Source organism: Halomonas llamarensis (assembly GCF_023555005.1).
GTDB lineage: Bacteria > Pseudomonadota > Gammaproteobacteria > Pseudomonadales > Halomonadaceae > Vreelandella > Vreelandella llamarensis.
The window spans coordinates 1-57,671 of sequence record NZ_JAMJPJ010000011.1 but is presented as its reverse complement, the minus strand read 5'-3'; the positions used below and the strand labels follow the sequence as shown (position 1 = coordinate 57,671).

51 protein-coding genes (1 of these 51 running past the window's edge) are annotated in these 57,671 nt (G+C 53.1%); 32 read left to right on the top strand and 19 right to left on the bottom strand.

Annotation, left to right across the window (positions count from 1 at the left end; all coding sequences use genetic code 11):
- The 4 genes from M8006_RS08735 to M8006_RS08720 all read right to left on the bottom strand — a co-directional run.
- A protein-coding gene (locus M8006_RS08735; protein WP_250081265.1) for an ABC transporter permease crosses the window boundary here: on the bottom strand, window positions 1-8 show its 5' end (the start). Its footprint begins 934 nt before the window's first position; only the first 8 of its 942 coding nucleotides appear in the window; the start codon lies at window positions 6-8; the stop codon falls past the left edge of the window.
- Window positions 5-1,051 (bottom strand): ABC transporter permease, encoded by a 1,047-nt coding sequence (locus tag M8006_RS08730; RefSeq protein WP_250081263.1) that lies wholly within the window; start codon window positions 1,049-1,051, stop codon window positions 5-7. The genes M8006_RS08735 and M8006_RS08730 overlap by 4 nt, the downstream gene beginning before the upstream one ends.
- A gap of 98 nt (window positions 1,052-1,149) precedes the next feature.
- Window positions 1,150-2,751 carry an ABC transporter substrate-binding protein gene (locus M8006_RS08725; protein ID WP_250081262.1) on the bottom strand — a complete coding sequence of 534 codons (1,602 nt, stop codon included), beginning with the start codon at window positions 2,749-2,751 and terminating at the stop codon, window positions 1,150-1,152.
- 211 nt (window positions 2,752-2,962) lie between these two features.
- Window positions 2,963-3,355 (bottom strand): glutaredoxin family protein, encoded by a 393-nt coding sequence (locus tag M8006_RS08720; protein WP_250081260.1) that lies wholly within the window; start codon window positions 3,353-3,355, stop codon window positions 2,963-2,965.
- 223 nt (window positions 3,356-3,578) lie between these two features.
- Between M8006_RS08720 and mpl the strand changes: the two genes are divergently transcribed.
- The 3 genes from mpl to M8006_RS08705 are packed head-to-tail and all read left to right on the top strand — an operon-like array spanning window position 3,579 to window position 6,231.
- On the top strand, window positions 3,579-4,970 hold the full coding sequence (gene mpl, locus M8006_RS08715) for a UDP-N-acetylmuramate:L-alanyl-gamma-D-glutamyl-meso-diaminopimelate ligase (protein WP_250081257.1): 1,392 nt from the start codon (window positions 3,579-3,581) through the stop codon (window positions 4,968-4,970).
- A 3-nt stretch (window positions 4,971-4,973) separates the two neighbouring features.
- The gene (locus tag M8006_RS08710; protein WP_250081255.1) at window positions 4,974-5,594 is read left to right on the top strand and encodes a flavin prenyltransferase UbiX; all 621 of its coding nucleotides are present in this window, start codon (window positions 4,974-4,976) and stop codon (window positions 5,592-5,594) included.
- A gap of 13 nt (window positions 5,595-5,607) precedes the next feature.
- Window positions 5,608-6,231 (top strand): LysE family translocator, encoded by a 624-nt coding sequence (locus M8006_RS08705; RefSeq protein WP_250081254.1) that lies wholly within the window; start codon window positions 5,608-5,610, stop codon window positions 6,229-6,231.
- A gap of 21 nt (window positions 6,232-6,252) precedes the next feature.
- Here M8006_RS08705 and M8006_RS08700 read toward each other — a convergent pair whose 3' ends face one another.
- The 3 genes from M8006_RS08700 to M8006_RS08690 all read right to left on the bottom strand — a co-directional run bounded on the left by M8006_RS08700 (window position 6,253) and on the right by M8006_RS08690 (window position 9,498).
- Complete coding sequence (locus M8006_RS08700; protein WP_250081253.1) at window positions 6,253-7,650, bottom strand: bifunctional DedA family/phosphatase PAP2 family protein; 1,398 nt, start codon at window positions 7,648-7,650, stop codon at window positions 6,253-6,255.
- Window positions 7,651-7,711: 61 nt separating this feature from the next.
- Complete coding sequence (locus M8006_RS08695) at window positions 7,712-8,644, bottom strand: diguanylate cyclase domain-containing protein (RefSeq protein WP_250081250.1); 933 nt, start codon at window positions 8,642-8,644, stop codon at window positions 7,712-7,714.
- Window positions 8,641-9,498 (bottom strand): hypothetical protein, encoded by an 858-nt coding sequence (locus M8006_RS08690; RefSeq protein WP_250081248.1) that lies wholly within the window; start codon window positions 9,496-9,498, stop codon window positions 8,641-8,643. Before M8006_RS08690 ends, M8006_RS08695 begins: the two co-directional genes overlap by 4 nt.
- Before the next feature lie 146 nt (window positions 9,499-9,644).
- On the opposite strand from M8006_RS08690, the gene M8006_RS08685 reads away from it, so the two are divergent.
- The 11 genes from M8006_RS08685 (at window position 9,645) to lipB (ending at window position 20,056) form a co-directional block, all read left to right on the top strand.
- The gene (locus tag M8006_RS08685) at window positions 9,645-10,946 is read left to right on the top strand and encodes a glutamate-5-semialdehyde dehydrogenase (RefSeq protein WP_250081246.1); all 1,302 of its coding nucleotides are present in this window, start codon (window positions 9,645-9,647) and stop codon (window positions 10,944-10,946) included.
- A complete protein-coding gene (gene nadD, locus M8006_RS08680; protein ID WP_250081244.1) occupies window positions 10,943-11,617 on the top strand; it encodes a nicotinate-nucleotide adenylyltransferase in 675 nt (224 codons plus the stop codon). The genes M8006_RS08685 and nadD overlap by 4 nt, the downstream gene beginning before the upstream one ends.
- A gap of 105 nt (window positions 11,618-11,722) precedes the next feature.
- Window positions 11,723-12,112, top strand: coding sequence for a ribosome silencing factor (rsfS, locus tag M8006_RS08675; RefSeq protein WP_250081242.1), 390 nt, complete (start codon window positions 11,723-11,725; stop codon window positions 12,110-12,112).
- Window positions 12,109-12,576, top strand: a complete 468-nt coding sequence (rlmH, locus tag M8006_RS08670; RefSeq protein WP_250081240.1) for a 23S rRNA (pseudouridine(1915)-N(3))-methyltransferase RlmH — start codon at window positions 12,109-12,111, stop codon at window positions 12,574-12,576. The genes rsfS and rlmH overlap by 4 nt, the downstream gene beginning before the upstream one ends.
- 60 nt (window positions 12,577-12,636) lie before the next feature.
- Entirely contained in the window at window positions 12,637-14,550 is a 1,914-nt protein-coding gene (gene mrdA / locus M8006_RS08665; protein ID WP_250081237.1) for a penicillin-binding protein 2, read from the top strand.
- A gap of 3 nt (window positions 14,551-14,553) precedes the next feature.
- The gene (rodA, locus tag M8006_RS08660) at window positions 14,554-15,714 is read left to right on the top strand and encodes a rod shape-determining protein RodA (RefSeq protein ID WP_250081235.1); all 1,161 of its coding nucleotides are present in this window, start codon (window positions 14,554-14,556) and stop codon (window positions 15,712-15,714) included.
- 29 nt (window positions 15,715-15,743) lie between these two features.
- Entirely contained in the window at window positions 15,744-16,817 is a 1,074-nt protein-coding gene (gene mltB, locus M8006_RS08655) for a lytic murein transglycosylase B (RefSeq protein WP_430886814.1), read from the top strand.
- Window positions 16,814-17,749, top strand: a complete 936-nt coding sequence (locus M8006_RS08650; RefSeq protein WP_250081232.1) for a septal ring lytic transglycosylase RlpA family protein — start codon at window positions 16,814-16,816, stop codon at window positions 17,747-17,749. The genes mltB and M8006_RS08650 overlap by 4 nt, the downstream gene beginning before the upstream one ends.
- Before the next feature lie 95 nt (window positions 17,750-17,844).
- Window positions 17,845-19,002, top strand: coding sequence for a D-alanyl-D-alanine carboxypeptidase family protein (locus M8006_RS08645; RefSeq protein ID WP_250081332.1), 1,158 nt, complete (start codon window positions 17,845-17,847; stop codon window positions 19,000-19,002).
- 79 nt (window positions 19,003-19,081) lie between these two features.
- Window positions 19,082-19,399 (top strand): HP0495 family protein, encoded by a 318-nt coding sequence (locus tag M8006_RS08640; RefSeq protein WP_250081229.1) that lies wholly within the window; start codon window positions 19,082-19,084, stop codon window positions 19,397-19,399.
- Between the two features lie 3 nt (window positions 19,400-19,402).
- Window positions 19,403-20,056, top strand: coding sequence for a lipoyl(octanoyl) transferase LipB (lipB, locus tag M8006_RS08635; RefSeq protein WP_250081226.1), 654 nt, complete (start codon window positions 19,403-19,405; stop codon window positions 20,054-20,056).
- Here lipB and lipA read toward each other — a convergent pair.
- Window positions 20,053-21,108, bottom strand: a complete 1,056-nt coding sequence (gene lipA / locus M8006_RS08630; protein ID WP_250081224.1) for a lipoyl synthase — start codon at window positions 21,106-21,108, stop codon at window positions 20,053-20,055. The genes lipB and lipA overlap by 4 nt on opposite strands.
- 236 nt (window positions 21,109-21,344) lie before the next feature.
- Here lipA and M8006_RS08625 point away from each other — a divergent pair, with 236 nt between their 5' ends.
- The 6 genes from M8006_RS08625 (at window position 21,345) to M8006_RS08600 (ending at window position 28,993) form a co-directional block, all read left to right on the top strand.
- Entirely contained in the window at window positions 21,345-23,774 is a 2,430-nt protein-coding gene (locus tag M8006_RS08625; protein WP_250081222.1) for a DUF3141 domain-containing protein, read from the top strand.
- 321 nt (window positions 23,775-24,095) lie between these two features.
- The gene (gene topA / locus M8006_RS08620) at window positions 24,096-26,723 is read left to right on the top strand and encodes a type I DNA topoisomerase (RefSeq protein ID WP_250081220.1); all 2,628 of its coding nucleotides are present in this window, start codon (window positions 24,096-24,098) and stop codon (window positions 26,721-26,723) included.
- Window positions 26,720-27,181, top strand: a complete 462-nt coding sequence (locus M8006_RS08615; RefSeq protein ID WP_250081218.1) for a DUF6586 family protein — start codon at window positions 26,720-26,722, stop codon at window positions 27,179-27,181. Before topA ends, M8006_RS08615 begins: the two co-directional genes overlap by 4 nt.
- Before the next feature lie 212 nt (window positions 27,182-27,393).
- Entirely contained in the window at window positions 27,394-27,858 is a 465-nt protein-coding gene (locus tag M8006_RS08610; RefSeq protein ID WP_250081216.1) for a 2-hydroxyacyl-CoA dehydratase, read from the top strand.
- Window positions 27,859-27,879: 21 nt separating this feature from the next.
- A complete protein-coding gene (locus M8006_RS08605) occupies window positions 27,880-28,521 on the top strand; it encodes a L,D-transpeptidase family protein (RefSeq protein ID WP_430886816.1) in 642 nt (213 codons plus the stop codon).
- Window positions 28,522-28,729: 208 nt separating this feature from the next.
- Window positions 28,730-28,993 carry an Lpp/OprI family alanine-zipper lipoprotein gene (locus M8006_RS08600; RefSeq protein WP_250081211.1) on the top strand — a complete coding sequence of 88 codons (264 nt, stop codon included), beginning with the start codon at window positions 28,730-28,732 and terminating at the stop codon, window positions 28,991-28,993.
- A 127-nt stretch (window positions 28,994-29,120) separates the two neighbouring features.
- Here the strand turns inward: M8006_RS08600 and M8006_RS08595 are convergent, their stop codons facing one another.
- Together M8006_RS08595 and mfd are read right to left on the bottom strand one after the other, a co-directional pair.
- Window positions 29,121-30,260: a L,D-transpeptidase family protein gene (locus tag M8006_RS08595; protein ID WP_250081210.1), complete on the bottom strand. Its 1,140-nt coding sequence runs from the start codon at window positions 30,258-30,260 to the stop codon at window positions 29,121-29,123.
- The gene (gene mfd / locus M8006_RS08590; protein ID WP_250081207.1) at window positions 30,257-33,706 is read right to left on the bottom strand and encodes a transcription-repair coupling factor; all 3,450 of its coding nucleotides are present in this window, start codon (window positions 33,704-33,706) and stop codon (window positions 30,257-30,259) included. Before mfd ends, M8006_RS08595 begins: the two co-directional genes overlap by 4 nt.
- A gap of 295 nt (window positions 33,707-34,001) precedes the next feature.
- Between mfd and M8006_RS08585 the strand changes: the two genes are divergently transcribed.
- The 8 genes from M8006_RS08585 (at window position 34,002) to nqrM (ending at window position 42,153) form a co-directional block, all read left to right on the top strand.
- Window positions 34,002-35,465, top strand: coding sequence for a glyceraldehyde-3-phosphate dehydrogenase (locus tag M8006_RS08585; RefSeq protein ID WP_250081205.1), 1,464 nt, complete (start codon window positions 34,002-34,004; stop codon window positions 35,463-35,465).
- 263 nt (window positions 35,466-35,728) lie between these two features.
- Entirely contained in the window at window positions 35,729-37,078 is a 1,350-nt protein-coding gene (locus M8006_RS08580; protein WP_250081203.1) for a Na(+)-translocating NADH-quinone reductase subunit A, read from the top strand.
- Window positions 37,078-38,304 carry an NADH:ubiquinone reductase (Na(+)-transporting) subunit B gene (locus tag M8006_RS08575; RefSeq protein WP_250081200.1) on the top strand — a complete coding sequence of 409 codons (1,227 nt, stop codon included), beginning with the start codon at window positions 37,078-37,080 and terminating at the stop codon, window positions 38,302-38,304. The genes M8006_RS08580 and M8006_RS08575 overlap by 1 nt, the downstream gene beginning before the upstream one ends.
- Window positions 38,304-39,122 (top strand): Na(+)-translocating NADH-quinone reductase subunit C, encoded by an 819-nt coding sequence (locus tag M8006_RS08570; protein ID WP_250081199.1) that lies wholly within the window; start codon window positions 38,304-38,306, stop codon window positions 39,120-39,122. Before M8006_RS08575 ends, M8006_RS08570 begins: the two co-directional genes overlap by 1 nt.
- A gap of 2 nt (window positions 39,123-39,124) precedes the next feature.
- A complete protein-coding gene (locus M8006_RS08565; RefSeq protein WP_250081197.1) occupies window positions 39,125-39,793 on the top strand; it encodes an NADH:ubiquinone reductase (Na(+)-transporting) subunit D in 669 nt (222 codons plus the stop codon).
- Window position 39,794: 1 nt separating this feature from the next.
- Complete coding sequence (gene nqrE / locus M8006_RS08560) at window positions 39,795-40,412, top strand: NADH:ubiquinone reductase (Na(+)-transporting) subunit E (protein WP_250081194.1); 618 nt, start codon at window positions 39,795-39,797, stop codon at window positions 40,410-40,412.
- A 69-nt stretch (window positions 40,413-40,481) separates the two neighbouring features.
- Window positions 40,482-41,714, top strand: coding sequence for an NADH:ubiquinone reductase (Na(+)-transporting) subunit F (gene nqrF, locus M8006_RS08555; RefSeq protein WP_250081192.1), 1,233 nt, complete (start codon window positions 40,482-40,484; stop codon window positions 41,712-41,714).
- Window positions 41,715-41,892: 178 nt separating this feature from the next.
- A complete protein-coding gene (gene nqrM, locus M8006_RS08550) occupies window positions 41,893-42,153 on the top strand; it encodes a (Na+)-NQR maturation NqrM (RefSeq protein ID WP_250081190.1) in 261 nt (86 codons plus the stop codon).
- 180 nt (window positions 42,154-42,333) lie between these two features.
- On the opposite strand, the gene M8006_RS08545 is transcribed toward nqrM, so the two are convergent.
- The 7 genes from M8006_RS08545 to leuS form a co-directional block, all read right to left on the bottom strand.
- Entirely contained in the window at window positions 42,334-43,461 is a 1,128-nt protein-coding gene (locus M8006_RS08545) for a GGDEF domain-containing protein (protein ID WP_250081186.1), read from the bottom strand.
- Between the two features lie 59 nt (window positions 43,462-43,520).
- Window positions 43,521-44,006 (bottom strand): molybdopterin-dependent oxidoreductase, encoded by a 486-nt coding sequence (locus tag M8006_RS08540; protein WP_250081184.1) that lies wholly within the window; start codon window positions 44,004-44,006, stop codon window positions 43,521-43,523.
- Window positions 44,007-44,273: 267 nt separating this feature from the next.
- Window positions 44,274-45,242, bottom strand: a complete 969-nt coding sequence (locus tag M8006_RS08535; RefSeq protein ID WP_250081182.1) for a PA2778 family cysteine peptidase — start codon at window positions 45,240-45,242, stop codon at window positions 44,274-44,276.
- Window positions 45,220-45,609 carry a PA2779 family protein gene (locus M8006_RS08530; RefSeq protein ID WP_250081180.1) on the bottom strand — a complete coding sequence of 130 codons (390 nt, stop codon included), beginning with the start codon at window positions 45,607-45,609 and terminating at the stop codon, window positions 45,220-45,222. Before M8006_RS08530 ends, M8006_RS08535 begins: the two co-directional genes overlap by 23 nt.
- 142 nt (window positions 45,610-45,751) lie before the next feature.
- Window positions 45,752-46,810, bottom strand: coding sequence for a DNA polymerase III subunit delta (gene holA, locus M8006_RS08525; protein ID WP_250081178.1), 1,059 nt, complete (start codon window positions 46,808-46,810; stop codon window positions 45,752-45,754).
- Window positions 46,807-47,316 carry an LPS-assembly lipoprotein LptE gene (locus M8006_RS08520; protein ID WP_250081177.1) on the bottom strand — a complete coding sequence of 170 codons (510 nt, stop codon included), beginning with the start codon at window positions 47,314-47,316 and terminating at the stop codon, window positions 46,807-46,809. Before M8006_RS08520 ends, holA begins: the two co-directional genes overlap by 4 nt.
- Before the next feature lie 11 nt (window positions 47,317-47,327).
- Window positions 47,328-49,913 (bottom strand): leucine--tRNA ligase, encoded by a 2,586-nt coding sequence (gene leuS, locus M8006_RS08515; RefSeq protein WP_250081175.1) that lies wholly within the window; start codon window positions 49,911-49,913, stop codon window positions 47,328-47,330.
- A 262-nt stretch (window positions 49,914-50,175) separates the two neighbouring features.
- Here leuS and M8006_RS08510 point away from each other — a divergent pair, with 262 nt between their 5' ends.
- The gene (locus M8006_RS08510) at window positions 50,176-50,679 is read left to right on the top strand and encodes a zinc ribbon-containing protein (protein WP_250081174.1); all 504 of its coding nucleotides are present in this window, start codon (window positions 50,176-50,178) and stop codon (window positions 50,677-50,679) included.
- Here the strand turns inward: M8006_RS08510 and M8006_RS08505 are convergent.
- Together M8006_RS08505 and M8006_RS08500 are read right to left on the bottom strand one after the other, a co-directional pair.
- Window positions 50,669-51,985, bottom strand: a complete 1,317-nt coding sequence (locus M8006_RS08505) for a hypothetical protein (protein ID WP_250081171.1) — start codon at window positions 51,983-51,985, stop codon at window positions 50,669-50,671. The two genes, M8006_RS08510 and M8006_RS08505, sit on opposite strands and share 11 nt — an antisense overlap.
- A 414-nt stretch (window positions 51,986-52,399) precedes the next feature.
- Window positions 52,400-53,365 (bottom strand): integron integrase, encoded by a 966-nt coding sequence (locus tag M8006_RS08500; protein ID WP_284046991.1) that lies wholly within the window; start codon window positions 53,363-53,365, stop codon window positions 52,400-52,402.
- Between the two features lie 752 nt (window positions 53,366-54,117).
- Here M8006_RS08500 and M8006_RS08495 point away from each other — a divergent pair.
- The 3 genes from M8006_RS08495 to M8006_RS08485 all read left to right on the top strand — a co-directional run bounded on the left by M8006_RS08495 (window position 54,118) and on the right by M8006_RS08485 (window position 57,471).
- Window positions 54,118-54,906: a hypothetical protein gene (locus M8006_RS08495; protein WP_250081169.1), complete on the top strand. Its 789-nt coding sequence runs from the start codon at window positions 54,118-54,120 to the stop codon at window positions 54,904-54,906.
- A 146-nt stretch (window positions 54,907-55,052) separates the two neighbouring features.
- Complete coding sequence (locus M8006_RS08490) at window positions 55,053-56,006, top strand: hypothetical protein (protein WP_250081167.1); 954 nt, start codon at window positions 55,053-55,055, stop codon at window positions 56,004-56,006.
- Window positions 56,007-56,619: 613 nt separating this feature from the next.
- Window positions 56,620-57,471 (top strand): hypothetical protein, encoded by an 852-nt coding sequence (locus M8006_RS08485; RefSeq protein WP_250081166.1) that lies wholly within the window; start codon window positions 56,620-56,622, stop codon window positions 57,469-57,471.
- Window positions 57,472-57,671 lie beyond the last annotated feature (200 nt).

Genomic DNA, 57,671 nt, shown 5'->3' with positions numbered 1-57,671 from the left:
GCATTCATGCGGACTTTCCAGTCAGTTTGACGGTGGGGTTAACCAGGCCGTAGATCAGGTCGACAATCGTGTTGGTGATCACAAAGATCAGGCCCACGATCATGAGATAGGTCACGATGAGCGGAATATCAGAACGCTCGATGGCATCCAGGAACATAAGCCCCATGCCGGGCCACTGGAAAACCGTTTCGGTCAGGATGGTGTAAGCCACGAGCGTACCAATCTGCACCCCGCCAACGGTAATGACCGGCAGCATGGTGTTTTTCAACGCATGCAGAAAATAGATGCGACGCATGGAAATGCCTTTAGCACGGGCAAACTTAACGTAGTCAGATTGCATTACCTCAAGCATTTCAGCGCGAATCAAGCGGATAAAGAGCGGTAGCATGATCGAGGCCAGCGAAACCGCGGGGAGTATTAGGTACGTTAATCCCTCTAGGCTTGCAAAGTTAGTTTCCCAAGTGCCAAACACCGCCACTGGGTCGCCGCGGCCGTAAGCGGGCATTCCCCCTTCGGTGGAGATTACGTCATTGAGCCAACTGCCCCAGCCGGTATCGACGGGAAAGGGTGTCCAGCTGACGCCGATGGCGAAGAGCTGAATTAGCATGATGGCGGTGAGAAACACCGGGATCGAGATACCAACAATCGATATGCCCATAAAAAATCGGGAAATCCATGCACGAGGCTTGATGGCGCTATAAACGCCAATGGGCACCGAGAGGGTCACAATCAAAAAAGTGGCCGCGGCCACGAGTTCTAGCGTTGCCGGCAGGTGGCGCGCGACAACGTCGGTAGTGGGTTGGTTGAACACGTAGGAATAACCGAAATCAAACTGTGCCGCATTAATCGCAAAGCGTGCGTATTGCACTAGGAATGGGTCGTTGAGCCCAAGCTCTTCACGAAGTTCGGCACGTTCGCTCTCCGGTACCGACTGGCCGACCATCTGCTGAATCGGGTCGCCCAGGTTATCTTGTATAGCAAAGGCAATGATGCTGATGACAAACATCACCAGCAGCGCATGAAAGAGGCGCTTAACCAAAAAGGCGATCATTAGAACGGTTCCGTTGATAAAACAGGGGAAGCTCGCCCCGGGGCGGATAACCTCGGGGCGAGCCAGTCAAATGGCACTGGGTTAACGCATTGAAGGCGTTATTCGGCGTCCATGACCAAGTCACCCAGGTAGGGGAAGTTCATTACGTTGAGCACCGGCTCAATGTTGACGTGATTGGCCGACGCCCAGGCTAAGTCTTGCCAGTGCAGCGGCAGGATCGCGGCTTCGTCATAAAGTGTCTGCTCAACTTCCTGTAGCATGGCCGCACGCTCGGCACGGTCCACTTCCACATTGGCCTCGGCAACCAGTGCATCAAGCGCTGGATTGCAGTAGTTACCCGCGTTGTACTGTCCAGCGCCGGTATCCAGATCAACGCAGGCGGTTAAGTACTCATGGAAATTGGCGCTGTCTTCGGTGTCGGCGTGCCAGCCAATCAGCATCATGTCGGCGGCACGGTCGTCGTACTCACCCCAGTATTGCGCTTTCGGCAGGGTGCTTAGATCGACATTAACGTTGATACGGGCCAGCATCGCGGCAACGGCCTGGGCAATTTTGGCATCGTTCACGTAGCGGTTGTTGGGTGCCATCATGGTGATGTCAAAGCCGTCGGCGTAGCCCGCTTCCGCCATCAGGGTCTGAGCGCGTTCTAGATCGTAGCGTTTCTCGAGACTTTCGACATGACCCGCGTAGCCTTCCGGTGAAAACTGCGCTGCCGGCGTGGCAAAGCCTTTCATTAACCGATCGGCAATCGCTTCCTGGTTAACGGCATAGGCAAACGCCTGACGCACACGCGGATCTTGGAACGCTTCAACGCGTTCTTGGTTCATGTGGAAGAAAATGATACGCGTGCCCGACATCGTCACGAGCTTAGCATCCTCGCTTTCGCGCACGCGTTCCAGATCATTGGGCGGCACCGGTGCGATAAAATCGACGTCGCCGGAAAGCAGTGCCGCAACGCGGGTAGCATTCTCGCTAATGGGCTTGAGGATGATGGTGTCGACGTTACCCGGCGATTCGGTGTCCCAATAGTTAGGGTTGCGCTCGAACTCGGTACGCACGCCCTGCTGGCGGTCAGCGACGGTATAAGGGCCGGTGCCTGAAACGTTGCGTGATGCGAAGGAGTTGCCGTTTTTGACGATTTCGTCTTTTGGATCGCCGTCTTCGGCTTCACCCGAATAGAAAGCGCTATCCATCGGGAAGGCGTAGGTGGCCAAATTCAGCAGCAAGGGGTAGGGCTTTTTGGTAATAATCTCTACCGTATGATCGTCAACGGCGGTGACACTTTCAATGGGATCAAAAATGGCTTTGAAGTCAGGGCTGCGCTGGAGGCGTTCGATGGTCCAAACCACATCGTCGGCGGTGAAGGTGTTTCCGCTGTGAAACTTAACCCCTTCGCGCAGCGACATACGCATGGTGGTGTCGTCGACTTGTTCCCAGTCGGCAGCTAGGCGCGGCTCGAACTCAAGGGAATCATTCCAACGCACCAGCGGATCGTGGGTCATGTGTGACAGCTGCAGGATGCCGCCAGAGAGCTGTTCGTGAATATCCAGCGATACCGGGTCGGCGTCATACGCCATACGCAGCGTGTTTTCAGCCTGTGCTGCAGTCGACACAAGTCCTGTGCCGACAAGCGTTGCCGCCATCGCTGAAGCGAGAAGCGTTTTTTTGAACGTTGAAGTATGCAAGGTATGCTGAGCCATAGTCTTTCCTGTTGTGGTTTTGATGCCAACGACTTTCTTAAACTTGTCATCAACAACATAGAGACCATCGCTGAAAGGCCACAATCGAAATAATGACAGGCCCTATCCATCTGCTCTATGACCCGCGGCAACGGGGGCTTCTAGTTGGCGCGGGTTAGACCAAAGGTTAAAAATGTGGGGCAAACGTCTGTTTTGTGTTTGGTACTTTCGTTTAGGCCTGCCCAAAGCGGCGACGAAGGTAGGCAATGATATCGTCAGACTCATACAGCCATTCGTCGTGCCCGTCGTTGTGGGTGATTTTCAGGCAAGGAACTTTGACACGGCCACCGCCTTCCTGCAGCGCTTTTTTGTGCGCCGGATCGAGTTGAGCATCGCGATGCTCAATGTTAAGCCCTAAGCGTGCCATTTCTTTGCGCACTTTGATGCAAAACGGGCAGGTACGGAACTGATAAAGTGCTAATGTTTCGCACGCTTTATCCACTTCGGCCTGCTCTTCAGAGGTGCGCTCAACGGATTTGGGGGTCGAAAGTTTTTCGCTAATTAACATTACCGGCGCGAGAATCAGTCGAACGCCGCGAAAAAAGTAGCGAATCAAGATACGCATTGTGAGCTCCTAATGAGTAAAAGACGGGGGCGGGTTATTGAAATAGAGCCAGAGATAGTGAAAACGATGTGGGCATCCTGCATTAACTCACCGGTTTTGTCACATCGGTAACGTGCTGGGTGAGTCACGCCGGCCTCCGTGCTAGGCTTTGGCGCTGTTTTCATCGAATAGCACGGCCAGGCTTTGCCGTGTGTAACAAGACATTCAAAGAGGCGTGACGGCCATGCATCTGCATATTATCGGGATTTGCGGCACTTTTATGGGCAGCCTGGCACTTCTTGCCCGCGAGCTTGGTTATCAGGTCAGTGGCTCGGACGCTAACGTTTACCCGCCGATGAGCACGCAGCTAGAAGAAGTCGGTATTACCCTGCAAGAGGGCTACCGCGCCGACAATCTAGCGCCAGCGCCGGATGCCGTCGTGGTGGGCAATGCGCTTTCGCGCGGCAACGAAGAGGTCGAAGCGCTGTTAAATAGCGGCTTGTCTTACACCTCCGGCGCACAGTGGCTCGCCGAGCACGTGCTGCCGGGTCGCAAGGTTATCGCGGTGGCGGGCACGCACGGTAAAACGACGACCGCGAGCCTTTTAGCGTGGCTTTTGGAAAGCGCAGGGTTAAAACCCGGTTTTTTGATCGGCGGTGTGCCGCGCAATTTTGGTGTTTCTGCCCGGCTGGGCGATAGTCATTCGCCCTTTGTGGTGGAGGCGGATGAATATGACACGGCGTTTTTCGATAAGCGCTCCAAGTTTGTGCATTATCGCCCGCAGATCGCGGTGTTAAATAACTTAGAGTTTGATCACGCCGATATTTTTCCCGATTTGGCGGCAATTGAGCGCCAGTTTCACCACCTTGTGCGCACGGTGCCAAGCCAAGGGCAGATATGGGTGGCGGACGACCAACCTGCGCTTGAACGGGTGTTGAAACAAGGCGTGTGGACGCCGGTTGCGCATTTTGGCGGCGAGCCCAGTAGTGCATGGCAGCTGGTGTTAGAGCGTAAGGACGCAAGCCGCTTTCAGGTGATCCGGCGCCACGATAGCGGCGAAGAAGATGCCGTGGTGGATTGGTCCCTCACGGGGGAGTATAACGCGCGCAATGCGCTGGGGGCGCTGGCCGCGGCCTCTGCTTGTGGGGCGGATCTTGCACGCAGCTGCGCGGCGTTGTCGCGGTTTGAAAACCCCAAGCGGCGCCAGGAGGTACGCGGGGAGATCAATGGTATTCAGGTCATTGATGACTTTGCGCATCATCCCACGGCGATTGCCGCGACCCTAAACGGCTTACGCGCCGCGACGACGAAAGGGCGGCTATTAGCGGTGATCGAGCCACGTTCTAACACCATGCGCATAGGGACGATGAAAACGCAGTTGAAGGACAGCGTGGCCGCGGCGGATCATGCGTACTGGTATCAGCCACCCGAGCTTGATTGGTCCGTTGTCGAGCTAATTGCACCGCAGGGCGATAAAGCAAGTGGATATGATGATATTGATTCGCTCGTACAAGCGGTGGTCACACAGGCGTCACCTTTGGATCGTATTGTGGTGATGTCCAATGGGAGTTTCGGCGACGTTCACGCGCGTTTATTAACGGCGCTCGCCGCGCGAGCTCAGCAGGGCAAGGAGTAGCGAATGACAGCCTTTAAACCGCCGGTGACCGTGGCGTTAACCGGTGCGTCCGGCGCGCAGTATGGGTTGCGTCTGATCGATGTGCTCGTTAAAGCCCAGCACGAAGTGTGGGTGATGATCTCGAAAGCCGCGCATATGGTAATTGCGACCGAGATGGAGACTTCCCTGCCTGCCCAGCCGCAGCGCCTCACTGAAGCATTGCTTGAGCGTAGTGGCGCCGCTGACGGGCAAATCCGCTGTTTTGGCCGCGAGGACTGGATGGCGCCGGTCGCCTCTGGTTCGGGAGCGCCGTCTGCTATGGTGATTTGCCCGTGCTCGACCGGCACGCTTTCTGCCGTGGCGACTGGAGCGAGCAATAACTTGATCGAGCGCGCGGCGGATGTCGCGATCAAAGAGCGCCGTACCTTAGTCATGGTGCCACGCGAAACACCATTTTCACCGATTCATTTAGAGCACATGCTGACACTCAGCCGCTTGGGCGTCGTTATGCTGCCCGCGGCACCGGGGTTTTACCACAAACCTACCTGCATTGATGATTTGATCGATTTTATCGTTGCGCGAATCCTCAATCAGCTGGGTATTAAGCACGCCCTGGTGCCGCGTTGGGGCGAGGGAAAACAATAGAGGGAACTTAATTATGTTGTCATGGGCTATGCTCTCGGTCTTTGTGCCAACCTTTTTATTGGTGTCGTTAACTCCAGGGATGTGCATGACGCTGGCGATGGTGTTGGGGATGACGCAGGGCGTCAAGCGCACCCTATGGATGATGATCGGCGAGCTAATAGGTGTGGGGTTAGTGGCAGCGGCTGCTGGGGCGGGTGTTGCGGCGTTAATGCTCAAGCACCCTGACGTTTTTGCGATATTTAAATGGGTGGGTGGGGCGTATCTCGCCTATTTGGGGGTGATGATGTGGCGTTCCCGTGGGCGCATGGCCATACCCTCTGACATACAATCCGGACCACCGGTAGGGCGCTGGCAGCTGGCGATGCAAGGCTTTGTTACCGCGGTGGCTAACCCGAAAGGCTGGGCATTTTTTATGGTGCTGTTGCCGCCGTTTTTGGATGGCGAAAAGCCTTTGGCGCTGCAGCTAAGTGTGCTGATCGCGGTGATTTTAACCATTGAACTGGCCAGCATGCTGACCTACGCCACGGGAGGCAAAACACTGCGGCGCCTGTTGGGGAGAAGCGGCAATGTTAGGCTGTTGAACCGCATCGCGGGCACGCTGATGATTGGGGTGGGGGTGTGGTTAGCGCTAGGCTAGCGTGCGAGCAGCTATTTGATTCTACACTGGCGGCAGCAAGCTGACGCGGGCACCGATTAGCATCAGCGATGCGACGCTGAGCAGCCGCCACGGGCAGGAGCGTAGAGAGGGGCGAGGTTGCTGTTGCCAGTACAGCAGCGTGAGCGCACAGACGGCTAATCCCAGTAGCGCGCCTCCCACCAAGTCGCTAAACCAGTGTACACCAACCACCAGCCGCGATAACGCCATGGGTAATGCAAGCGCCAGTGCTGCCCAGTAAGCCCAAAATCGCTTTTGACGAGGCATTTCGGCTGCGACGAAAGCTGCCGTCAGCCCAAATAGCACTACGGCTGTCGATGTGTGGGCGTTGGGATAAGAGTACGAACCCATTAGGTAGTCCGGTGTATCTGTACGGGCGCGTTCAAATAATCCTTTGCCCACTATGTTAAGCAGGGTGACGCCAGCAAAGGCGCCACACCAGTGCAATAGCGCATCCCATCTCTTACCCCTCAGCATCCACGTTGCCCACGGCAGGGTTAAGGCAATAATGCCCAAGGTATCGCCGATACGCGCAAAAATGTGACTGACGGTGTCAGAAACATCGCTTTGCAGCTGGGTTAGCAGATGCTGAACAAATAGATCCATCTCCAGCGGTCCATCGTGGCCGATCACCAAAAGCGTCCAGCCGGATAGGCTGCCCACTGCGATCACCAGCAGTAGCAATGAAGCCAGCGGAACATCGCCTGATTGGCTCATGGCGAGCCAAGGTCGGCGTAGCAGTGGCAAACGACGAATGCTAACGGCAATCGCCCGATAAAGCGTGCCGTGCCGTGAGGTTTGATGCCGTCCCCAGGAAAAAATGACGGCGAGAACGACGATAATCGTGCCGAGTATGACGAGAGCTGCTTCTATACCGGGCGGAAGCGTTAAATGTTGCTGCCAAGTGCGGCCCAGTAAGTAGCCGGGTAGCACATAAGCGGGCGCCCATAACCCGGCAGAGGCGAGGTTGGCCCAGATAAAGGTGCGCGGCGGCATCCGCACCATGCCAGCGACCAAGGGAATAACCGGCCGCACTGGACCCACGAAACGGCCTATGAAGACGGACCACGCGCCATAGCGTTCAAAGAAGCGCGTCCCCCGGGCCAGCCATTCGGGATGCTGTGACAGTGGCCAGCGCTGTGTGACTTGCTCACGATACTTAAAACCCAGCGCATAACTGATGCCGTCGCCTAAAAAAGCGCCTATAAAGGCAGCAATGATTAACCACGCCAAGGCCATATCCTGGTGTCCCGCTAGGGAAGCCGCGGTAGTGATTAACACCACGCCCGGTACCAGCAAACCCACTAGGGCAAGCGATTCTAGTAATGAAATCGCCAGCACTATGCAAAGTAACAAGGGCGGATTAAGCGTTAATAAGTGGAGCGTATCGATAAGCGCCAAAGGCGTCTCCTGCGGCAGGTAAGTATAATCGGGAAAGGTAAGTATCGTCAGGAAAGCTAAACTAAGCGTTGGAGAGGCTAGCGCCGCGGGCTTCGAGGCGTTGGGCAAAGTGCTCAAACGCTTCCTGAGCGCGAGGCAAACAGGCGGCAATGCGAGCTTCGACTTGTCCCGTTTCAACCAGTACGCAGCGTGAAATGGCGCGTTGTAGTCGCTCACGCACTAGGAGCGCGCCGCTTTCGCTGGTATCTGGCAGGACTAACCAGAACGAGGCACTGTCGGCACGGCCAAGAATGTCGTGGTCGCGACAGTGACGATTAACTTCATGGCATAGTGATTCTAATAATGCGAGCTGAGCGCGATGACCAAACTGCTCGCCGGCCATATCCAGCTGGGGTAAATGGACCACCAACACCGCCAGACGGCGATTGAGGACCCGCGCGCGCTGATACTCGCTGTGTAAGCGCGCATGTAAGGTATCCTTGTGGAAGGCGTTACAATCATCATCATTCGGGTCGGTGGCGCGTAAAAGGGCTTGACGTCGCCCATGCTCCCAGCGCGGCAAGGCAAGCAAAAGTATCACAACGCAGAGTCCCACCCATAGCTCGTTTGAGGCAGCGTGATGCAACGGGGTTAACCACCACACCAGAGGGGTTAGCACCGCATTGAGGCCCAGCGCTACCCACAGAGGCAAGAGAATGAACGCTGCAGTTAGCGGGAGCCCAAGCCATAATAAAGACGTTTCCGCGTGTTGCGATAGTGACTCAATGACTACAATATACGTGCTGGCAAGCAAAATCAGGCGGGGGACGTAGGGCTTGAATCCTTTGCCGATATGCATCAAAAGAGCGGTTGAGAGCAGTATTGTAATGAAGCTCGGGATGACCAAGTCAGCATAAGACCCTATGGCATAGAGCCACGTGGTATAGCTTGCTATGAGCACCAGGCTCGCGCTGTAGGCGAGCGTCATTAAATGCCGAGGAATGCGCTCAATCATATGACCTCATGAGCGCGGGTGGCTGGCTTAGAACGCGTGAGACTGCCTAAGTCGAGTGGCTCAGTTTCGATATCCATCAGCTCAAAAGAACGGGCATCCAAGGCGTCGGGGAGTTCTATGAGTAAGCGTTCGCGACGTCCTGTGGTCTCCTTAGGTGAGCGGGATAGTAGTAATAGCGCGAGTGTTGTGCGATTAATGCGGTACACATTCTCGAAGTAGTACGTCTGTTCACACAGCTTACGTGCGACGGGCCAGAGTTTTTGCCGCTTTACCCGTAAGATGAGTAGCTCGCCATGAATGCCTTCGCGCTCGCAGCGAGTCTGTTCTGTGGGAAGATCACGCAGCAATTGTTCGCGTGCCCATAGGTTAAACCCTGGGATCAGCCGTAAACGCTGACGAATGGTGCCGTTTATATCGGTCAGTTGACGCGCACGGGAAAGGGCTAAAAGGCTTAACACACCTAGCGAGAGCGTCATCAGCCACCCGCTTGGTGGCGATAGCTGAGGCGCTATCAATGCTAAACTCAAGGCCATACCACTAACGTTAAACGCGGCTACCCAGTTCATTTGCGGCAGCATAAATAGGGCTGCCCACGCCCAAATTAATAGGCTATGGCGTTGCGGGGCGGCGGCGATAAGCCCGATTAAGAGCGCCCCAGGAAGCAGTTGCCAAGGGACCCCGCGCGCGCGGCGATGGCTAAAATCGAGCAGCACGGCAGTTATTAACAGCCACCCAGCGGAAAGCCACAGTACCAGTGCGGCTTCAGGTGGCGCTGCCGCTGTCCAAAGGGCTAACACAACCGCTGCGGCGAGCAAATTGCCGCGCAGAAGTTGAATTTTGTATTTACTTTGCATGGTGCCTTACTATTGACCCCTTGCGTTGGTAGAGCGCAATGCCATGTTTAACCCGCATCATACTGACTTCCAGGCAGGCTGCCTAACACCGAGCGGTCACCATCTATTAACATAAGACTCACTGAGTCAAAACGCACGGAGAGGGCATGAGCGTTTCCACATCGTTTTCCAACCCAGCTGTTGAGTTAACCGCCGATATTCCGGCGTATATGCATGCCGTCGGGGGGGCTGCCCGTGATGCTGCGCGCGTATTACGCCGTGCTGACACCGGGTGCAAAAACCACGCCTTGGCCGCGATGGCCGAGCGCTTAAATGCCGCCCGCGAAGACGTGCTAGCGGCTAACGCGTTAGATATGCAGCGCGGCCGCGACAATGGCTTGGACCCGGCCTTGCTCGATCGCCTAGCGCTTAACGATGCGCGTATCGATGCCATGGTCGAAGGGCTTAACCAAGTGGCCGCGTTGCCCGACCCGGTAGGCGAGATTGACGGCCTGCGCGCACGCCCAAGCGGTATTCAAGTGGGTAAGATGCGCGTACCCCTCGGTGTCATCGGTATTATTTACGAATCACGCCCCAACGTCACGATGGAAGCGGCGAGTTTGTGCTTAAAATCGGGCAATGCCTGTATTTTGCGCGGCGGTTCCGAGGCTGCCGCGTCGAATACCGCGCTGAGCGCGTGTATTCAAGCGGGGCTTGTCGATGCGGGCCTGTCGGCAGGCAGCGTGCAGGTGGTTGCAACGACCGACCGCGCCGCCGTAGGCGAGCTGATCAGCATGCCTGAGTTTGTCGATGTGATTATTCCGCGAGGGGGAAAATCGCTGATTGCGCGTATCTCTCGCGAGGCACGGGTGCCGGTCATTAAGCACTTGGATGGCGTGTGCCATGTTTATGTCGATGCGACGGCAGATCTGGATAAAGCGTGCGCGATTGCCCTTAACGCCAAAACGCATCGCTACGGTACTTGCAATACGATGGAAACGTTACTGGTGGATGCGAAAATCGCTAAAACGCTGCTGCCGGCATTGGCGCGTTCCTATGCCGAGCACAGCGTTGAACTGCGCGGTTGCGAGCGCACGCAAGCGCTTGTGCCCGAGGCGCTACCAGCAAGTGCTGAGGACTGGGGTGAAGAGTATTTGGCCCCCGTGTTGGCAATTAAAATTGTCGATGGCATTGATGAAGCTATCGCGCACATTGAACACTACGGCTCGCATCACACCGATGCCATCGTGACGGAAAACTACACGCTGGCGCGTCAGTTTATGGCCGACGTTGACTCAAGCTCTGTGGTGGTTAACGCCTCCACGCGCTTTGCCGACGGGTTTGAGTACGGCTTGGGCGCCGAAATTGGTGTTTCTACCGACAAGCTACACGCGCGCGGCCCAGTAGGGCTGGAAGGGCTGACGACGCAAAAATACGTGGTGCTAGGCGACGGCCAGGTGCGGCAATGACACCACCTGCGCGCACTCAGCGCATAGGAATGTTTGGCGGCACGTTCGACCCAGTTCACCTTGGTCACTTGCGTAGTGGCGTAGAGCTTTGTGAAGCCCTTGAACTGGATCAGTTGCACATGATGCCAGCACCTCAGCCGCCGCTACGTGACCGCCCCCAGGTCTCGGCTGAGCAGCGTCTAGCGCTACTAAAGGCGGGGATTGGCGATACGCCGCGCTTAATAGCGGACGATCGCGAGCTTTGCCGCGATGGGCCCTCTTACAGTCTGCTAACACTTGAAGCGTTACGCAGTGACTATGGCACTGAGGCGCGCTTAATCATGGCCCTGGGGCAGGATGCTTTTTTAAAACTGGCCGACTGGTACCAACCGGAGCGCCTATTTGAGTTGGCCCATATCGTCGTCATGGCGCGCCCTGGCTATTCTCCAGACCGTTCGCAGGCGCTTTTGGAACTGCTCGCCGGGCGCGAAGTCAATAACGTGGCAGCGTTAATGGCAACACCACACGGGCGCGTACTGTCGGTGACGCTGCCCTCGCCGATGGGAATCTCAGCAACGGGAATTCGACAGCGTTTAGCGAGAAGGGAGAGCGTGCGCTATTTGCTACCTGAAGCGGTAGAGCGCGAAATCGCGCATCAATGCCTTTATCGGTTGCCTGAAGGCGGCAGATAAGCGTAAATACGCGCCTTTTAATAAGCGCTGGCAGCCACAAAATAAGTGGTTACAATGGCCAGCTTTACATCCCACCCCACCCCATGAGGTTGGTATTTAGGAGACATGCACATCGATACACTGAAAAAGCTAGCGATTGACGCGCTAGAAGAACTTAAAGGTCGCGATATTACTCAGCTTGACGTGGCAAAGCTCACTGACGTCACGGATCTTATGATCATTGTCAGCGGCACCTCAACGCGCCATGTTTCGGCATTGGCGCAACATCTTGTCGAAAAGGCGAAAGCCGAAGGTTTACAACCCCGCGGTGTTGAAGGCGGGAACAATGCTGACTGGGTACTGGTCGATCTTGGCGACATCATCGTGCACATCATGCTCCCCGAGGCGCGTGCGCTTTATGATCTTGAGCGCCTGTGGGCTGATTTGCCTGCCGATAGCACGGTAGCGCACGAGATTGTGCGCGAACGGATGGAAGATCAGGTTTCCACTTCATGAAAATCCGCCTGCTCGCGGTGGGCACCAAAATGCCCGCCTGGGTAGAAGAGGGCGTTGACACCTACCGCAAGCGGCTGCCGCGCGATTTCAGTCTTGAGATAGAAGAAATTCCTTTGGGGCAGCGCGGCAAGAATGCGAACGTCGCCAAGGCGCGCGGGCAAGAAGCGGAACGTATTCGTCAAAAGCTCAAAGGCGATGAATACTTGGTGGCATTGGAAGTGAAGGGCAAAGCATGGTCAACACAGGTCTTGGCTCAAGAAGCCGATCAGTGGCGGATGCTAGGAAAAGATATCGTGCTTCTCGTCGGCGGGCCCGATGGTTTAGACCCTTCGCTTTCCGCCAAGGCTGATAAAGCTTGGTCATTATCGCCCTTAACGCTGCCTCACCCGCTGGTCCGCATCATGCTGGCTGAACAACTTTATCGCGCTTGGACCTTACTTGTGGGCCACCCGTATCACCGCTAACGTCAGAGATAGCGCCCCATCGGCGGGCGTTGTTGGATTGTTTTGAGACCTATCAGCCCTATGCCTCAGCGCTTTGACAGATTAAAAAACAGTGAGTACGAGCTGCGTATTTTTCGTGTTCGCGCGCTGCTTGCACTGCTGGTTGTTACTGTGCTGATGGCACTTCTGATGGGGCGGCTCGTCTATCTTCAAGTCGTGCAACATGATCTTTACAGCACGCGCTCGGAAAACAACCGCGTGCGGGTTGAGCCGTTACCGCCCACGCGCGGGCTGATTTACGATCGTAATGGTGTACTGCTAGCGGAAAACCGCCCGACCTATAATTTGACGATTGTGCGCGAGCGAGTCGACGACTTGGATAAAACCCTCGCACTTTTAATCGAACTGCTCAATTTACCTGAAGAAGATGTGGAAGCGTTTCATCTTCGCTCCCGCCAGCGCCAGCGCCAGCGCCCTTTCCAGCCGGCGCTGCTGATTAGCGACTTAAGCGAGGTTCAAATCGCCCGGCTGGCGGTTAATCGCCATCGTTTGCCGGGTGTTGAAGTAGAGGCGCAACTTTTGCGCTACTACCCAGACGCCGAGGTGATGGCGCACGCGCTAGGCTACGTCGGCCGCATTAATGAGAAAGAGCTCAAAACGTTGGATTCAGGTAGCTACGCCGGTACACACTTCATCGGGAAAACTGGCGTTGAGAAGTTTTATGAGCATGAGCTTCACGGCGAAGCCGGACTGCGTAAAGTGGAAACCAATGCCCGTGGTCGCGTGCTGAGCGAGTTAGGGAGAACCGACCCGACGCCAGGCAAAAATCTCACGCTAACGCTGGACAAAGAGCTACAAATGCTGGCCTATGACTTGCTCGACGGCCGGCGTGGCTCGATTGTGGCAATTGAGCCGCAAAGCGGCGACATTCTCGCGATGGTTTCGGCGCCTGGTTTTGATAGCAACCAGTTCGTCACCGGTATCGATGTCGCCTCGTATCGAGGGCTTCAACAAGATCTCGATTTGCCTTTGTTTAACCGGGCGATACGGGGGCATTATCCACCAGGCTCGACGATTAAGCCGTTTTTGGCCTTGGCGGCGCTGCGCGAGGGTACGGTGACACCGGATACCACGATCAACGATCCGGGGTATTTTCAGCTACCCAATGACTCGCGCCGTTACCGCAACTGGTTGCGTTGGGGGCATGGCCGGGTAGACCTGGAGCGCTCCATCGCCGTTTCTAATAACACGTTTTACTATTCGCTAGCCCATGATTTGGGCATCGATAGGTTGCACAAACAAATGACGGCATTCGGCTTTGGCCAGCACGTTGCGCACGACGTGCAAGGTGAGAGCGACGGTCTGATGCCTTCGCGGGAGTGGAAGCGCGAGCGCTATAATCACCCCTGGTATCCTGGGGAAACGTTGTCAGTGGGTATCGGCCAAGGCTATTGGCAGGTAACGCCACTGCAACTGGCTACCGCCACGGCGACGTTGGCCAATCGCGGCGATTGGGTCAAGCCGCGTTTGGCCAGTGAACTGGGTGAGGCGCCCCTTCCGACAGCGTTGCCCGGTACGCCGCAAGATATCGAGTTGGCACAAGATGGCTGGTGGAACACTGTGTTCAGCGGTATGGAAAAAGTGTTGAGCGGGCACGAAGGCACAGCACGACGTACCGGTGTGGGCTTGGAGTACCGGATGGGAGGGAAGTCGGGGACAGCACAGGTATTTTCGCTCGGCCAAGATCAGCGTTACAACGCGGATGAGCTTGAAGAGCGCCTACGCGATCACGCGCTGTTTATCGCCTTTGCCCCGCTGGAGGACCCGCAGATTGCCATCTCTGTCATTGTAGAGAATGCCGGTGGTGGGAGTGCTCATGCCGCTCACTTAGCCCGTGCGATGACGGATGCGTGGCTTTTGGAAGATGAGGCGCCCGACGTTGATGACGTTCGAGATACGTTGGAAAGCGGCAACGCCAATACAGAGGGGCAATAACGTATGTCGTGGTTGACGTTGACACGTGGGTTACGCCGTTATCCAGTGCGACCGCCTGATAGCGGCATGTCGCGGCGTAAAAGTCTCTGGGAGCGGATACACCTCGACCCCTGGCTCATTGGTCTTTTGCTATTGCTAATGGCGTTAGGTTTAGTGGTTTTATACAGTGCGTCAGGCCAACGTATGGCAACTGTGTATGCGCAAAGTGTTCGCTTTGGCGTTGGGCTGGTGGGCATGGTGATTATTGCCCAGTTTTCTCCCCGAACCTTTTTGCGATGGGCGCCAGTGGCGTATGGGGTTGGGGTTTTAATGCTGCTGGCGGTAGAGTTTTTCGGCGATATGGGGATGGGCGCCAAACGCTGGCTGATGATTCCCGGTGTGGTGCGTTTTCAGCCATCAGAGATGATGAAATTGGCGGTTCCGCTAATGGTCGCGGCCTATTTAAATCGCTGCGAGTTGCCGCCGAAGCTGCGCGATATCCTGGTCTGCGCAGGGCTCATTGGCCTGCCTGTGATGCTAATTGCCTCCCAACCCGATTTGGGTACTTCGCTTCTGGTCAGCAGTGCCGCCATTATTGTGGTGCTTTTGGCAGGATTATCCTGGCGGCTGATTGGCTTGGTGATTGTGTTGGTGGCCTCTGCATTGCCACTTCTGTGGATGAACTTGCATAACTATCAGCGCCAGCGCGTACTCACATTTTTGAATCCCGATAGTGACCCGCTTGGCGCTGGCTGGAACATTATTCAATCCACTACGGCGATTGGCAGTGGTGGTCTTTGGGGCAAGGGGTGGCTCGAAGGAACTCAGTCACAGCTGGAGTTTTTACCCGAGCGTCACACCGATTTTATCTCCGCTGTGCTGGGCGAGGAGTTCGGCTTAGTGGGGATGCTGGCGGTACTTACCCTTTACTTTATGATTGTCTGCCGTGGGCTGTGGCTTTCCGGGGCTTCCCAAGACACTTTCGGCCGCTTGGTGGCGGGCAGTATTACTCTCACTTTTTTTATCTATGTTTTTGTTAATGTCGGGATGGTCAGTGGCATTTTGCCCGTGGTGGGGGTGCCGCTGCCTTTGATTAGCTTCGGCGGCACATCCAGTGCGACGCTTTTGGCAGGGTTTGGGATTTTGATGTCGATACACGCGCACCGTCGGCTTTTGTCGCGCTAATAGTCGAGTTTGGCAAGTGGGAGCCAATAATGAAAATGGAGAGTAAGCAGCGAGCAAAGCGTTTTGTATTAAGCGCGGTGGTAGCAGGGTGGATAGGGGTAAGCGCGGTTACCAGTATGGCAGAGGCTCAGCACTTCCACCCGCGATATAATGCTGATACCAAGGTATTGGTCGAGGAGCTTGCCGAGCGGGGGTTGCCTGCCAAGTGGTTAACTCAGACGCTTGAGCAAGCGACGTTTCGTCAAGACGTCTTGGATGCCATGGCTGGGGCGGCCGAACGGCGGCTGGGATGGCATGAGTATCGCGACATCTTTCTCACCGAGCAGCGTATCGATGAAGGGGCTGAGTTTTTGCGACAGCATCATGAAGCGCTAGAACGTGCGGATGCCGAGTACGGCGTGCCTGCTGAGATCATCACTGCGATTATCGGGGTGGAAACCTATTACGGGCGTTATAAGGGGCGTCACCGGGTGCTGGATTCACTAGCGACATTAGCGTTTCACCACCCGCAACGCGGCGCTTTTTTTCGCGGTGAGCTCGCGGCCTTTTTGCGTATTGCCTATGAACAGGGTGTCGACCCCGCTGAGTTAACCGGCTCTTATGCAGGTGCGATGGGGTTCCCGCAATTTATTCCCACTAGCTACCAAGCTTATGCGGTCGATTTCGATGGTGATGGTCAGCGTGACTTGTGGAACAATCAAGTGGATGCCATCGGCAGCGTAGCGAACTACTTTGCCGAGCATGATTGGCAGGCAGGTGAGCCGATTTACCAGCGTGCCGAGATTTCGTCTGCCGGGGAAAAAGCTCAAGCTGACATTCCCTTTAATCAAGTTTCAACACCTGCCTATACACTAGCGCAAGCAGAAAGCGCGGGACTGCATCCAGTGGGAGAGGGCGCGGACGCGTTTTTATCTCGTCAAGATAACCGCGTGGTGCCGTTACGTTTGGCACGAGAAGATGGCAGCCAGACATATTATCTCGGGGGCTTTAATTTCTACGTGATAACGCGTTATAACCACAGTCATCTCTATGCAATGGCGGTAGCAACACTGGCCGATGCCATAGTAAGCGCGCATAAGATGCAGCAAGAGGGCAAGCAATGAGCAGGCAGCCTAAGGTGGGTGTTACAACATGCCGAGCAAGCACATCGGCGCCGCTGGCGCTGTTGATCTTGGCCTTGTTTGTGAGCGGGTGTGCAAGCCTGGATACTCAGCATGCCGAGTACCCAGCGGGTTCAGGGTTACAACAAACCGATCCAGCATCAGCGGGCAGCGACGGCCGCTATGCCTTGAGTGGCGATGCCTATCCGCTTGACCCACCCGATGTTTCTCGCGTACCCGATGCTGAGCCTAGAGACGAACCGCATTCGCGTGCAGGTAATCGCTCAAGCTATCAGGTGTGGGGCAAAACGTACCGCGTACTATCAGACGCAACGGGGTATTCGCGAGAGGGGACCGCCTCTTGGTATGGTGAGAAATTTCACGGTTATGCCACTTCTAGCGGCGAAATTTACGATATGTACAAAATGACCGCAGCACACCGCTCGCTGCCGTTACCGACGTTTGCCCGGGTGACGAGCCTGAATAACGGTAACGCCGTCATTGTGCGTATCAATGACCGCGGCCCTTTTCACAGTGAGCGTGAAATTGATCTTTCCTATGCCGCAGCGTCACGGCTTGGGTTTATCGACGAAGGCACGGGACGTGTGAAGGTCGAAGCCATCGACCCTAAGCGCTGGCAGGCTAGTGCTTCGGATGTTAAACCGGCTCAAGAGTCTGCGGCACGTGAGCCGGCAACCGAATCAGCAGAGGAAACCGTCCCTTTTTACTTGCAAATTGCCGCCCTAGGCAGCGCGGAAAGTGCTGATCAACTTAAGCAGCAGTTACAACATGAGCTACGCCACGATGTGCGTGTGACTAGCGAAGCCGAGGTGTACCGCGTACAAGTCGGACCGGTTAGGCGCCAACAAGATGAGCCGTTGCTGCGCGAGTCGCTTCGTCAGGCAGGGTTTCCCCAACCCTTTATCGTGAGATAATGCATTTTTACCTAAGTGAGATTATATCTGTTATGAACGTTTTTATATTGCGTCGTTTTTGTTGTCGTTTTGGCCTTGGCTTCCTCGCGCTGTTGATGGCCGCTGTGGTGATGACAGCTGCGTTACCGGTTTCTGCGCAGGTGATTTCTCAGCCACAAACCATTATTCCCGCCTCGCCTCAGCTGGCAGCTAAATCGTGGATATTGATGGATGCCAATAGCGGGCATGTGCTTGCACAGCAGAACGCCGATCAGCGATTGCCGCCGGCGAGTCTTACCAAACTGATGACCGCGTTCTTGGTCGAGCGCGAGCTTAACCGTGGCACCATTGATTTTGATGACATGGTAAGCGTGAGCGAAAAAGCGTGGCGCACTGGCGGCTCCAAGATGTTTATTGAAGTGGGCACGCAGGTCTCTGTTGAAGACTTATTGCACGGCATTATTATCGTCTCAGGAAACGATGCTAGCGTGGCAATGGCAGAGCACCTCGCTGGTGGCCAGGGGCCTTTTGCGGATTTGATGAACCAGCACGCGGCAAGACTTGGCATGGATAACACCAATTTTGAAAACCCGACGGGCTTGCCGGGCGAAAATCACTACTCCAGCGCTCGGGATATGGCGCTTCTCGCGCAGCACATCATTAACGACTACCCCGAGCACTATGCGACCTACTCCGAACGAACATTTTCCTTTGGTGGGATTGATCAGCCGAATCGCAACCGCCTTTTGTGGCGTGACCCGAGTGTGGATGGCCTGAAGACAGGCTGGACCTCTGAGGCGGGTTATGGGCTTGTGGCGTCGGCTAAGCGCGATGGAATGCGTCTAATATCGGTGGTTATGGGGACCGATTCAGAAGAGGCGCGTGCCCAAGAAACACAGAAGCTTTTGAGTTATGGCTTTCGCTTTTATGAAACCATGAACCTTTACGAGCGTGGCGCTGTTTTGGCCACACCGCGTATTTGGGGCGGAGAGCATAATGAAGTGCGCATTGGCGTCGACGAAGAAGTTTATATGACGCTGCCGCGTAACCGTAACGATGAGCTACGCGCCCGGCTGAATATGAATAACGACCTTAATGCACCGATATCCATGGGCGATGACGTCGGGACGCTGGAAGTGGTGTTGGGAGACGAGGTCGTCGGTGAACGGCGCCTCGTCGCACTGGAAAGCGTCGAAGAAGGGGGGCTTTTTAAGCGCCTAATTGACCAAGTGCGTCGTTTTTTTAGTGGTCTCTTGAGCAATTTTCTGGACTAAAAATATCGTCTTGATAAGTGTTCTTGATGGTGCGTCATGCAACGTGACAAAGCCTATCAATCGATTAGCAGGTGAATAAATGACTCCGAAAGGCAAGCAAGGTTTTCGAGATATGCGCCCTGCGGTGGCGACACAGAAAAAGCCGCCGAAAATCACCTTTCCTTGCGACTACCCCATCAAAGTGGTTGGCGATGCGGCGTCGGATTTCCCCGCCACGGTATGCCAAGTGTTAGTTCGCCACGCGCCAGACTTCGATGAAACCTCAATGCAGGTAGTCGATAGCCGCAACGGCCGCTTTCAGTCGGTGAGAGTAACCATTCGCGCTACCGGCGAGACACAGCTGAATCAGCTGTTTCTCGACTTAAAAGCGACCGGCCGCGTCCACATGGTTGTGTAGAGCATGGCTGAGGATTTGCCGCCAATTGAGCTTCACCGCCTGGGGCGTCGCTCTTACCAGCCGGTGTGGGAAGCCATGCGCGAGCTCAACGATACTCGTGACGTTGAGACACCAGATCAGTTTTGGCTGGTGGAGCATGAGCCGGTCTTTACTCAGGGGCAGGCAGGAAAGCCTGAGCATTTATTGATGCCAGGCGATATTCCCGTGGTACAAACCGACCGTGGTGGCCAAGTCACCTATCATGGCCCAGGCCAGGTGGTGCTTTATCCACTATTGGATGTTAGACGCGCCAAAATAGGCGTTCGGGAACTCGTCACGGCAATTGAAAATGCCGTGATTGATGTGCTGGCAAGCTATCATGTTGTGGCGAAAGCGCGCCCGGATGCCCCCGGGGTATACGTTGAGGCGGCGTCAAGCGAGGCGAAAGTGGCGTCTTTGGGGCTTCGTATACGCCGAGGCGGCAGTTTCCACGGTGTAGCGCTTAATGTGGATGGCGATTTATCGCCTTTTGCGCGCATTAACCCATGTGGTTACGCCGGTATGCAAATGACGCGGCTAGCGGACTTAACCGACCAGCCGGTCAATTGTGAAACGGTGGGAGAGCAGCTCGCGCAAGCGCTTGCGGCGCGTATCGAGTGTCGCTTGATCACTCGCTAGCCTACGTGCTGCACAGGGATGCGGTTTTCGTCTTTGCTTTGCTGGCCGGGAACTGCCGCCGGGGAAGCAAGGCCTAGGTTATTTTTCTCGAAGACGCGATCAGCGCGATAGCTAGAACGTACTAGCGGCCCGGAAGCGACTTCCATAAAGCCTTTTTCTAGCCCTAGCAAGCGATAGTGCTCGAACTCTTCAGGCGTCACGTAGCGCTCAACTGGCAAGTGGTTTTTTGTTGGGCGTAGGTACTGTCCTAACGTGACGATGTCGACGCCGATCTCTCGCAATTCATCGAAGGTGTGCAGAATCTCGGCTTCGGTCTCGCCAAGCCCCAGCATCAAGCTCGTTTTGGTGAGTACATTGGGACGATGCTTTTTCGCGTGGGCCAGTACATCAAGGGTTTTACGGTAGCCCGCACGCGGATCACGCACGCGGCTGGTTAAACGCTCGACGGTTTCAACGTTTTGCGCAAATACCTCAAGCCCTGAATCGACCACGCGCTCTATTGCGGCAGGTTCAGCGTCGAAATCGGGGGTCAATGCTTCAACAACCACTTCGGGCGTGTGCGTTTTAATAGCTTGAATACAGTTAGCATAGTGGGCGGCACCGCCGTCATCGAGATCATCGCGATCAACCGAGGTCAACACAATATAACGTAGCCCCATGAGCTTGACCGATTTGGCGGTATTTTCCGGCTCTTCAGCGTCAAGCCAACCCTTGGGGTTGCCAGTGTCGACAGCACAGAAGCGGCACGCCCGGGTGCATACCGAGCCCATCAGCATGATCGTGGCGGTGCCGTTACTCCAGCACTCGCCCATATTGGGGCAGTGGGATTCGGCACACACGGTGCTTAAATTGTGGGTAGCCACGTTTTTTTTCACCGCTTCAAAACGCTCGCCCCCCGGAATTTGGGCTCGCAACCATTTGGGTTTACGTTCAAGTGATGGCGCATCGTCTTGGGTTTTGCCCTGTTTGATACCATCTTTAATGACGGCCATGCCCTGCTCATTGCGAAATTTTGTGCCGCTAGATACACGCTGCGAGGAGTTATCGCTCATAGATGAGAGCCTCTACTGTGGGTACGGGTCGATTACGACAGAGGTCTATATGACGCAATGTAACATATTTGGTTAAAAACGGGAGACAGCACGCTTAAGCAGGCCACAATGAAAACAAGATAATGGATAAATTTCGATTCTTTGTCGACGTTTGGTGGTTGCTTGGCTTACACTATATTGCGTTGCAGCATAATAGCTATCGGGTCTACTGTTTTTTATGACCCAAGGGAGAATCCATGAACTTTCTCACCAATCCTACCGCACTTGCTGAGAACTATCTCGGCGCATCCTTGCTTTCTACGGTATTTGACCCCTTTGGTTTTGGTCGTGCTGCTATAGATTACTGGCGCGATGGATTTGAGCGCAGTGTGCTTTATTGGGATGTCATGCGTCAGCGTGGCAATCAGTACCTTGAGCACATGGAGTGCACGAAACCCAGTGTACTGGGGTTTGAAACCGAAGTGTTGATGGACGGTCGGCAATTGCCACGCCCCACCAACTATGAGTTATTACGCGTGTTGGCTCCTGAGGGTGTTGAAATTGATGCGCAAAAACGCCCCTTTGTGGTAGTGGACCCACGTGCTGGCCATGGTCCCGGTATTGGGGGATTTAAGCCTGATAGTGAGCTTGGGGTGGCACTGCGTGCAGGACACCCCTGCTATTTCGTGGGCTTTCTGCCGTACCCTGAGCCGGGGCAGACGGTAGAGGACGTCGTTGAATCAGAAATTGCCTTTTTGCGCTATATAGGCGAGCTACACGCCGACACCACGGAAAAACCGATGGTAGTGGGTAATTGCCAAGCTGGCTGGCAAGTGATGATGGCAGCGGCGCTGGAGCCAGACCTTTTCGGCCCGATTCTGATTGCTGGTGCGCCGCTCTCCTATTGGGCGGGCGAACGTGGCAAAGCGCCAATGCGCTATACCGGTGGGATGACCGGCGGCAGCTGGATTACGGAACTTACCAATGACATGGGTAACGGTCTTTTCGACGGTGCCTGGCTGGTACAGAATTTCGAGCGCCTAAACCCCGCTAACACGTACTGGAAAAAGCAGTACAACCTGTTTGAAAGCATCGATACCGAAGCGCAGCGCTACCTTGAATTTGAGCGCTGGTGGGGCGGTCATGTACTGCTTGGCGGCGAAGAGATTCAGTACATCGTCAATAATCTTTTCATTGGTAATCGCCTTTCAACCGCGCAGTTGGTAACCAGCGATGGCCGTCGTATTGACCTGCGTAACGTGCGCTCACCAGTGGTTGTGTTTTGCTCGCGCGGTGATGATATTACGCCTCCACCACAGGCGTTAGGCTGGATTCGTGATTTATACGAGGGCGAAGAAGATATCATTGCCAACGAACAAACCATCGTTTATTGCCAACATGACACCACCGGCCATCTGGGTATCTTCGTTTCGGGCAGCGTCTCGCGCAAAGAGCACTCGGAATTTACGGCTAACATGGATTACATCGATGTGATGCCGCCAGGGTTGTATGAAACTAAGATTACCAAGGCAGATGAACGCCCGGACGCCGAACTGATTGAGCGTGATTATCTGCTGGAATTTGAAGCGCGTAACTTCGATGAGTTGGACCAAGAGGTTAAGCACAGCCCAGAAGATGATCGTCGTTTTGCTACCGTGGCACGTCTATCTGAGATTAATTTAGGTTTCTATCGGTTGGCGGTACAGCCTTGGCTACAATCGATCACGACGCCTGAGACCGCGCGCTGGGGACGTCGCATGCACCCCATTCGTCTGCGTTATCGCTTGATGTCCGATCGTAACCCCTTCACTGTGCCGCTGCCGTTGATGGCGGAAATGGTACGCGAAAATCGTCACCCAGTGGCGCAAGATAACCTCTTTAAAACCCTTGAAGGGTTTGCTTCCGATCAGATTGTTTCGAGCCTGAACGCTGTGCGCGATTGGCGTGATAGCAGCATTGAGCGAATGTTCTTGGATATTTACGGTCAGCCTTTGCTGCAAGCAGCGGTGGGTCTGTTTGGTGATGCCAATGTTCATCGCAATCGCCCTGGGGCCGCACCTGAGCACCGTCGCTTTATTGAACAGCGCCAAGAAGAAATCCGTGAGCGCATGGCGGAAGGAGGCGAGCATGAAGCGGTAATGCGTGCTGTGATCTACGTGCTGGGCGGGGCTCCCGCTACCGACGAGCGTAACTTCAAGCGCTTACGGGCAACGCGTGCCGAGCTAGAGCCAGGCAAAAATCTTTGTGATTTTAAAAAGCTGGTGCGTGATCAGTTCTTTACTCTTAAGCACGACCAAGAGAAAGCGCTGGAGACTTTACCGCAACTGCTTAAAGGTCAGACTAACGAGCAAATTGACGGGCATATCGCACACCTGGATCACGTGTTTGCCGCTAGCGGGGATTTATCGGAACACGCAGCGGCACGCTTTGATCAAGTGAAGGCGCTGTTTGACCAGGCACGCCCGGAAAAGCCGTCTGAGTCAACGCCACAAGCCTCAAAGCAGGAAGCGCCAAAGCAAGAGGCTTCAAAGCAGGAAGCGTCGCAACCTGATTCACCTGCACCGGCGGGTGAATCGTCTGCGGAGACGTCTTCGGCAAGTCAAACGGCAACAGCTCAACCGTCGACGGCGCAGAATAAGTCAGCCACTAACGCACCGACACGAAAACGAACAACGCGTAAACGTTAAATGCTGATGTCGCAAAACGCCCTGGCTTGAACGCCGGGGTGTTTTGCGTAGGGCTTTATGTTTTGTATAGGGTCGGGTGTTTTGCATAAGAGGAGAGGTTGCCGTTTCGTGTTGGGCAGTCTAGTGTCTAGCTTAGATTCTGCCGTCAGCCGCTGATTTATCACATAAATCACTAGGGCTGGCGCTCCGTCAAGGCGTGGGGTAGGGTAGGCGCATTTTTTCACGTACACGTTATCCGACGTATCATTACGTGCTGATTATTGAAACGTTTTATTCAAAACGCCGCCTGAGTTAGCCGGCATATCATTTAAGTGGAGCACTATGGGCAAGTCACTGGTCATCGTCGAGTCGCCTGCTAAAGCGAAGACGATCAATAAATATCTCGGCAACGATTTCATCGTGAAGTCGAGTGTAGGTCACATTCGTGATCTGCCGACCAGCGGCTCGGGTAAGGCAGCCTCCGACCCTAAAGAGCGCGCTCGTCAAGCAGCCCTCACGCGCAAAATGTCAGCGGACGAGAAAGTCGTCTACAAAAAGCGTAAAGCGCACGACCAGCTGATTCGGCGAATGGGTATCGACCCGACTAACGGTTGGGAAGCGAACTACGAGATTTTACCCGGCAAAGAAAAGGTCGTTGCGGAGCTCAAGAAGCTGGCGGAAAAGGCCGATGCCGTTTATCTCGCGACGGATTTGGACCGCGAAGGGGAGGCGATTGCCTGGCACCTGCGCGAGACCATCGGCGGGGATAATGAGCGCTACAAGCGTGTTGTCTTTAACGAAATCACCCAAAATGCCATTCAAGATGCATTCAAGGCGCCAGGCGCGCTCAATATCCCGCGGGTAGAAGCGCAGCAAGCGCGACGCTTTCTCGACCGGGTGGTGGGTTTTATGCTTTCGCCGCTGCTTTGGGCGAAAATTGCCCGAGGTCTCTCCGCGGGGCGTGTGCAGTCCGTGGCGGTACGTTTAATTGTCGAGCGCGAGCGCGAAATTCGCGCGTTTATTCCTGAAGAATTTTGGGATGTGCATGCCGATCTTGCGACATCTGATGGCGAGCTCGTGCGCTTTGCGCTGGCACGTCAAGATGGCAAGGCTTTCCGACCCACATCGGAAAAAGAAACGCTGGAACGCATCGCCGCGCTGAGACAAGCCAACCTTGCGATCACTTCGCGCGAGGCCAAGCCAACCCGTTCAAAGCCTAATGCTCCCTTTATTACGTCAACGTTGCAGCAAGCAGCGAGTAGCCGCCTAGGGTTTTCCGTCAAGAAAACCATGACCATGGCGCAACGCTTATACGAAGCCGGTTACATCACCTATATGCGTACGGATTCCACCAACCTCTCTAAAGAGGCCGTGGAAAGCGCACGTGCGTTTATCGGTGAGGCATATGGTGATCGCTACTTGCCTGAAGCACCCATTCGTTATAGTAGCAAAGAGAGTGCGCAAGAGGCGCACGAGGCGATCCGCCCTTCCAGTGTTGAGCGAAAAGCCACTGAGTTAGTGAGTATGGAGCGCGATGCCGAACGGCTTTACGAACTTATTTGGCGCCAATTCGTGGCTTGTCAGATGACCCCAGCTGAGTATTTATCCACCACCCTGAGTGTGGAAGTCGATGGCTATGAGCTACGTGCGAAAGGCCGGGTGCTCAAATTTGATGGCTTCACCCGCGTAATGAAACCGGCAGGGAAAAACGAAGACCAAAGCCTTCCCGACCTGCCGGAAGGGACACCCTTAACACTAGAAACCCTTGACCCGCAGCAGCACTTTACCAAGCCTTCGGCTCGCTATTCCGAGGCAGCGTTGGTCAAGGAGCTGGAAAAACAAGGCATTGGTCGTCCCTCGACGTATGCATCGATCATCTCCACCATTCAAGATCGTGGTTATGTGAAGCTAGAAAATCGCCGTTTTTATGCCGAAAAATTGGGCGATATCGTCACCGAGCGCTTGAAAGAGTCTTTCCCCGATTTGATGGATTACTCGTTCACGGCGCGTATGGAAGATAGCTTAGATGAAGTCGCTGAAGGTGAACGTAACTGGCAAGCGCTGCTGGATGCGTTCTACCAAGAGTTCCGCGAGGAGCTAGCGCAGGCTGAAAGCGAAGATGGCATGCGCCCCAATCAGCCGGTACCAACGGATATCGACTGCCCGAGCTGTGGTCGCAAAATGCAGATTCGCACTGCTTCCACCGGGGTGTTTTTAGGCTGTAGCGGATACAACCTACCGCCTAAAGAGCGCTGCAAAACCACGATTGATTTGATTCCCGGTGAAGAGGCAGTCGCCTCCGACGCGGGCGAAGAGGCCGAGGCGGAAGCGCTGCGTGCCAAACGCCGTTGCCCTAAATGCGGTACGGCGATGGATAACTACCTGATCGATGAAACCCGTAAGCTGCATATCTGCGGTGACAGCCCGGATTGCGATGGCTACGAAATCGAAACTGGTAAGTTCAAGATCAAAGGTTACGATGGCCCGGTTATCGAATGTGATAAGTGCGGCAGCGAAATGCAGCTTAAATCAGGCCGCTTTGGCAAGTACTTCGGCTGCACCAACAGCGAGTGTAAGAATACGCGTAAATTGCTGAAAAGCGGGGAAGTAGCGCCGCCGAAGATGGATCCGATCCCTATGCCTGAACTTGAGTGCCAGAAAGTAGATGATCACTACGTGCTGCGCGATGGCGCCAGTGGTCTCTTCCTGGCGGCGAGCAAATTCCCTAAAAATCGTGAAACGCGCCCTCCGCTGGTAAAAGAGCTCAAGGCACACGGCGATGAATTACCGGAAAAGTACCACTTCATTCTCGATGCGCCCAGCGAGGATCCTGATGGCCGACCGGCGCAAATTCGTTTTTCACGCAAAAATAAAGCGCAGTACGTGATGACCGACGAAAATGGCAAGGCCACCGGTTGGAAAGCGACGTTTGAGAACAGTAAGTGGCATGTGGAGGATAAGCGAAAATGACACCGCTCGCTCGGACAAACCAGCTGCTTTATCAAGCCGAGCTGTTGATCACGACGCCGGTAGCCGACGATGAGGAGGCTACCTCGCGTAAAATGGCACTTGAAGAGAGTGCCCTTGCGCTTATGGAGCTGGCGCTTGAATCGCATCTCAAAGAAGTCACAGAGCACGCCCGGCTTGCCGAGCATCGCTGGCCGCTTTTGCTGGCCGCTGATGGCCCAGCCGTGGCTGAACTCCTGCGCCTTCGTGACTTGGCTGGTGACGCGGATTCCTGGCTCGGTTGGCTGATTTTTCAACTGGATCGTCTGCACAGCAACGAAGGCGCGGCGAAGCGTCCAACCCACAATTCTTCGATGATTGCGTTGGGCAGCCAAGCAGCCTTTGCCGATGAGTTGATGGCGTGTATCAAAAACGCTAAGGCTGAAATCGCCGCGCTGCGGGAAACCAGCGAAGAGTGGTAATAAAAATAATAGGGCTAACAACAGGGCTAACGAGATACGTAGTAAGAGACGACAATAGCCTTTAAACGCTACATCAATGGTTAGATAGCCAGAAACTGCCGTTTCCTCTACGCTAGTAGGCCAAAATTTTATGTCGTGAGGCTTTTTAACCATCTTGTTAAAGCTGACCGATTTGTCAAAACGAGACATCCTAGATAACCAAGGAGAAGCGCATGCGCTACCACCAGGTAAAAGATCTGGTCGTTTGGGCCGCTGATTTCCATGCCCGTATGGCTCAGCAGTTTAGCGACGCGGCAGAGAACGCAGACGCTGAGCGATTGAAGATGGCGCTGACTTACCTCGCTAATCGAGAGTTGCGCATGAAAACCGGCTTGGAAGATATTTTCTCCGATGGTTCTGATCATCGCGACGTGTTGAATACGTGGTTTGATGATCCCACGGATTTTCCGCAACCGCCAAAGCTTGAGAAGTTGGTGGAAAGCGCCGACTACAGCAACGTTGATGTTGCTATGCAAACGGTCATTGAGGCTCATAAAACGCTTCAGACACTGTATGAGTACCGTTCTGCTAAAGCGGCAATTGAGCCAGAAGAAGAGTTTTTTACCTCTTTAGCGCAAGGGCACGAAGCAGAAGTACGGCGTATCGTGACAAGCCTTGAAGAGTTTATCGACCTCTAATGCTGACGCCTTGAGAGTGACATTATGCCGGTAAGCAGACGCCAATTTCTCACCTACGCGCTGGGGTTGCCCATATCGGCCTATATCCCCGGCGCTATGGCGAATGTGTTGAACGATGTACTCGTTGAGCCTGATTTGATTGAAACGCTGATCTCGCGGGCGCATGTACCACGGCACAGCGACGAGATTTGGGTCTTGGTTGATGACGATGAGGCATCTCTTAGCATTTATCGAGGCAATGCTCGGCTTGAACGATTCGCCCCCGTATCGCTTGGCCGATCGGGTGCGAAAACCCAGCGTTTGCGCGGCAGTAATGTGACCCCGTTGGGAGAGTTTCGTATCAATCGGTTTAACTATGCGAGTAAGTGGCATATTTTTGCCGGGGTGGATTACCCAACACCCGCTCACGCACGCATGGCGCTGACAAACGGCGTATATACACAACAAGAGTACGATGATTACTTCGCCTATTACCGTCGTTACGGCACTCCTCCGCAAGATACCGTGTTGGGTGGAGCAATTGGCGTGCACGGTTTAGGCGATGCGGATCCTGATATTCACGCCAAGTATCACTGGACGCAGGGGTGTGTGGCGTTAACAAATGCGCAAATTGAGCGTCTGGTTGAATTAGTCGACGTTGGCACACGGGTTGTGATCCGCTAGGCTAACGCCGTTGGATGATATTCAGCTATTGAATAAGCAGCTATAGACAAACGTTGTGGTCTATAATAAAACAGCGTTTGACGCTTGTGCCTATCAGCACATGTGGCTGCAATAAACCTGCACCGCAGGTAGACAAGGTTAACGTTTCTCACTATGGTTAACGTTGTCACCTTTAACGTAGTACCAAGGAAGACCCAAGGAGAACATTATGACTCTGAAGACGACTCTTAAGATGTCTGCCGCTGCCGCTTCACTGGCAATCTTGGCAGGTTGTGCTTCTACCAGCGCGCTGGAAGAAGTTCGCGTGACAGCTGAATCTGCCCAGGCAGATGCCGCTGAAGCACGTAGCATGGCTTCTCAAGCAATGAATACTGCAAACCAGGCTCAGCGTGATGCGCGTGCTGCCATGCAGATGTCTGAGCAGAACCGTGAAGAAATGAACCGCATGTTTGAGCGTTCCATGCAGAAGTAATTCTGTTGGTTTACGCTTTAAGGCTTCGGCCTTTTGCGGTGTCGCCTCATTTATGAAGTGATGAGTGACGCAAAAAACCCTGCTTCGGCAGGGTTTTTTGTTTTTAGTAGGGTGTTAACACGATGCGTTACGCATCGCTTTTCACCTTTGCGGTTGCCTCAAGCTTAAGGGCATCAAAAAAGTTGGCGTCCCATTTAAGCCGAACGGGCTCTTTTTTTGGGGCTTGCGGACCGTAAAGAGCCATCATATGTCCATTGGACTGCTCAAGGGCGCGTTTAATCTGGGCGTAATCTACCGTAATGTCGTCGCCTTCTGTTTTTTCCGATACTTGATTGAGCGCGTTAAGTAAGGGCTCAAAGCTATCCATGTTTTCTTTAAGCTGTGGAAACGACTGCACAAAGAGGGTGCCATCTTCCGCCCAGCCCGCTTTGAAGGGAGTATCAATCAAGTTAACTTTTGTTCCGCTGGGAAGTCGTTCATAGAGCGATTCAATATCTTCTGGGTACATGCGAATACATCCACGACTGACCCGCATGCCTACGCCGTCTGGGCGGTTGGTGCCATGTATTAAATAGCTGGGCATATTCAGCAAAATAGCGTGTTCACCTAGCGGGTTATCCGGTCCTGGGGGAACAATGGCGGGAGCTGGATCGCCTCGTTTAGCCGCTTCTCGACGCATCGACGCAGGTGGTGCCCAGGCAGGGTCTTTGACTTTGATGGTGGTACGAGTCACGCCGACCGGCGTGGCAAACTCTTCACGCCCCACGCTCACGGGGTAGGTTTCGACAATACCGGGATTGTCAGCGGGGTAGTAGTAAAGGCGCAGTTCTGAAAGATTGATCACCACCCCTTTACGCGGGACCGGGGGCAAAATGTAGCGGCTAGGAATAATAACCTCCGTCCCTTCGCCAGGTACCCATAGGCTGACCTCAGGGTTGGCCATACGGATCTCTTCAAAGCCAATGTTGTGTCGTCGAGCGATATCAATCAGCGTTTCTTCGTGATTTTCCACCGTGATGGTATAGCGCTCGCCAATCACGTCTCCAGACGTCGGCAGCTGAAACTGCCCACGGGGAAGCGCATTGGGGCGCTGACTGGTTGCTTCTCCTGCTACGATAATAGCGACTTCAACGGCGGTATCGGCCATCGTGCGGTGGTGTGTGTCTTCGTTGTGCGAAGCCGCGTGCAGAGAGGACGCTAACGACACCGTTAACAGGATAGAAAGTGCCGCGGGGAGCCGACAGAGGAGATTCGCGCTTTTCTTCATGCGGCATGTTCCTTTTGGTTAAGTTGATTAAGGAGCGTTTCTAGCTGCTGAAAACGCTCCTCAACGCTTGTCATGGGTAACTCGAAGCGCAGGGTATCGGCGCCTTCCAGGCGGTAGTGCTGTGGCGATTTCTGAATCAACGATACCAGCGTCATTGGGTCTACCTGTGTCTGGGGGTCAAATAAGATCTTACCGCGTGCGTCACCGGCTTCAAGGCGGCTGATGCCTAACTGCTCTGTCCGCTGGCGCAATTGTGTTTGGCGAATCAGGTTCTTCACTGGGGCAGGGAGTAGGCCGAAACGGTCGATCAACTCCACTTGAAGTTCCTTTAGCTCTGCGCTGCTTTGGGTGTTGGCAATGCGTTTGTACATCACTAAGCGTTGCTGGACGTCGTGAATGTAGTCGGCGGGAATGAGCGCAGGCAGGTTCAAGCTAATCTCGACACCGGTGTTAAACGGTGCGTCAATATTTGGTGTTTTGCCTGCACGGATGGCTTTAACGGCGCGATCAAGCATTTCCATATAAAGTGTATAGCCAATGGTTTCCATTTGCCCACTTTGCTCATCGCCTAAGAGTTCACCTGCACCGCGAATTTCCATGTCATGACTGGCAAGGGTAAAGCCGGCGCCTAAATCATCAGAGGCGCTGATGGCTTCAAGACGTTTAACCGCATCGCGAGTCATCGCTTTGGGCGGTGGGGTAAGCAGGTAGGCGTAGGCTTGGTGATGGCTACGACCGACGCGGCCACGCAGTTGGTGCAGCTGGGCTAGGCCGAACTTATCGGCACGCTCAATGATGACCGTGTTGGCACTGGGTACATCGATGCCGGTTTCGATGATGGTAGAACACACCAGTACATTGAAACGTCGGTGGTAAAAATCCGACATGACGCGTTCTAGGCTGCGCTCTGGGAGCTGACCATGGGCGACGGCGACACGTGCTTCGGGTACCAACTCGCGGACCTTTTCCGCCGCATTTTCAATGGTCTTCACTTCGTTGTGTAAGAAGTAGACTTGGCCGCCGCGCAGAATTTCACGCAGTAACGCCTCTTTTATTACACCATCTGCACGCTGTTGCACAAAGGTTTTCACTGATAAGCGCCGCGCTGGAGGGGTGGCAATGATGGAGAGGTCGCGAATGCCGCTCATCGCCATGTTGAGCGTACGTGGAATGGGCGTGGCGGTGAGCGTGAGAATATCGACTTCAGCGCGCAACGTCTTAAGCGTCTCTTTTTGGGAAACGCCAAAGCGATGCTCCTCGTCGATAATCAGCAGCCCCATCTTGGGGAGTTCAACGCTTTTCGAAAGAAGCTTATGGGTGCCAATGACAATGTCCGTTTGACCACGTTTGATGTGGTCTAACGTTTCTTTCATGGCCTTGCCTTGAGTAAAACGTGAAACAAGACTGATATTGACGGCGGTATCGGCAAAGCGGTCGCGAAAGTTTTCAAAGTGTTGGCGTGCAAGCAGGGTAGTGGGGACCAGTACCACCACTTGGCGGCCTGATTGTACGGCTAAAAAAGCGGCGCGCATCGCGACTTCGGTTTTGCCAAAGCCAACATCGCCACACACAACGCGATCCATGGGTTGTGGTGACGTCATATCCTCAATGACGGCATCGATGGCGGCTTCTTGATCGGGGGTTTCCTCAAACGGGAAACTGGCGGCGAAGCGGTCGTACTCTTCATCCGGAGACGTGTAAACCGCGCCTTCTTGGGCTTCACGGCGGGCATAGATGTCCAGTAGCTCAGCGGCAGTATCACGAATTTTTTCCGCGGCTTTTTTCCGCGCTTTTTCCCACTGGTCAGAGCCAAGTTTATGCAGGGGGGCTAACTCATCGTCAGCGCCGCTGTAGCGGGAGATAAGATGCAGGCTGTCAACGGGGACATAGAGTTTGGCCCCACCGGCATATTCCAAGGCGAGAAATTCGTTGGCCATGCCCCCAGCTTCCAGCGTTTCGAGCCCTAAGTAGCGGCCGACGCCGTGTGCCTGATGTACCACAGGCGCCCCTTTTTTAAGCTCTGAAAGGTGGCGTACGGCGAACTCATTTTCGTCAGTGGCTTTTTCTCGCCGACGACTTTGGCGCACGACATTGCCGAATAGCTCGGTTTCGGTAATCACTGCGAGGTTGGGCGTTTCGAGCCATAATCCCTCATCGACTTGACCTTCCGCGATGGCAAACGGCAACTCGCTTTGGGTAAAGATGGAGAAACGATCAACATGGGGAAGGGAAAGAGAAAGTGGTGCGAGGATGTCTTCTAACGCTTCACTGCGGCCACGTGATTCAGCAATGAACAGCACGCGGGTATCAGGACTATCGTGTAAAAATGTGCTTAGCGCGGCCAGGGGGGCTTTGCTGCGCGCATTGATGGTGATATCGGGCAACGCTTTGGCGGCAAACTCATGCGCATGGCGCTGCTCGGGGTTCTTGGTCAGTTCAAGGCGCGGGCGCTGCTTTATAGCGGCAAATATCTCATTGACCGGGAAAAATGCCCGGTGGGGCGGTAGCAAAGGGCGAGTGGGGTCAACGCCCAAATTAGCGTAGCGTGCTTCAATGGCTTCCCAGTGGTGCTCGCCTGCCTCAAACACGCCAGGCAGCAATGCAACGTGAGTGGCGTCGGTAAGGTGCTCAAACAGTGAGGCGGTTTGTTCAAAGAAAAGCGGTAAATACTGTTCAAGGCCTGGCGAGGGAATGCCTTTAATGGCGTCGTTATAGAGCGGGCATTGGCGCGGATCAACGTCAAAAAGCGTCTCAAACTGCTCGCGAAAACAGGCAATAGCGCCACGGCTCAGTGAGTACTCGTGCGCGGGTAGTAGCTCAATGGCATCGACTTTATCGGTGGAGCGTTGAGAGCCCGGGTCAAAATAGCGCAGGGTATCAATTTCGTCATCGAAAAGATCAATGCGAATGGGGGCGTCCATGCCCATGGCGTACAGGTCGATTAACGCGCCGCGCATGGCGTATTCGCCTGGCTCGTATACCGTTTCTACCGCGCGGTAGCCAGCACGTGAAAGCGATTCGCGCAAGGTTTCCCGACCGAGTGTGCCGCCGGATTTGAGCGTCAGTACGCGCCCAGCGATATAGTCGGTCGGTGGCAAGCGCTGCATCAATGTATTGATCGGTACAAGCACGATGCCGTGAACCCCGTCTTGAAGCTCACGCAGTGTCCGCAGTCTAGCCGAAACGATATCCTGGTGTGGTGAAAAACTATCGTAAGGCAGGGTTTCCCAGTCAGGAAAAGGGAGTATGGGAATGTCGCTATAAAATGCCAGCGCTTGCTCAAGGGCTTGAGCGCTTGCTGTACTCGGCGTAATGACTAACAAGGGGGTCGTCGTCGCCATTTGGGCGAGTGCGAGCGCATCGGCACTGCCCGGTGGCGAAACCCAGTAAAGCGTATCGCGAGTGCCTTTTGGTGTGGGCGGGTCTAGTAGTGAAAAAGTTGGCATAATGTACGCATCGGTTGTGCAGAGGCAAAGCATTGATGATACACGATCAATCCATCAGGCGATGGACCCATGGCGTTGATCAATGGCTCATACCATCCTTCAATAGGTGTCGTTACTTAGTGTGGCACTATTATGTAGTCAATGACGCATTTATGTAATCTGCTTACAGCGGCTGCGACTATCCAGTGATTGCAGGGTATGATGTCGACCGGGATAATGCTTCTGACTTTATCTACACCTTTTCTTCATCTTTGGTCTCCATTGCCTAATTTTTCATTACCTAAAGAGGTCGCACGTGAGTCAGCAAACGCTCGAAAACGTTTTTCAAGAATGGCAAAGCAACGAAGCGCTGGCAGAACAGATAATCCCGCTGGTAGGGCGTCTGTATCGCCAAAATAATGTCGTTGCGACCATGTTCGGACGTTCGTTGATCAGGCGGTCGGTCATTCGCATTCTCAAGGATCACCGTTTTGTACGCAAAATTGAGGGCACAGAGCTCTCCGTGCAAGAGACGTTTTCTATCATTAAGGCCATGTGCGAGCTTAATCTTGGCCCAGCGCACGTTGATGTAGGGAAGCTTGCCGTCACGCTGAAAAAGCAAGGTGGCGGTGATGTTGAAGCCTTCCTGCGCAAAGAGCTCCACGAAATTGTTGACGGTTATCAGCCAGGTGCTAGCACTGGAGAGCCAAAAGACGTGGTGCTTTATGGCTTTGGTCGTATTGGTCGTTTGCTAGCGCGTATTTTGGTCGAGAAAGCTGGTGGCGGTAGCCTTCTACGTCTACGCGCTATTGTTGTGCGCGGCCGGGGGGATGTGGCAAAAGATCTGGAAAAACGGGCCAGTCTGCTGCGCCGCGACTCGGTTCATGGGCCGTTTGAAGGTACGATCAGCGTGGATGTTGATGCGCGTACGTTGATTGTTAACGGTAATGTGGTGCAGGTGATTTATGCCGATTCGCCAGCCGACGTGGATTATACCCAGTACGATATTCAGAATGCCGTTGTGGTAGATAACACGGGTATGTGGCGCGATGAAGCAGGGCTGGGTCAGCATCTGGAGTGCAAAGGGGCGTCTAAGACGCTCTTAACCGCCCCGGGTAAAGGCGATATCAAAAATATTGTTTATGGCATTAATCACGACGACGTTACCGAAAACGATACCATCTTGTCGGCGGCCTCTTGTACCACCAACGCGATTGTGCCGGTGTTAAAAGTGCTTAATGACGAGTACGGCGTTGTAACAGGCCACGTTGAGACCGTTCACGCTTACACGAACGATCAGAACTTGATCGATAATTACCATAAAGGTGATCGTCGTGGTCGTAGCGCGGCGCTTAATATGGTGCTGACGGAAACGGGTGCGGCGAAAGCCGTGGCAAAAGCGCTGCCAGAGCTAGATGGCAAGCTGACGGGTAATGCGATCCGCGTACCGACGCCGAACGTTTCCATGGCGATTCTCAATCTGACGTTAGACAAAGGAACGGACGCCGAAGCGCTTAACGAATACCTTCGCCTTATGTCGATCAATTCAGCCTATCAAAAGCAGATTGATTTCGTCGATTCACCGGAAGTGGTGTCTTCAGATTTTGTGGGCAATCGTCATGCCGGGATCGTTGATGCAAAAGCCACCATTGCTAATGGTAATCACGCAGTTGTTTACGTTTGGTACGATAACGAGTTCGGTTACAGTTGCCAGGTAGTGCGCATTCTGCAGCAAATGTCTAACGTAAGTTTTTTAAAGCTACCTCGCACTGAGAGCTAATTTGCCGTTTTACATTGTATTCAACGCCGCCTTCGGGTGGCGTTTGTCGTTGTGATAATGCGATTTGGGCACGTCTATAGCACTTTTGGCGTGAGCTTGGGATGTGGTCTTTGGCCGCGCTTATCTTTATAATGCGGTAGAATTTTGGGGTGGTTCGAGCATGTGCTTGGGCCTGACTGGTAATAATCTGAACGAAAAATAAGAATTCGAATCCATTCGAACCCCTTATCTTCGTATATCCGATCCATCAACTGGGCGAGACTATGATCGAAGTCAAAAAAGGCCTGGATCTCCCCATCACGGGAGCGCCTGAGCAGCGTATTGAAGATGCGCAGCCTGTGCGCCACGTGGCAATCCTGGGTACTGACTACGTTGGCATGAAGCCGACCATGGAAGTACAGGAAGGGGATAAGGTCAAACTAGGCCAACTGCTCTTCACCGACAAAAAAATCGAGGGCGTTCGCTTTACCGCTCCCGCTGCTGGTGAAGTGGTCGCTATTAACCGTGGCGAAAAGCGTCGTTTGCTATCTGTGGTTATTAAAGTGGATGAAAGTGAGGACGTCGTCTCTTTCACTGCACATGATCGCTCTGCAATTGAGAGTTTAGAGCGCCAAACCGTGGTCGATCAGCTGGTAGAATCAGGCCTATGGACGGCTTTGCGCACGCGTCCGTTTTCGCGCACACCGGCGATTGATAGCAAGCCAGCCGATATTTTTGTTACCGCTATCGATACGCACCCGCTAAGCCCAAATCCTGCCTTGATCATTAACGACAATGTGCAAGCATTTGAAGATGGCTTGAAAGTGTTGGCGCGTCTTACCGAGGGTAAGGTGTATCTATGTTCCGGCCCTGATAACAGTATTCCCGGCAGCAACATTAGCGGTGTTCAGGCGCAAACATTTTCAGGCCCACACCCTGCTGGTTTGGTAGGCACGCATATTCACTACTTATCGCCCGTCGCGCTACATAAAAAAGTGTGGCATATCGGCTATCAGGATGTGATTGCTGTCGGCAAGCTCTTCACCGAAGGTAAGCTAGAGGTCAATCGTGTGGTAGCGGTTGGTGGGCCGCGGGCTGAAAATCCGCGTCTTTTGCGTACACGTATCGGTGCCAGTACCAATGAACTTCTCCAAGGTGAGATCATCAAACCTGATGACACGCGGGTCATTTCTGGATCCGTCTTCTCTGGGGCAGCTGCCGAAGGCAGTCTGACGTACATAGGGCGCTTCCATAACCAAATCAGCCTACTTGAAGAGGGCAATAAACGCGCTTTCATGGGGTGGATTTCGCCTGGTGCTAATCGTCACTCTGTTATGGGGATTTATATTTCCAAAATCAAAGGGTTGAGCGATTATGCACCGACAACCTCTACCAATGGCTCAGAGCGTGCCATGGTGCCAGTGGGCAATTATGAGCGTATTATGCCATTGGATGTTATGCCGACACAGTTGCTGCGCTCGTTGATTGTCGGAGATATAGAAGTTGGCATGCAGCTCGGGTGTCTAGAGCTGGACGAAGAGGATCTGGCATTATGTACCTATGTTTGCCCCGGCAAGTACGAGTACGGCCCCATCCTGCGTGACAATCTCACCTTGATCGAGAAAGAGGCCTGATGATGGGTATTCGACAAACACTCGATAATTTCGAACCGCACTTTCACAAGGGCGGAAAATACGAAAAGTTCTATCCGCTCTATGAAGCGGTAGATACGATTTTCTATGCGCCGCCGAATGTGGCAAAGACAACAGCGCATGTGCGTGATGGTGTTGATCTGAAGCGCATCATGATCACCGTCTGGTTGTGTACCTTCCCGGCGATGTTGTTTGGTATGTGGAATGCCGGCTGGCAAGCTAATACCGCTATTGAAGCAGGCTACGCCTCAATGGCCGGCTGGCGCGAAGCGATCATGATGCTGTTTGCTTCTGGACACGATGCTAGCAGTTTGTGGGCTAACTTCGTGCTTGGGGCTACCTACTTCCTTCCGATCTACTTAGTGACGTTTATCGTGGGTGGTTTTTGGGAAGTGCTGTTCGCCATTAAGCGTGGTCACGAAGTTAACGAAGGTTTCTTTGTTACCTCTGTGCTTTTCGCGCTGATCCTTCCGGCAACCATTCCGCTATGGCAAGTGGCGTTGGGTATCACCTTTGGCGTGGTGATTGGTAAAGAGATCTTCGGCGGTACGGGGAAAAACTTTCTCAACCCGGCGCTCACTGGTCGTGCGTTTTTGTACTTTGCATACCCAGCGCAAATCTCTGGCGACGCCGTTTGGGTTGCTGCTGATGGCTACAGTGGCGCAACAGCGCTTTCGATGGCTTTGCAAGACGGCATGTCAGCACTCGCATCCTCGTATAGTTGGTGGGACGCTTTCCTGGGCTTTGTTCCAGGTTCCATTGGCGAAACCTCGACATTGGCCATTTTGATCGGTGCCGCGGTGCTCTTATGGACCAAAATTGCCAGCTGGCGAATTGTACTGGGTGTTTTCCTGGGGATGGTCATTACCAGCACCCTGTTCAATCTGATCGGTTCTGAGTCTAACCCGATGTTTTCCATGCCGTGGTATTGGCATTTGGTCGTCGGGGGCTTTGCGTTCGGTATGGTGTTCATGGCTACTGATCCAGTATCCGCTTCAATGACAAACCAAGGTCGCTTAGTGTTTGGCGCACTCATTGGGGTCATGACCGTTCTGATCCGCGTGGTAAACCCGGCCTTTCCGGAAGGCATCATGTTGGCAATCTTATTTGCTAACTTGTTTGCACCGCTGATTGACCACTTCTTTGTCCAGGCCAATATTAAGCGTCGCCAAAAGCGCGTGGGCGTGCCGGCCGAGGAGACTGCCTAATGGCTCAAGGTAACAACTCGATCAAAAAGATCCTGATCGTTGCATTTGCACTCTGTATCGTGTGCTCTGTCATCGTGTCTACCGCAGCGGTGGCGCTACGCCCCTTGCAGCAGGTTAATCAGGAGCTTGACCGCAAATCGAACATCCTCAATGTGGCCCAGTTGTATGAGCCGGGCATCGACATTGAAGAGATATTCCAAGACGAAATTACCGCGCGCGTTGTTGATATGCGCACGGGTGAGTACACCGATAAGTTTGATCCAGATACCTTCAATCATTTTGAAGCGGCGCGTGATCCAGCTACCGGTCGTACTCTCTCAGGCGATAGAGATATTGCGGGACTTTCACGAGTCGAGAACTATGCCACTGTGTATCTCGTAGGTAATCCCAATAACCCCGATCAAATTGTTTTGCCAATTCGCGGACAAGGCCTTTGGGGATTGATGCGCGGCTTCCTATCAATCGAAGGGGATGGTAATACGCTAATCAGTATTGCCTACTACGACCATAGCGAAACGCCGGGCTTAGGTGCCGAGGTGAATAACCCGCGTTGGCAAGCTCAGTGGGAAGGCAAGAAAATCTACGACGAAAAGGGCGAATTGTCACCGGAGATTCATCTAACTAAGGGTGGCGCTGATGGCGAGCACGAAATTGACGCCCTTTCCGGTGCCACCTTGACCAGTAATGGCGTAACTAACATGCTCCAATTCTGGTTGAGCCCGGAAGGCTTCGGTGAGTACTTGGCGACATTCCGTAGTGGTATTAGCCAAGAAGAAGCTCAAGAAACCGACGTCGAACTTGAATCCGAAGGAGCCTAACCATGGCAGACGTCACGCCTAAAAGTGTCTTAACGGCACCAATCTTTCAAAACAACCCCATTGCGCTACAGATTTTGGGGATTTGTTCTGCTCTTGCGGTAACGACGAGTTTGAGCGTATCGCTGGTAATGGCATTGGCTGTTATCTTCGTTTCTTCATTCTCTAACCTGTTCGTATCAACGATTCGAAACCACATCCCGTCGTCGATTCGTATCATCGTACAAATGACGATCATCGCGTCATTGGTCATCGTGGTGGATCAAATTCTCAAAGCGTTCGCTTATGAAATATCGAAGCAGCTTTCTGTATTTGTTGGCCTTATTATTACCAACTGTATCGTGATGGGGCGTGCGGAAGGCTTCGCGATGTCCAACACGCCGGGACTATCCTTCCTAGACGGTATCGGTAACGGTCTTGGTTATGGCTTTGTATTGATGGTCGTCGGCTTTGTTCGCGAGCTATTTGGCTCTGGTAGTATCTTCGGCTTTACGGTACTAGCACCTGTTCAAGATGGTGGCTGGTACGTGCCTAACGGTTTGCTGCTGTTACCACCGTCTGCGTTCTTCATTATCGGCCTATTGATTTGGGTGATGCGCTCTGTCGATACCGATCAAGTCGAAGAGAACGAATTCAAGATGAAGGAAAATTCCAAACCGAAGGAGGCCGTGTAACATGGAACACTATCTAAGCCTTTTCGTTGCCTCGGTTTTCGTTGAGAACCTGGCGCTTGCCTTCTTCTTGGGCATGTGTACTTTCTTGGCGGTATCCAAAAAGGTCTCTTCTGCCTTTGGTCTTGGTATCGCCGTTATCGTTGTGTTATCAATCTCTGTGCCAGTGAACAACTTGGTTTACGGGTTATTGTTGGCAGAAGGCGCACTTACGTGGACCGGTATTAATGGTGCTGAGAACATTGACCTTTCATTTCTGGGTCTTCTCAGCTATATCGGCGTTATCGCCGCGTTGGTGCAAATCTTGGAAATGTTCCTTGATAAGTATGTGCCTGCGCTTTATAACGCCTTGGGCGTATTCCTACCGTTGATCACCGTGAACTGTGCCATCTTGGGTGGTGTCCTCTTCATGGTCGAGCGTAACTATAATTTCGGCGAGTCCATTGTCTATGGTTTTGGCTCTGGCGTTGGCTGGGCACTCGCTATTACCGCTCTCGCAGGTATTCGTGAAAAGCTGAAGTATAGCGATGTGCCGGCAGGCCTTCAGGGTCTTGGTATCACTTTCATCACCGTGGGTCTGATGTCGTTGGGCTTCATGTCTTTCTCAGGCATTCAGCTTTAACGAAACGGTTTTCCCGGCGGTCTTTAATGCCGTCGGGGTAAAGAAAACCTCCAGCAATAGGAAACCGACATGGTTGATACATCTGTCATCTTGCTCGGTGTTGTCATGTTCACGATCATCGTTATTAGTTTAACGGCGATTATCCTGGCAGCGCGTAGCAAGCTAGTGAGTAGCGGGGATATTACCATTGAAGTCAATGGTGATCCGGAACACACTTTGAGCACCCAAGCCGGCGGCAAGCTTTTGAACACGTTGGCTGCAAACGGCATTTTCTTGTCTTCTGCTTGTGGCGGCGGCGGCTCCTGTGCTCAGTGCAAATGCCGTGTAGAAGAGGGCGGTGGATCTATTCTGCCCACGGAAGAGTCGCATTTCACCATGCGCGAAAAAAAGCAAGGCTGGCGTCTTTCTTGCCAAGTGCCGGTGAAACAAGACATGAAAATCGAAGTCCCGGAGGAGGTCTTCGGGGTGAAGAAGTGGGAGTGTGAGGTTATCGATAACCCCAACGTTGCCACCTTCATCAAAGAGTTGAATCTGAAACTACCGGAAGGCGAAGAAGTTGACTTCCGTGCCGGTGGTTATGTTCAGCTTGTAGCACCGCCTTACGATATCAAATTTTCCGACTTTGATATTGAAGAAGAGTACCGTGGAGACTGGGAAAAGTTCGGACTATTTGATACCTCTCACAAGAACGAAGAGGAAGTTATCCGGGCTTATTCGATGGCGAACTACCCGGAAGAGAAGGGTATCCTCAAGTTCAATATCCGGATCGCCACGCCGCCTCCCGGTACGAATCATCCGCCAGGCTTAATGTCGACCTATGTTTTCAACCTGAAGCCGGGCGATAAAGTCACGGTGATGGGGCCGTTTGGTGAGTTCTTTGCTAGAGACACCGATGCGGAAATGATCTTCATTGGTGGTGGTGCCGGTATGGCGCCGATGCGTAGCCATATCTTTGACCAGCTCAAGCGTCTGGAAACAGATCGTAAAATCTCGTTTTGGTACGGTGCGCGCTCTTGGCGCGAAACGTTCTACAATGAAGAATACGACAAGCTGGCCGAAGAGTTTCCTAATTTTGAATGGCATCTGGCGTTGTCGGATCCGCAACCTGAAGATAACTGGGAAGGCCCGACAGGCTTCATCCACAACGTGCTGTACGAAAACTATCTGAAGGACCATCCCGCCCCTGAGGATTGTGAGTACTACATGTGTGGACCGCCCATGATGAATGCTTCAGCAATTAAGTTGCTGATTGATCTGGGGGTTGAGCCGGAAAACATTCTCTTGGATGATTTCGGTGGGTAAGCCTATTCATTAGGAGATGACGGGGCTAGCCAATCGGCTAGCCCCGTTTTTTTGTTTACCCAGCTGCTCCGGTTAACGATAATGGCACTTAACGTCACTATGACTGTCATGTGTGTAGGTAGGTGACGAATGTTTTTAATTCAAAGCGCGATACAGTGATTTTAGTGAGGTATTCATCATGACGATGTGGCTGCTGGTTTTAGGGTTTATGCTTTTGGTGATAGCCGCGATGGCCGTGGGTGTCATCATGGGGCGTAAGCCTATTGCGGGTTCCTGCGGAGGGTTGAACCAAATTGGTATGAAGGATGGCTGCGATATTTGCGGTGGCAAGGACGACGTATGCGAAGAAGAAAATCGTAAACGCCGTGGGGTGAGCACACGCCGTCGTAGCGATGAGAGCCGTGGGGCTGATTTAGGTTACGATGCCACGCGTCGTTAATTTGGTCGGTATTGCTGCTGGATAAACGTTACCGCTTTGTATCTGACGTGTCGGTAGGTATTTATACAATCCCCAACGCCAAATCGTTTAGCCCTAATGCGCAAGAATTGACGGAAGGAAAAGTGCCGTATGAAGTGGCACAGGCGTTTTTAAAAGACACCGCGATGGCCCAAAATGGGCTTAACCGCGTTCTTCTAGTGGGTGGTGAGTCTCGTTTGTTTGGCTTACTGGAGAAGTCGGAAGGACGCTCTCAACCCTATTCCTGCCTAAGGCTTTAGCTTGGTATAACGCTTGGTCGGCCAGTGAGTAAAGCTGTTGAAAGCTTTGCGCACCATTGAGGGAGGTAGTGACTCCAATGCTCACTGTTTGCTGTAAATGTCTATCCAAATGGGTGAGGGGTTCGATCGCAATGGCATGACGTATACGCTCGGCGACATTTTCAGCGTCATCCACCGGCGTATTGGGCATTAACAAACAAAATTCTTCTCCGCCAATACGTGCCACGATATCTGTTGCTCGGCTGATATTGCACAGTTGCTGGCTTACTTTGCGCAGCACATCATCGCCGGCAGGGTGACCGTACGTATCATTAACGTGCTTAAAGTAGTCCAAATCAAGAAGTAATAGGCTGATCGGTTGCTGATGGCGTTGAGCGTCGGTTAATGTCCTTGAGGCAGCGTCAACCAAATGGCGTCGGTTATAAAGCCCGGTGAGTTCGTCGGTTAGCATTAGCATTTTTAACGTATTGCGCTGGCGTTGCAGGTGCAATACGGCGGCTAGTAGCGTTAGCGCGATCAGCATGACCGCTAAGACAAGGCCCGTCACAGCCCAAGAGAGACGCTGCATTATCAAACGTTGTCGGCCTGCCGCGCTATGTACGGCAGTATTAAGCTCGCTATATGCCCATGCCATGGTAGCCTCAATATCCATGGATAAGCGCTGAAGTTCAGGCAAAAGGGAGCGGTCTACTAACGCCGCCTCGGCTCGCGCTTCAAGCTCAATCAGCTGCTCACCCAGAAGCGAGAGATCGCCCTCAAGATAAGCAGTATCACGATGCAACTGAGGATGCTGCTGTAAACCATGGCGGACGTGTTCTAAATATTGTTCAGAAAGCCATAGCGTATGATGAATCTGACGTAAATGTAGGCCAAAAGGTTCGTCAATAAAGCTTTCTAGGGCGTGATTAAGCTGCGGTGCTGTTTGTTGCGCCCGAACAATATCCCCCACGAGAGCGGTGTAATCTGCGCCCAGCTGTTGGCGGGCGCTGTATACGTAATAGCCCACCAGTAGCGCCGTGCCTATGGCCATAACAGCAACAAGCGTCGCGATCCTCCACATTCGAGGGGGAAAGGTTTTCGCTAGAGAGGTCATTGGTAGCGAAGCTCCCGGATTGACCAAATCCAACGCGTTTGATCAGAGGTGCCACTGAGCACGCTCTCGGCGTCAGCGGGAACAATCAGAAGAAGCGGGCCAAGGTGTTGACGTTTAAGGGGCTGCCCATTAAAACGAGTCACCATAAGATAGCGCCGTTTTTCGCGCTCAGCCGGGCTTAAAAAAATGGTGTAGTCATCGTGGGCAATAAAGCGGATATGTGCGTCTTCGGGAATGCCTTGCTGGACAATGAATTCATCAAGCCATACCCCAGTAAAGCGCCCGTTAAGGCCTTCGGGGTGCTCGATTGCTACATCATAGAGGGGAAGGGTTTCGATATCGGCCAGTGAAAGCCAACGGTGATATTGGTAATGGGTGATTTGCAGCATTAATGAATGATCGTCACTGGGTATCTCTTGACTAGAAATGGGAGTTGCCGCATTGGCAATGGGGGCAAGGCTTGCCAGCACTGTTATCAGCAAAGATCGCAACCAGCGCCGACCGCCGCTTCGATGGACGGGGTATTGCTTTGCTTGCCAAGGTTTAGCTAGCGCTAAAGTAAGGGTCAGAAGCCAAGCATACATAATGTACTCCGCGTGTCCTACGCTGATTGTTTGCCCTAAAAAGATAGCCTCACTAAAGCAAAAACATACTTACCTTTCCATCATAAAATTTAGTTATCTTCTCGTAAGAATTAAACTTACGGCATTATTTACTCTCATTATCTTTACGATCAATGGATTATATGATTATAGTGTTTTGAGTAAAGATGCCGCGCGCTCTTGCCATGGCCCGGGAAGTTGAGCGGCTTTATTAATCGTCTGTTCTGCTTTAGCTAACCGCTCTTGAGCGAGATACAGCAGCCCTAAATTTAACCAGGCGACGCCAAGTTCCGGGTCAATGTTGGTTGCTTGGATCAATGTCTCCCGCGCATCATCGACTTGGTTTAGCGCATAGTAAGCATTACTTAAAGCAAAAAAGCCCATCGCATTATTGGGTTGACGCTGTGTCAACGCTTTCCAGCTAGGAAGGGCCGCGTTTGCTCCGTGAAGCGCTTCATAAGCACTGATGGCATCCATGGCCCGCTTCGGCGAAATGCCCGCCGGGACCTCGCCGGGTGGGGCAATAACAAACCCCCAACGCTCGGTGCGCGCCCAAGTGGCGTCAAAGCGACTAAACGAAAGCATGTGGCGCTCGATTTCACCACTTCGCAAGATCAATGTCTCATTAGGCAGGTCATAGCCAATCGCTACGGCGTAATGCCACATCGGCCAAGCGGGAAGAGACAAGTTCTGCATTACTACGACCGGGTCATCACCTGCAAGGTGCGTTAGCAAACTATCGAGCGTCCCGCGGATGGGAAACGCAATGCGTTCATAGCGTCTGGCGGTGGCTAACATTTCGGGTTGGACGCTGCCGTCGCGGCCAGGGATGAACACCTGCGGGATCAAACGCTCAACGCTGGCGTCGACGCCCTGATGGTTAAGCACCATCGCGAGCGTTGCCGGGCCGCATTGGTATTTTACCTGGGGGTGGAAGGGAACGTCGTTGAGCTCCACATGCGAGGGTAACGTTTGATAAGTGCTCTCGAGTAGCGCGGGGCGGCTTGCGCACCCACTAAGAAGGATGCTGACAATAAAACACAGTAAAATGCCCGCAGAGCGGGCGTCGTTTAGGTCAGTATGGCGCATCTGCTTAGCGAGTAAACGGATATACATCGGTCAAACCAAGAATGTCAGTGACGAGCAAAATGACGAAAACGGCAAATAGCGCAGCGATCACACCAGCACCAGCAGGCATCGCTTCAAGCTGCTGCGCCATCTGCTTCGCCTCACTATCGCTTAGGGCGGCGACCCGGGCTTTTACCTCTTCTGGGTTAACGCCTTGCGCGAGTAGCTGCTCCTGTACATCTGCGCGGGCCAGAATATCGTGAATACGTTCGCGCTCCTCGCTTGCGCTATCGGCTTCAAGGGCGGCTTGTGTCGATACCAACCCGGTGGTTTGTGCCGCCGCGACGGGGAAGCTACCGAGCGCCAATAGCGCGATTAATAAAACGGAAATATAACGACGCAGTGTTGTAGCCATGATGCTTTCCTTTTTGCGGTAAAAACAGACGGGGAAGAATACTTGTAACACAAGCTTGTCAAAAGTATAGGAATATAAAAAAGTGAGTTACATCATTGTTTTGCTGCGGTTTATCGTTTTTATCCACGTCGTTTTTAACAAATTAGTGTAAGCGATACGTCCAAGCGGATTCAGCCAGCATGCCACGGCCCCCCGCTAGGGTAAATGCCAAATCGTGCAGGCCCGGCCATAAGGGCACGGGAGAGGCGCCTTTTATTGCTAAATCTAGACGCTGCGACATTAGTAGCAATTTATGCAGGCGTTTCATGGGCAGGCGTGCAATGGCTTTCTGATAAGCTGGCCGGCGCTTATCAAAAATCATGGGTTTTTGTGCCTTGCAGGCGTGCTCGAAGCTTTGGCCCTGATCCAGGTGCTGATGAATCGAGAGTAAAGTGCGTAGCTCTCGGCTCAGCGCCCAGAGCACAATAGGCGCTTCCACTCCTTCGCTGCGTAAGCCATATACGATTCGGGAGACGCGGCTAGTTTCCCCTTTCAGGCACGCGTCGGCGAGATTGAAAACATCGAAGCGCGTGCTGTCATCCACACCCTGCGCGATGCTTTCAACCCCGACGCGGGCATTGGGTGGCAGCATAAGCGCCAGTTTTTGCAGCTCTTGGTCGGCGGCGAGCAGATTGCCCTCGGTGTGCTCGCCGAGTAACCGCGCAGCGTCAAGATCTAGCTGTAGGCCGTGTCGCCCGGCACGATCGCGCAACCAGAAACCCAGGCGAGATGAGTCAACTGGCCATACCGGCACGAAAAGGCCGTGTTTATCCAGCGTTTTGAACCAGGCGCTTTTCTGTTGCCTAGCGTCAAGTTTCCCCATGCTGATGAGTAATACATCCTCGCTTTGCGCTAACTGCTCGCCGTATTGCGCCAGGGTTTTGGTGCCTTCCTGGCCGAGCTTTTGGTTGCCAAGGCGTACTTCAATGAGCTTGCGTGTGGAAAAAAGCGAGAGATTGTTGGCGACTTCCAGAAGCTTCCCCCAGGCAAAGTTGGGCTCCACATCCACGACTTCACGCTCTTCGATACCGGCTTGCCGCGCTGCTTGGCGCAGGGCATCACAAGCGTCGCGGTGTTGAAGCGGCTCGTCACCTGCCACTATCACGACCTTGGGAAGCTGCTTGTCCAGTGCGGCAGGGAGTTGATCGGCGAAGACTTTCACGCGCGCAGCACCTCAAGCGTGGCTAAACGCTCGATAATACGCTGGGCGAGCTGCAGGGAAAGTTCTCCACGCACCTCACTCATCAGCACATCGCGGTTGAGAAGGTCATCGTCGTTGATGCGTTGGCGAATTGATGTGTTGACTTGCTCGCTATTGAGTACATAAGCATTGTTGGATCGTTGCTGCAGCGATACGTGAGTGCTTAGGGTAAATTCATGCTCACGGCTACCTCGCCCTGCTGCGCCTAGTCGGCGTTCAAAAAGCGCGGGTGTGTCGAGGGTGAGACGCCACGGTGCATTCTCGCGCACGCCTGCGCCGATACCCGCTAACTGGGTTTGCAGTGACTGGGCGACATCGCTACGCGTATCGCCTTCTAGGGTGAAAACGGGCAGTTTGGGCTGGCTGCTGGAACCGCGCAACCTAAAGCCGCAACCACTCAGCACCGCCATTGAGGCGGCGATGCTGACAGTGAGGGCGCTTTTGGCAAGAAATGCGCGCCGGTTCATAGGATGATGGCTCATCCGCTGACCACAATATTGACGAGCTTACCGGGGACAACGATCACTTTGCGTACGGTTTTGCCCTCTAGGTGCCGCTGGACGTTGTCCTCTTCCATCGCCATTGCCTCAACTGCGGCTTTATCGGTATTGGCAGGTGCTTGCAGGCGTGCGCGCAGTTTGCCGTTCACTTGCACCACCAGCTCAATGCTGTCGCGTGTTAGCGCCTGCTCGTCGAGCTTAGGCCAGGGCGCATCAATGGCAGGCTCGGTATGCCCTAAACGCTGCCAGAGAGCATGGCAAGCGTGCGGTGTGATGGGTGCCAGCAGCAGCACGCAAGCTTCCAGTGCCTCACGACTAACCGCAAGCCCCGGTGCCGAGTCATCATCAAAGCGTGCTAGCGTGTTGGAAAGCTCCATTACGGCCGCAATCGCGGTGTTGAAGGTCGTACGACGGCCAATGTCGTCGCTAGCTTTCTTGATGGTTTCATGCGTTTTGCGGCGCAGTGCTTTTTGGTCGTCGTTTAGCGCAGCGACATTCAACTCACCCGGCGAACCGGCTTCCACGTGCTCGTGTACCTGGCGCCACAGGCGCTTCAAGAAGCGGTGAGCGCCTTCTACGCCGGAATCCGACCATTCGAGCGATTGCTCGGGCGGGGCGGCGAACATCATGAACAAGCGGACAGTATCGGCACCGAACTTATCGATCATCGACTGCGGGTCGACGCCGTTATTTTTGGATTTCGACATTTTCTCAATGCCGCCGGTTTGAACCGGCTGATCATCTTCGAGCAATATCGCGCTCACCGGGCGGCCCTTGTCGTCTCGCTTAACCTCGACATCCGCTGGGTTGAACCACTGCTTGCCGCCGTTGTCGGTGTCGCGGTAGTAGGTTTCGGCGATCACCATGCCTTGGGTAAGCAGTTGCTGGAACGGCTCATCGGATTCCACCAGGCCAAAGTCACGCATCAATTTGTGGAAGAAGCGGGCGTAAAGTAGGTGCAAAATCGCGTGCTCAATACCGCCGATATAAAGATCGACCGGTAGCCAGTAGTTGGCGCGCTCGTCAAGCATGGCATCAGGATTATCCGCACAGCAGAAACGTGCGTAATACCATGAGGACTCCATGAAGGTGTCAAAGGTATCGGTTTCGCGCACCCAGCCGTCGCCGAGCTCAGAAAATTCGGGCATTTTTTTCAGCGGCGAACCGGATGCGTCAACGGTGACTTCCATCGGCAGCTCCACCGGCAGTTCGTCATCGGTGAGCGGCACGGTCTGGCCTTCTGGGCCGTATTTGACCGGAATCGGCGCGCCCCAGTAGCGCTGGCGGGCAACCCCCCAATCGCGCAGGCGGAAGTTGGTTTTCACCTCGCCACGGCCTAGCTCGTCAAGTTTGGCGGCGATCGCATCAAACCCGGCCTCAAAGCCGAGCCCGTCGAATTCACCGGAGTTGATCAGTGTGCCGTAATCGACATAAGCGCCTTCCGAAAGGTCGGGCGCGTGGCCGTTTTCATCGGCGATGACCGGCATGATCTCGATGCCGTACTTGGTGGCAAACTCCCAATCGCGCTGGTCGTGGGCGGGTACCGCCATCACGGCGCCGGTGCCAAACTCCATCAGCACAAAGTTAGCGACAAACACCGGTACCGTGTTACCCGTGAGCGGGTGGACGGCATGATGGCCGGTGAGCATGCCTTTCTTCTCTTTGGTCGCCATTTCGGCTTCCGAGGTGCCGCCCTGGGCGCACTCTTCACGAAAGGCCGCGAGCTCAGCATTATCTTCTGCCGCTTGTTTGGCGAGGGGATGATCCGCTGCAACAGCAACGTACGTCACGCCCATCAGCGTATCCGGCCGGGTGGTGTAGACCGAAAGCGGCTCACAGTCGCTACCCTCGGCATTTTTAATGCCGAACGTCATCTCAACGCCTTGAGATTTGCCAATCCAGTTGCGCTGCATGGTTTTGACTTGCTCGGGCCATTCGACGTTGTCGAGGTCGGCTAAGAGCTCATCGGCGTAATCGGTGATTTTCAAAAACCATAGCGGAATTTCTTTACGCTCAACCAAAGCGCCGGAGCGCCAGCCGCGGCCTTCGATGACCTGCTCGTTAGCGAGCACGGTTTGGTCGACCGGGTCCCAGTTCACCGTCGACATTTTTTTGTAGACCAATCCTTTCTCCACCAACTTGGTGAAGAACCACTGCTCCCAGCGGTAGTAGCTTACGTCGCAGGTGGCGAACTCACGGCTCCAGTCGTAGGCAAACCCCAGGGCTTTGAGCTGGTTGCGCATGTAGTCGATGTTTTGGTGGGTCCATTTGGCAGGCGGCACCTGGTTTTGAATCGCGGCGTTCTCTGCCGGCATGCCGAAGGCGTCCCACCCCATCGGTTGCATCACGTTTTTGCCCTGCATGCGCTGAAAGCGCGAGACAACATCGCCGATGGTGTAGTTGCGCACGTGACCCATGTGCAGCTTGCCGCTAGGGTAGGGGAACATTGATAGGCAGTAGAATTTTTCGCGGTTAGCATCTTCTACGGCTTTAAAGCACTGATGCTTGTCCCAATACTGCTGCGCGTCACGTTCGATATCACGAGGGCTGTAATGTGCGTCCATCGGTTTATTTCATGCCTTGGGGTGCTCGCCCGAAACATCGGGCACGGTGAATGATAAAAAACGAATGTTAGTTGATCTGTGCGATTGTATCCTATGAAGGGATAACCTTGAACGCCAACGCGTTATTGTGCCACCCAGCATAACGAAAAAGTGCAGGCAACAAGAACGCACTGATAACGTACTGAACTGGCTTTTACTGTTTTTAAAGTCAGTATTTAACAACAGCTTTTAAAAACAGTGTTTCACAACACAGGAGAACGAGATGGCAGAGCATAACGACCACCGCCTACGCGAAGGTTACGAGCGGCTGCTCGAACGCCTGCAAGATGGCGCCCAGGAACTCACTTGGGAGAACCTGCAAAAAGACCTGGATGAAGCCGTTGAGTTCGAGAGCGAGCTAGAAGAGTTCACCAAAGATGAACTGTCGCTTTTGCGCGCATGGGTTGAGCGCGATCTCAAGGATATGCGGTATTTCATGGCGGATACCGGCAAGCAGGTCGCACAGTGGTTAGACATCGATATCAGTTATCTTTCACGGCGTGTAGCGGAGTCCCTGCTGTCTATCGCTGACCGTAGTGTGGTTGAGCGTGAACGTTTTGACGAAGACTTAGAAGCCGCTCGTGCCGACTACTGTGAAGGCGAAATGGCCGCCCCCGGCAAAATGGCCTGCGTTCACTGCGATGCCTCGGTGATTTTAGAAAGTGTGGCGCGTATCGAGCCATGTCATCAGTGTGGGCACCGCTATTTTTATCGCGTCAACGCCTGAGCTGTGTTGACAGCAATACAATGGCGATGAGGATTAGCGCGCTCATAACAGCGGCGTAAAGCAGGTTATGGCGCATCATGCGATAACCGCTTACGCCGTAGCGCCCCTGCAGCGAAAGGTTGATACCTGAAAGCGGCCCGACGCTTGTACCCACTGCCCAGGAGCCCAGCGCCACAAAGGCAAACAGTGTTTGCTCGCCGCCTTGCAGGTTCAGCACGGAGGCCAGTACCGACACGCCAATAATCGGGTGCAGCCCGGCCAGCGCGCTTAACGCGATGGCGGCGAAGCTGATCATCGCCTGAGGCGTGCCAAACTGGGCAAACAAGGTCCAATCGCTACCGGCTGCCGCCGATACCAGAGTAGAAAGCCCCAGCGTTAATAACCCCGCCGCTAAAAACAGCGAGATTTCCCCGCGCATGGCAGGTAGCCGCGAGAGGGTATGCTGGCGAACGCGACGCAGGGTAAACAGCGGCCCATCGCGTAGGTTGCTCAACACCGCAACGCTTGGCAGTAGAAAGGTAATAATGCTGACAATGGTCAGCGAAGGCGTCAGCCAGAAGTGAAACAGCATCACCAGCGCCGCCATGCCCACCGGCATCAACAGGCTGCGCGGCGCCAACGAAAAGCCGTCCACCTCGCGTAAATCAAACCGCCGCCGAAGCTCCAGCGTGGTTAACAGCCCCGAAAGCATCGCCAGGGGAAACCCTACTAGGGCTATTTGTGCGTACTCAACCTCCGGGGCCAGCGACAGGACCACGCCCATGGAGGCAAAAAACGGCGACCACAGCGCTGCGCTGGAAAGCCCACGGTTCAGCGCCAACAGCTGCGGCGTGCTGAGCGGCCTGCGCCGAACGAGCTTATCGCCGACCATGAACACGGTGGAAAGATTTAAAATCGTCCCCAAAAAGTGCACGCCCAGCCAAGTCCGCAGCACGCCGCCCGCGCCGGTTACACGTTGGCCCGACGCTCCTTTATTGCCTTGCTTGCCAATCAGCGAAATAAAACTAACGCCAACCAGCATCGCCACCACAAAAGCGTTGCCCTGCAGCATGGCAGGCCAATCCACCTCGGCGCCGTACACAAATCGTGCCACCAGCAACATCCCCGCGCCCAGTGCAATCAAAACGCCTGCCTGGAGGCGCGAACGTCGGGGAATATCTCGCCATAGCAAAAAAACCGCCGCCCACAGCAAGTAGCTCACCATGTGGATTGTCGTCATCCAACCGGTAAAACCGACTATTTGTGCCATCAAACCAAGTAAAATCAGCACGCCCGCCAAACGTTGCCGAGGAGTCGTCTCTTGCATCACTATCCCTTATTAATCGAATTAGCAGGCTAATCGGATTTACGCAGGAAGGCCAGTGCTGAACAGATCTGCAAGGCCGCAACACTTGAAGCACGCGTAGGTTCGGTAAAGGCACTCAGCGAAACGCTCAGAAATTCAAGCTATTACACAACCCTCTACAAGCACCACACCAATGCAGGAGCCAGACTAGCCGAGCGATGATAAGGCCAACCCCCCGCGATGAACTCGCAGTGGTGAATGCCATAGCAAAAAATTAGTTTCTACTTTGCAATGCCGAAGAAAACTGAGTAGCGTCAACGATATAATGTCTGTGTAATCCAAAATAGGCGACAAAAATTGGTGAGACGGTCGCAGGTGGAGCGTTTGAACGCATCCCAAACGTACCGGGGCGGTAGCGTGCCTTCGTTTAGCGCATTAGCCTAAAGGGCTGCGCACACCGGCAAATTCCTTTCCTATGACATGCGTATAAATTTGCGTTGTCTCAATGCTCTTGTGGCCTAGCAATTCTTGTACGGTGCGAATGCCCGTGCCTTGGCTTAGTAATTGGGTGGCGAAACTGTGCCGTAAGGTATGGCAAGAGCCAGGACGTGGCAATGATGCAGACTTCATCGCCTGCTTCACGGCCTTTTGCACAGCCGATGAATGAATATGGTGAAGAACGACATTCCCGGCATCATCACAGCATGGGCGGCTGGCAGGAAACAGCCATTGCCACCCTAGGGAAATGCCTGCGTTTGGGTACTTACGGTCTAGAGCATGAGGTAAAGTGACTGGCACGCGGCCACGTGCTATTCGATAGGCAAGTTGCTGTTCAGCCGACTCAATTTGCGCCTCTAACGCGGGAAGACAAACAGCGGGGAGTAAAGTGGTTCGGTCTTTATCGCCTTTCCCTGCCCTGACGGTGATGATAAGGCGTTCGGTATCAATATCTCTTACGCGCAAACGGCACGTTTCGATGAGTCTCAGTCCCGAGCCATACATCAGGGTGGCCATCAAATACATAGGTCCAGACAACTGATTTAACACGCGCATAACCTCTTCGTGAGAAAGCACGACAGGTAATCGACGCGGGCGTTTAGCTCGTGAAAAGGTGCCAATATCACCCAATGGCATATCAAGGATATGGCGATACAGAAATACCAACGCATTAAGCGCCTGGTTTTGTGTAGCTGCAGCCACATATCGCTCTACGGCGAGGTGCTCCAGAAAAGCCTGGACTTCAGAAGGGCCCATGCTGGCAGGGTGTCGCACCCCATGATAACGAATGAAGAAACGTATCCAGTAACAGTATGTTTTTTCAGTACGGGGGCTATAGCGCTTTACCCGCATAACAGCTTTCACACGATCCATCAGCTTCGGAGGCTTGCTTTGCATATCCATGTGGTAGCTAACTCCTTTTTTTGTGTATATGCATACAGTATTATTGAGTTTCGCAAAACGCGCAAGCGTGCGAATTCTGCAAATGTAGCCTAATTAATATTAATCTAGTTGAAAATCATGTGGTTATACACGAAAAAGTAGGCTACATTTACTAATTAAACATGCTGGCGCGTTCATCCAATCATAGGACGCGCCGTCTAATACCTGTTAGATGAAAAATATGAGAGTCGAAATTGTCTAATTTTTTCTTCCCGTACATAGCATTTCTATACGGTGCAGCGTATAGCATTCAACAGATCTTAGAGGGGATTGGGCTAGCGTCTTCCAACTTTTTGGAGCGGAATGAGAAGGGGCTTATAGTTGGAAGTTACTGGTCTCCTGCAGAGGCAGTCACACTCATTCTGGGTCTCCTTCTGCTTTATTTGATAATTCTATTTTTTGCGGTTTTAGCCGCTGGATTTGTGATCGCTCGGTGGCGTGGCGTTGCCCTTGTCTTTGCCCTACTAGCTGCTCCTGGACTTTTGAACGTCGCTGGATTATGGCCTCAAATAAACTACCTTCCGGATTCGTTTTACATTGGAGGTGGTTCCTTGGGGAGTCCGTTGGGCTTCGTTCCTCTCTTAATGCTCAGCCTACTAACGGGGTGGTGTATAACTGTAATTGTTTACGACTCCCTCAACCTAACTGATAGATTTCGCGGCTACTATGATCATTTATGGTACGCGACGGCACTTCTAGCTGGCGTGTTTTTCGTGGCAGACTCTGTTGGGACACGTCACGCGTCAAATCTTTCCGAAGAAAACAGAATAAGCCGAGCAGCGAGTTCGTATTTATTGAACCAAGTCCGGAGCTATGATCAGTTTTGTAAGACGCAAGACCTAGCTGAAATGTCTTCTTGTATATGGGCTTCTGATGTACAACAAACATTGAATGAGTATGCAGCCTATGGGGTGGACACTTTCCACCAATTTGGTCCCGCTGAGAGCGCCGAAATCTACTCTGGCATCAGAAGGTCGGTGCCAGAACAAGAAATCATCCAAATTCGTAAAGAGATCGAACGCTACAATCGCACGGTTTGCCCCGTAGAAGACCTTGGAGATGGGGTTCGGCAACACGCCAGGCCATCAGGTGTTTGCCAAAGAACTCCCTCAGCATTCTGTAGAGCTTTCCCTGATGGTCCGGAAGGGTTGGTAGACAAATATATTATCGCAAGATCTGTTGCACTCGCTAGCGAATGTATTATCCCGACTCTGGTTGCTTCCAGGGCTAAACAACAAGATTTAAATGAGGCTATCGCACGCAAACAGAAAGAACGGTACCAGCGGTGGTGGTTGTTTATAGCACTAGCTGCCGTCGTTGGTGGCAAAGTAGCAAATTCGACGACAAAGGTTGCCAAACTGGACCAGCGTAATTCCGCTGATAGGCGGCGCTTAATTCGACCACCCCTTCGGGGTTTGTCTCGCGCAATCAAGAGATTAGTGGTAATTGGTAAAGCCATTGCTCAACGGCTCAAGCGCTGGCGATCACATACAAAGTTGTGAATGTCACTTTGCTAGAACGGCATTAAAATATGGCCGGGCGAGGACCAGGGTCATCTAACAATCGGCTGCACAGCGACCGATTTTACGCCGCTTCGCGGCTCCAAACCGGCGCGTGAGCCGGGCGTTATATTCAAAGGAGTTAAGTTTTGTCGTTAGATGTGGCCTATAGCATTGAAGCGCAGGATTACCTAGACCCTGATAGGGCATATGATCTTTATTGGTCTGGAACTATCACCGACAAGAAAAAATTTATATGCCCCGGTAGTGGCTGCATGGCTCAGGTTACATGTGCGAACCTAGACGAAGACCTCCAAGACATGAAGGTCGTGCCCCATTACAGGATTTATGGAACACACTCAAAAGACTGTGAGATTAACAACAACATTCCACTAAATCTCCACTATGAAGACGGTACTCCCGTAAAAGAGGAGCGTCTCAGCGTGGATCAGTCTATAGTTGACGTTTTTGAATTGGATCGTCCCGAATCCTATTATGATGAGCCTAAAAAAAGCGACTCACCTAAGGCGTTGGGTGATAATAAGCCAAAATATGTTAAGAAAACAAAGGATACGAAGCTCCGAGAAAATGGCAGTATTGGTACTGTATATTCGGTGCGTTCAGTAGTCAGTAGATATATACGGTATAGAAAAGATGGGTCTATAAATTTTAGACGATTAAATATTTCTGGCAAGGATGTTTACTATAGCAGTATATTCAAATTTATCTGGGAGCAAGATTTAGATGATCTTCCCGATTTTCCGGTAATTTATTACGGATGGGCGTTCATCAACAGATTGCCATCAGATCGAGGGTACCAAATTAAGTTTAAGAAGACCTTGAAGCAAGGTGAAGATGAGTTAAAAACAACTGCGATGATCGCTGACGGCACGATAGAAAGGTATAAAATTAAGAAGCTAATGGCTACGAGGCTTGAAAAAATATATCAAAAAGAAAAGCCTACAGCCTTCGTTTTTTTATATGCTCAGCCAGAAATTAATACCTCAAAGGCTGGGATAAAATATGCCAATTTCAACTTGAAAAATCTTGATATGATTGACATAAATTATGATTGCCCGCTTCCAACTGAATATAACAAATAGTTCCAGTTTTTTCAGAACCTAGCGGGCGTCAACCGGACAGTCTTGTGGCCGCTTCGCGCTCTCAAGGCTACTGCTGAACCAAAGCGTTATATTCAAAGGAGTCGCTACCGTGGACGAAAATAGAATATCTTGGCTTTTATCTCGGCTCGAGCATTGTGCGCTGAATAATCAAAGGTGCGATATAACCCTTTTCTCTTCCAAACCTAAAATTGACGTAAAGATAAGTCCAAGATTTTCGTATGCATTAATGTACGGAGGCGGGGCCAGGGCCTTGAAGCCACTTCTTGAGAAACTTGAACTTTCTGATGGTTCTCACATTAATGCGTTAGATATCTGGACAATAAACCCAATGCCGAACGAAGGTCTGACCCAAGAGGATTTGAGCTCCGTTGATCTTGCTGAGGGAGATCAAGATGTTCCTAATACCGGCAGAACAATGCGAGAAATTATTCGCGAGACATATAAGTGCGAGAACGAGACGGAAACCGAGCACTACCTCCGCAGATTCTTGGCATCTTAGGAAAAATATAACAATTCGCGTCACTCGGACGCACTAAAGTGCGCCGGTGCGCTTCGCGTTATATTTTTAAGGCAATCAGAAAAGTAGGGAAAAATGACACCTGAATATCGCGTAGATGCCGAACAGAGAATCACATCATACCTTGCAAATAATGATGTTGGTGATATCAAACATATGCAGGTAGAGCAAACCTTTGATGATTTAGGGCATGAGGTTCATGTATGGAATATTAGGACTGGCGGTGGCAACTGGTGGGTTGTCGAAGGAGAAAGCGCCCCTATGAACCTGTATACGCAGAACGAGTTCTATTTCTCGGCTGACGAGGCTTACTCGTTCCACATGGGGATAACTCAAAGACTTCAAGCACGGCATCATAAGACGTTCAAACATGTAATCGACGAAGTTCCCCTCGACATTGATGGCATAAGGTCGATAAGTCGTAGGCTTAATAGTGCAGCACTTGAGCTAAACGATGTGTCCGGACCAGAAGACATTCAGTCTATTGGTCTTACTTGCAGAGAGAGTCTCATTGAGCTGGCAGGGGTTTTAGCAAAAGGAAATCCTGAGCTTCTCAAAGACCATGGCTTTAAGGCCGCAGACTTCAAAGGTATTGCTAAGGCCGTCATCAATATCTATGCAGTAGGCAAGCGAAATAGCAATCTCCGCAAACGCTGTAGAGATTTAATCGAATCGGCCTGGGATCAGTCTTCCGAGGTCGTGCATTCTCCCAATAAAAATATCCCAGACGCAAAGATATGCCTTCTCTTCACATGCTCTGCAGTATCGGTAATTCAAAACCTATTCCTTAAATACTTAGGGTTTGATGATGAGCCTAAGTGTCCGGAATGCAAGAGCATGGACTACGACATTGTTGGTGGAGAAGCTTCTGGAGGGTTTGTCCTTAGTTGTAACTCGTGCGGTCAAGAAAGTGCCATCGCGGAATAAATATAACCAGGCCAATCACGGCGACAGCTTTTCCGTTGCGGCTTCGCCTCCACTACAAAGCTGCGCGTGTTGGCGGCGTTGAGGCTGTAGAAAAACCCCGCTGACCCCTAAGTTTTGGTAGGATTGAGGAAACAGACGAGGAGTGGTCAGCATGCCGCGCTTCAAGGCTTATAACTACGATCAGAACGCCATGGTGGTGA

Excerpts from the sequence above, each read along its gene's own strand:
- M8006_RS08730 (WP_250081263.1), bottom strand. The coding sequence starts at position 1,051 with ATGATCGCCTTTTTGGTTAAGCGCCTCTTTCATGCGCTGCTGGTGATG.
- M8006_RS08725 (WP_250081262.1), bottom strand. The coding sequence starts at position 2,751 with ATGGCTCAGCATACCTTGCATACTTCAACGTTCAAAAAAACGCTTCTC.
- M8006_RS08720 (WP_250081260.1), bottom strand. The coding sequence starts at position 3,355 with ATGCGTATCTTGATTCGCTACTTTTTTCGCGGCGTTCGACTGATTCTC.
- mpl (WP_250081257.1), top strand. The coding sequence starts at position 3,579 with ATGCATCTGCATATTATCGGGATTTGCGGCACTTTTATGGGCAGCCTG.
- M8006_RS08710 (WP_250081255.1), top strand. The coding sequence starts at position 4,974 with ATGACAGCCTTTAAACCGCCGGTGACCGTGGCGTTAACCGGTGCGTCC.
- M8006_RS08705 (WP_250081254.1), top strand. The coding sequence starts at position 5,608 with ATGTTGTCATGGGCTATGCTCTCGGTCTTTGTGCCAACCTTTTTATTG.
- M8006_RS08695 (WP_250081250.1), bottom strand. The coding sequence starts at position 8,644 with ATGATTGAGCGCATTCCTCGGCATTTAATGACGCTCGCCTACAGCGCG.
- M8006_RS08690 (WP_250081248.1), bottom strand. The coding sequence starts at position 9,498 with ATGCAAAGTAAATACAAAATTCAACTTCTGCGCGGCAATTTGCTCGCC.
- M8006_RS08685 (WP_250081246.1), top strand. The coding sequence starts at position 9,645 with ATGAGCGTTTCCACATCGTTTTCCAACCCAGCTGTTGAGTTAACCGCC.
- nadD (WP_250081244.1), top strand. The coding sequence starts at position 10,943 with ATGACACCACCTGCGCGCACTCAGCGCATAGGAATGTTTGGCGGCACG.
- rsfS (WP_250081242.1), top strand. The coding sequence starts at position 11,723 with ATGCACATCGATACACTGAAAAAGCTAGCGATTGACGCGCTAGAAGAA.
- rlmH (WP_250081240.1), top strand. The coding sequence starts at position 12,109 with ATGAAAATCCGCCTGCTCGCGGTGGGCACCAAAATGCCCGCCTGGGTA.
- mrdA (WP_250081237.1), top strand. The coding sequence starts at position 12,637 with ATGCCTCAGCGCTTTGACAGATTAAAAAACAGTGAGTACGAGCTGCGT.
- rodA (WP_250081235.1), top strand. The coding sequence starts at position 14,554 with ATGTCGTGGTTGACGTTGACACGTGGGTTACGCCGTTATCCAGTGCGA.
- mltB (WP_430886814.1), top strand. The coding sequence starts at position 15,744 with ATGAAAATGGAGAGTAAGCAGCGAGCAAAGCGTTTTGTATTAAGCGCG.
- M8006_RS08650 (WP_250081232.1), top strand. The coding sequence starts at position 16,814 with ATGAGCAGGCAGCCTAAGGTGGGTGTTACAACATGCCGAGCAAGCACA.
- M8006_RS08645 (WP_250081332.1), top strand. The coding sequence starts at position 17,845 with ATGGCCGCTGTGGTGATGACAGCTGCGTTACCGGTTTCTGCGCAGGTG.
- M8006_RS08640 (WP_250081229.1), top strand. The coding sequence starts at position 19,082 with ATGACTCCGAAAGGCAAGCAAGGTTTTCGAGATATGCGCCCTGCGGTG.
- lipB (WP_250081226.1), top strand. The coding sequence starts at position 19,403 with ATGGCTGAGGATTTGCCGCCAATTGAGCTTCACCGCCTGGGGCGTCGC.
- lipA (WP_250081224.1), bottom strand. The coding sequence starts at position 21,108 with ATGAGCGATAACTCCTCGCAGCGTGTATCTAGCGGCACAAAATTTCGC.
- M8006_RS08625 (WP_250081222.1), top strand. The coding sequence starts at position 21,345 with ATGAACTTTCTCACCAATCCTACCGCACTTGCTGAGAACTATCTCGGC.
- topA (WP_250081220.1), top strand. The coding sequence starts at position 24,096 with ATGGGCAAGTCACTGGTCATCGTCGAGTCGCCTGCTAAAGCGAAGACG.
- M8006_RS08615 (WP_250081218.1), top strand. The coding sequence starts at position 26,720 with ATGACACCGCTCGCTCGGACAAACCAGCTGCTTTATCAAGCCGAGCTG.
- M8006_RS08610 (WP_250081216.1), top strand. The coding sequence starts at position 27,394 with ATGCGCTACCACCAGGTAAAAGATCTGGTCGTTTGGGCCGCTGATTTC.
- M8006_RS08600 (WP_250081211.1), top strand. The coding sequence starts at position 28,730 with ATGACTCTGAAGACGACTCTTAAGATGTCTGCCGCTGCCGCTTCACTG.
- M8006_RS08595 (WP_250081210.1), bottom strand. The coding sequence starts at position 30,260 with ATGAAGAAAAGCGCGAATCTCCTCTGTCGGCTCCCCGCGGCACTTTCT.
- mfd (WP_250081207.1), bottom strand. The coding sequence starts at position 33,706 with ATGCCAACTTTTTCACTACTAGACCCGCCCACACCAAAAGGCACTCGC.
- M8006_RS08580 (WP_250081203.1), top strand. The coding sequence starts at position 35,729 with ATGATCGAAGTCAAAAAAGGCCTGGATCTCCCCATCACGGGAGCGCCT.
- M8006_RS08575 (WP_250081200.1), top strand. The coding sequence starts at position 37,078 with ATGATGGGTATTCGACAAACACTCGATAATTTCGAACCGCACTTTCAC.
- M8006_RS08570 (WP_250081199.1), top strand. The coding sequence starts at position 38,304 with ATGGCTCAAGGTAACAACTCGATCAAAAAGATCCTGATCGTTGCATTT.
- M8006_RS08565 (WP_250081197.1), top strand. The coding sequence starts at position 39,125 with ATGGCAGACGTCACGCCTAAAAGTGTCTTAACGGCACCAATCTTTCAA.
- nqrE (WP_250081194.1), top strand. The coding sequence starts at position 39,795 with ATGGAACACTATCTAAGCCTTTTCGTTGCCTCGGTTTTCGTTGAGAAC.
- nqrF (WP_250081192.1), top strand. The coding sequence starts at position 40,482 with ATGGTTGATACATCTGTCATCTTGCTCGGTGTTGTCATGTTCACGATC.
- nqrM (WP_250081190.1), top strand. The coding sequence starts at position 41,893 with ATGACGATGTGGCTGCTGGTTTTAGGGTTTATGCTTTTGGTGATAGCC.
- M8006_RS08545 (WP_250081186.1), bottom strand. The coding sequence starts at position 43,461 with ATGGCCATAGGCACGGCGCTACTGGTGGGCTATTACGTATACAGCGCC.
- M8006_RS08535 (WP_250081182.1), bottom strand. The coding sequence starts at position 45,242 with ATGTATATCCGTTTACTCGCTAAGCAGATGCGCCATACTGACCTAAAC.
- M8006_RS08530 (WP_250081180.1), bottom strand. The coding sequence starts at position 45,609 with ATGGCTACAACACTGCGTCGTTATATTTCCGTTTTATTAATCGCGCTA.
- M8006_RS08520 (WP_250081177.1), bottom strand. The coding sequence starts at position 47,316 with ATGAACCGGCGCGCATTTCTTGCCAAAAGCGCCCTCACTGTCAGCATC.
- leuS (WP_250081175.1), bottom strand. The coding sequence starts at position 49,913 with ATGGACGCACATTACAGCCCTCGTGATATCGAACGTGACGCGCAGCAG.
- M8006_RS08510 (WP_250081174.1), top strand. The coding sequence starts at position 50,176 with ATGGCAGAGCATAACGACCACCGCCTACGCGAAGGTTACGAGCGGCTG.
- M8006_RS08505 (WP_250081171.1), bottom strand. The coding sequence starts at position 51,985 with ATGCAAGAGACGACTCCTCGGCAACGTTTGGCGGGCGTGCTGATTTTA.
- M8006_RS08500 (WP_284046991.1), bottom strand. The coding sequence starts at position 53,365 with ATGGATATGCAAAGCAAGCCTCCGAAGCTGATGGATCGTGTGAAAGCT.
- M8006_RS08485 (WP_250081166.1), top strand. The coding sequence starts at position 56,620 with ATGACACCTGAATATCGCGTAGATGCCGAACAGAGAATCACATCATAC.